Annotated in this window: 20 protein-coding genes; 14 read left to right on the forward strand and 6 right to left on the reverse strand. The window is 56.2% G+C overall.

All coding sequences use genetic code 11. From position 1 onward, the window contains the following. Window positions 1-181 precede the first annotated feature (181 nt). From B2R17_RS06035 to B2R17_RS06045, 3 genes are all read left to right on the forward strand, one after another. Window positions 182-763, forward strand: coding sequence for a sigma-70 family RNA polymerase sigma factor (locus B2R17_RS06035; RefSeq protein ID WP_286763265.1), 582 nt, complete (start codon window positions 182-184; stop codon window positions 761-763). Beyond that, window positions 760-2,226, forward strand: coding sequence for a serine/threonine-protein kinase (locus B2R17_RS06040; protein ID WP_286763266.1), 1,467 nt, complete (start codon window positions 760-762; stop codon window positions 2,224-2,226). The genes B2R17_RS06035 and B2R17_RS06040 overlap by 4 nt, the downstream gene beginning before the upstream one ends. 202 nt (window positions 2,227-2,428) lie before the next feature. Continuing rightward, window positions 2,429-3,613: a hypothetical protein gene (locus tag B2R17_RS06045; RefSeq protein ID WP_286763267.1), complete on the forward strand. Its 1,185-nt coding sequence runs from the start codon at window positions 2,429-2,431 to the stop codon at window positions 3,611-3,613. Window positions 3,614-3,995: 382 nt separating this feature from the next. Here B2R17_RS06045 and B2R17_RS06050 read toward each other — a convergent pair whose 3' ends face one another. Then, complete coding sequence (locus tag B2R17_RS06050) at window positions 3,996-5,348, reverse strand: Gfo/Idh/MocA family protein (protein WP_286763268.1); 1,353 nt, start codon at window positions 5,346-5,348, stop codon at window positions 3,996-3,998. Window positions 5,349-5,517: 169 nt separating this feature from the next. Between B2R17_RS06050 and B2R17_RS06055 the strand changes: the two genes are divergently transcribed. Both B2R17_RS06055 and B2R17_RS06060 read left to right on the forward strand, forming a co-directional pair. Continuing rightward, window positions 5,518-7,707, forward strand: a complete 2,190-nt coding sequence (locus B2R17_RS06055) for a M13 family metallopeptidase (protein ID WP_339887947.1) — start codon at window positions 5,518-5,520, stop codon at window positions 7,705-7,707. A 142-nt stretch (window positions 7,708-7,849) separates the two neighbouring features. After that, on the forward strand, window positions 7,850-10,333 hold the full coding sequence (locus B2R17_RS06060) for a hypothetical protein (RefSeq protein ID WP_339887949.1): 2,484 nt from the start codon (window positions 7,850-7,852) through the stop codon (window positions 10,331-10,333). 95 nt (window positions 10,334-10,428) lie between these two features. Here the strand turns inward: B2R17_RS06060 and B2R17_RS06065 are convergent, their stop codons facing one another. After that, the gene (locus B2R17_RS06065) at window positions 10,429-12,879 is read right to left on the reverse strand and encodes a LapA family protein (protein ID WP_286763271.1); all 2,451 of its coding nucleotides are present in this window, start codon (window positions 12,877-12,879) and stop codon (window positions 10,429-10,431) included. A 212-nt stretch (window positions 12,880-13,091) separates the two neighbouring features. Here B2R17_RS06065 and B2R17_RS06070 point away from each other — a divergent pair, with 212 nt between their 5' ends. Together B2R17_RS06070 and B2R17_RS06075 are read left to right on the forward strand one after the other, a co-directional pair. After that, window positions 13,092-16,055, forward strand: a complete 2,964-nt coding sequence (locus B2R17_RS06070; protein ID WP_286763272.1) for a hypothetical protein — start codon at window positions 13,092-13,094, stop codon at window positions 16,053-16,055. Window positions 16,056-16,140: 85 nt separating this feature from the next. Further along, window positions 16,141-17,175, forward strand: coding sequence for a tetratricopeptide repeat protein (locus tag B2R17_RS06075; RefSeq protein WP_008671378.1), 1,035 nt, complete (start codon window positions 16,141-16,143; stop codon window positions 17,173-17,175). Between the two features lie 611 nt (window positions 17,176-17,786). On the opposite strand, the gene B2R17_RS06080 is transcribed toward B2R17_RS06075, so the two are convergent. Both B2R17_RS06080 and B2R17_RS06085 read right to left on the reverse strand, forming a co-directional pair. After that, window positions 17,787-19,259: a DUF1501 domain-containing protein gene (locus tag B2R17_RS06080; protein WP_286763273.1), complete on the reverse strand. Its 1,473-nt coding sequence runs from the start codon at window positions 19,257-19,259 to the stop codon at window positions 17,787-17,789. After that, the gene (locus B2R17_RS06085) at window positions 19,256-22,366 is read right to left on the reverse strand and encodes a PSD1 and planctomycete cytochrome C domain-containing protein (protein WP_286763274.1); all 3,111 of its coding nucleotides are present in this window, start codon (window positions 22,364-22,366) and stop codon (window positions 19,256-19,258) included. The genes B2R17_RS06080 and B2R17_RS06085 overlap by 4 nt, the downstream gene beginning before the upstream one ends. Before the next feature lie 366 nt (window positions 22,367-22,732). Here B2R17_RS06085 and B2R17_RS06090 point away from each other — a divergent pair, with 366 nt between their 5' ends. From B2R17_RS06090 to B2R17_RS06105, 4 genes are all read left to right on the forward strand, one after another. Next, window positions 22,733-24,373, forward strand: a complete 1,641-nt coding sequence (locus tag B2R17_RS06090) for a BBP7 family outer membrane beta-barrel protein (RefSeq protein WP_008671048.1) — start codon at window positions 22,733-22,735, stop codon at window positions 24,371-24,373. Between the two features lie 309 nt (window positions 24,374-24,682). Further along, window positions 24,683-29,251 carry a beta strand repeat-containing protein gene (locus B2R17_RS06095; protein ID WP_286763275.1) on the forward strand — a complete coding sequence of 1,523 codons (4,569 nt, stop codon included), beginning with the start codon at window positions 24,683-24,685 and terminating at the stop codon, window positions 29,249-29,251. A gap of 477 nt (window positions 29,252-29,728) precedes the next feature. Continuing rightward, window positions 29,729-31,087, forward strand: coding sequence for a BBP7 family outer membrane beta-barrel protein (locus B2R17_RS06100; RefSeq protein ID WP_286763276.1), 1,359 nt, complete (start codon window positions 29,729-29,731; stop codon window positions 31,085-31,087). 76 nt (window positions 31,088-31,163) lie between these two features. Beyond that, window positions 31,164-34,250, forward strand: a complete 3,087-nt coding sequence (locus B2R17_RS06105; RefSeq protein ID WP_286763277.1) for an FG-GAP-like repeat-containing protein — start codon at window positions 31,164-31,166, stop codon at window positions 34,248-34,250. Between the two features lie 182 nt (window positions 34,251-34,432). Here B2R17_RS06105 and B2R17_RS06110 read toward each other — a convergent pair whose 3' ends face one another. Next, window positions 34,433-34,945 carry a hypothetical protein gene (locus B2R17_RS06110; protein ID WP_286763278.1) on the reverse strand — a complete coding sequence of 171 codons (513 nt, stop codon included), beginning with the start codon at window positions 34,943-34,945 and terminating at the stop codon, window positions 34,433-34,435. On the opposite strand from B2R17_RS06110, the gene B2R17_RS06115 reads away from it, so the two are divergent. Further along, the gene (locus B2R17_RS06115; RefSeq protein WP_286763279.1) at window positions 34,927-36,156 is read left to right on the forward strand and encodes a DUF1559 domain-containing protein; all 1,230 of its coding nucleotides are present in this window, start codon (window positions 34,927-34,929) and stop codon (window positions 36,154-36,156) included. The genes B2R17_RS06110 and B2R17_RS06115 overlap by 19 nt on opposite strands. Window positions 36,157-36,337: 181 nt before the next feature. Continuing rightward, window positions 36,338-39,463, forward strand: coding sequence for an FG-GAP-like repeat-containing protein (locus B2R17_RS06120; protein WP_286763280.1), 3,126 nt, complete (start codon window positions 36,338-36,340; stop codon window positions 39,461-39,463). A 54-nt stretch (window positions 39,464-39,517) separates the two neighbouring features. Here the strand turns inward: B2R17_RS06120 and B2R17_RS06125 are convergent, their stop codons facing one another. Beyond that, a complete protein-coding gene (locus B2R17_RS06125) occupies window positions 39,518-41,311 on the reverse strand; it encodes an ABC-F family ATP-binding cassette domain-containing protein (protein WP_008661153.1) in 1,794 nt (597 codons plus the stop codon). A 271-nt stretch (window positions 41,312-41,582) separates the two neighbouring features. Between B2R17_RS06125 and B2R17_RS06130 the strand changes: the two genes are divergently transcribed. Continuing rightward, window positions 41,583-42,238, forward strand: a 656-nt coding sequence (locus tag B2R17_RS06130) for a 2-oxoglutarate dehydrogenase E1 subunit family protein (protein WP_414707237.1), incomplete at its 3' end; no start/stop codon positions are given.

The following is a 42,238-nucleotide window of genomic DNA, read 5'->3' on the forward strand; positions in this document are numbered from 1 at the left end:
AAGTGACGTAGCGGAAGGGCGCGAGCCCTCCGGTTCCTCACCGGGCGGCTTGCGCCACACCGCTAACATCGTCACTTGTTGTTGACGCGTTGCTTAGACGACAAGTGTCCTTCCCTTCGTCGCTCCGACAGGAGCCACGTGACGGAGCAGGTGCAGCTTTTCTTTTCGGTGGTCCCCAGCCATGCATTCTCCCGAAACACGACCGAGCTTGATCGTTCGATTGGGCGGTGCGGCAGACCAATCGGCTTGGTGGTCATTTGTCGAAACCTACGAACCGTTTCTCAAGCACCTGGTCGCACGGCACGGAACGCCCCCGTCGCACATCGCCGACGTCACGCAGCAAGTCCTGATCTCGATCGCACGCAGCATTGATGGGTTCTCAGACGACGGCAAAGAAGCCTCGTTCCGGCGCTGGGTCCACCAGGTCTCCCGCAACGTCGTCATCAAGTACATGGCTCGCCAGCGAAAACAGATCACCGGGCAAGGAGGCACGGACGCAATGTTGCAACTCGACCAACAGCCCGCCATCGATGATCCCACGTTGGAGGATCAGTACCAACATGAATTGATTGTTTGGGCCGCCGAGAAAGTCCGCTCCGAATTTGCCCCGACAAGCTGGCAAGCGTTTTGGGGCACGATGATCGAAGGCCGACCGGTCGCTGAGATCGCCGGCGAACTGAACGTTTCCGCGGGCAGCATTTACATGTCCCGTTCCCGCATTTTGCGTCGCATTCGATTGGTTCTCGACGAGGTGATGCAGTGAACGCTTGGCACCCCAGCGACGATGTCCTGCGATTGGTGCTGGATGAGCACGCCGACGCACAGACGGACGAAGACGTCACCTCCCACCTCGACGAATGCGAGCTTTGCCAAACCAGAATCGAACAGTTCGCTGAGTCCTCCCACGCGATTCGCGAATCGCTCCGGCGTGAAACCATGTCGGGCAGCCTCGCGCTCGACACACCCAAGTTGGCCGCTCCCAGCGAAACGGCTTGGTTGGCCGATTTCGCGGTGTCGTTTCTGCAGCCAACCGATCAGCCCGATGCGATTGGCAAACTCGGTGAGTTCGAAGTCCAGTCCGTGATTGGGCATGGCGGAATGGGAATTGTGCTGAAGGGTTTTCAACCGGAACTGAATCGTCCGGTGGCCATCAAAGTCATGTCGCCGCATTTGGCCTCGATCGGAACGGCTCGCAAACGATTTCTTCGCGAGGCACAAGCGACCGCGGCGATCGTGCATCCCAATGTGATGCCGATTTTGTCCGTCAGTGAATCGGCCACCCTGCCCTACTTGGTCATGCCGTTTGTGGCTTGCCGGACACTGCAGCAACGCATCGACACCGAGGGTCCGCTGCCGATCACCGACGTGCTGCGGATCGGTATCCAAGTCGCCGCGGCGCTCGCTGCCGCCCACCGACAAGGATTGGTGCATCGCGACGTGAAGCCCGCCAACATCCTGATCGAACCTGCCGTCGACCGAACGATGCTAACCGACTTTGGTCTGGCCCGGGCCGCCGATGATGTGACCGTCACACGCTCCGGTGTGATCGCGGGAACGCCGCAGTACATGTCACCTGAACAAGCACGTGGTGAATCGGTCGATGCTCGCAGCGATCTCTTTGCACTCGGGTGTGTTCTGTACGCGATGACAACAGGACGCCCGCCCTTTCGTTCTGAAACCAGCTACGGAATCCTGCGCCGGATCACAGATCATCCTCATCGTCCGATGCGAGAAAGCCAAGCCAGCGTTCCGGTTTGGATGGACCACTTGGTCGATCAATTACTTCGCAAGGACGCACGAAATCGAATCAGCAGCGCCGAAGAAACGCAGCGTTTGCTGGAAGCCTGCTTGGCCCACGTGCAACAACCCAGCATCCCTCTTCCGAGCGAAGTGATGGCATCGAAAAGACCCCACATCCGTCTCGCGATTTTACTGACGGTACTCGTCGCGGCTTCCATCCCGTTGGCGGCGATCAACCTTTGGGACCGATCAAGAACAACGAAACCACCCTTCATTGTCACACGCCCCGCCAGTCATCCGTCCTCGACTCCGTCAGAAGCGGTTGGCCCCGACTTTGTCCTCGCGGGTCCGGTCACCGAATCGGTGTGGGACGATCAGACAAAGAACGAAACCACCTCGCTGGCCGAGATCGACTCACAAATGGAACTCATACAGAAGCAGATCGAATCGCTGCAACGAAGCCTCGATGTTAAGAAACAACCGTGAGACATCGTCGCCCATCGGCTCCGCCCGATGGAACATACGCGCATCGGACTCCATTGGGCGGAGCCAATGGGCGACGTAGGGCCGGTTCCCACCGGCCGATCGGATTCAAACCAAACGAACGGTCCTAGCAACCACCTCGCAAGCCCCCCATCAACGCCCATCACCATCGCCAGATGAGACCTGGCCTACTCGGAGAATTCTCATGTGCACACGACTGAGCCTGCTGTTTGCGGTTGTCTTCTCTTTGATGTTTGGCATCACCATGCCCACTGGTTCGCTGCAGGCGCAAGGAGGTATGGATATGACAATGGAAATGGGGATGGGGATGGATGACATGTACGGAGGGATGGGAATGGGAATGGGAAGCACGGCTCCTCCCTCACCTTCCAACCTCCCTCTCAAGGTCACGATCCTTCTCGGTCCCGACTATGACTTCGAGACCAAACCCTTCATGACGGTCCAGGACGTCCTGAAGTGTTTCCCACCCCAACACCATGGCATGATGGGTGGTGAAATGGGGGGCGGCTCAGTCTCCACCGTTCAGTATCGAAAACCCACCTCTAGTTTGATCGACTTGGACATGAAGCTCTCGATCCCCGACAAGCCCGAGCGGCATGTCATCGCTCGTATGCCGGAGGCTTTGAAAGAAGAAGACGTCGATTCTTGGAAACGAAAGATCCGCCTGAAAGCATTGCGATTTGGTTTGAACCGAGTGACGTTCCTGCCCAGTGACTTCAGCATTCCCAAAAGCAATAGTAGCATTTGGTTGCAGGTCCCGGTTGGAAGCCAGACGGCCTTGAAATCCAACATGGAACAATACGTCGCGATCACGTTGGATTTGGCCGAGTCGTCCGAGACCAGCGGCCGACGCCCACGCATTGACTTGTTCTTTTCAAAAGAACTCGCCAACCAAGATCCATTCGCACCAACCTCTCAAAAATACGATCCATTTGCTCCCGCCACCGTCGACCCGTTTGGAGGGTCCCCGCCCAAGAAGACTGCCTCACCGCAGACATCAAATCCATTTGGGGCCGGAACGGGAGCCGATCCGTTTGCCGCTCCACCGGCAAACAAGCCGGCTTCGATCCAACAGGTTGTCGAGAAGACTCAGAGAATACGCCAACAGATAGCCGAAGAGCTCAAGAGTTTGAGAGAGGCAAGCGACAACAAAGTACCTGACGCAGCAAAATCAAAAGTCAAAGACCGAATCAAGGCGATGTTCATCGAACTTGAAAGGGAGCAAATCCGAATGAAGCAAATGCACATCCAGCAACTGGAAAAGCAGTTGCAACAAATCAGTGAGTCCATCGCTGAACTCAGCCGCCCCGAAGCAGTTGAGCAGCGAGTTCAAAAGCAACTGGAATCACTGGAGAACAAGCTGGAATAAGAGGGTCTTCAGCCGACCATTCACTTGTAGGCCAGGTTGTACCTGGCGACCCCAATCGATGCTTTGGAACAAAGCGAGACGTGTGATTCAACGTCGCTCGCGAGCGTATCATGGGCTGGCGTTTTACCACCGCCAGGTGGAACCTGGCCTACACTCTGAATGCACAGCAACCGACACCAACATACTATCAACGCAACGCCCCCCCCGTAGGCCATGTTCCACATGGCGCCCCGTCCGATGCTTTGGAACAAAGCGAGGCGGGATCGCAGCAGGTCATTCCAACGGCATGGTGAACGCCGCGACCAGCGACCACCGCCAGGTGGAATCTGGCCTACGCAGCGATGACGTAGCCGGATTCGCCAAGAATTCGGAGGGTGACGCCTTAAACCGTGGGCAATTTCCACGGGGCACGGTACTCGTAGTGCAACATTTCGTTGGCCGCTTCGTCGTTGGTGAACCGCTCCGCCTTTGCATCCCAATCCAATCGTTTGCCCAACGTTTGCGAAATGTTCGCCAGGTGACAGAACGTGGTGCTGCGATGACCGATCTCAATATCAGCGTGACAGCGTTCGCGCGACACCATGCAGTCCAAGAAATTGCGAGCGTGATTGACGGTCAGCACGTGATTGTTTGAAACCTCCGAACGTGTCTCCGGTTTGGCAAAGTCTTCTTGCTTCGAAAACTGGCCGCGTCGTTCAGGAAGGATCTCGTACTGACGTTCAGAAACGTACGCCGTTCCCTTGGTGCCGCGCAGTTCGATTTCGCCTGACGCGAGCGTTGGGTTCATGCTGGTTTCGTATTGACCAAAGACCGCCAATCGTCCCGACGCAAACTGGAACGTCACCTCCATCGTGTCCGGAATCGTTCGGTCATCGTCGACACCAAAACGTCCGCCCATCGCACAAACGCTGGACGGTGCCTCTTCGCCAAGGCACCAACGAATCGCGTCGAGGTAGTGCACTCCCCAGTTCCCCATTTGCGAACTGTAGTCCTGCCACCAACGGAATTTGTACGGAGCGATGTTGTCTTGATAGGGTTGCTCGGCCCGCGGTCCCACCCACATGTCCCAATTCAAATGAGCGGGTGGCTTCGACGTGGGAAGCTTGCCGATGCCGCCGGGAGCCATGTTGCTGAGCCGATAGGCACGCGACACGCAGACTTTGCCCAGCAAGTCATCCTGCACCCGCCCGGCCAACTCGTGATACAGCGGGCTGCTGCGGCGATGCGTGCCGACCTGCGTGACTCGATTGAATTTGCGAGCGGCGTTGACCATCGCTCGGCCTTCGACGATCGTCGCCGACAATGGTTTTTCGACGTAAACGTCCTTGCCCGCTTGGCAGGCTTCGATCATCTGCAAGGCGTGCCAGTGATCGGGGCTGGCGATGACCACGGCATCGACGTCGGAACGTTCCAATAATTCGCGATAGTCGCCGGTTTGATAGACGCTGCTTCCCGCCGTTTCGCCGGCCTTTTTCGCAGCCGCTGCCAATGCATTGGAATCCACATCGCACACGGCGACGGGCTGGCAATCCTCGTGCTCGGCGAATGCTTTCATCAATTGGCTGCCACGGTTGGCGACGCCGATGAACCCCAGACCGACGCGGTCGTTGGCCCCTGCTGCTCGAGCACGCGACAAAGCCGTTCCGGCGGAAAGCACAAAAGTAGTCGCGGCCGTTTTCTGGAACCGGCGACGAGAGACCGATTGCGACTCGGGAGCGGGGGGAGACTTGGGCATAATTTCCTCGCTGAAGCAACGAAAGGCGGGAGAACAGGGGGGCCAGACATCTTACCCGCCCAAGGTGCACGAGTGTCGTGTTTCGGCACCTGACACCGGCCCAGATTTGTGGGACGATGCCCCCGGAGACCGACCTTCCGAACTGGCAGGCTGACTTCGCACCATCTCATTGATTCCCTTCAATCGACTCGTTTCGACAAAAGGATTGCTCGTGACCATTCGTTTGCTTTCAACAACTTCTCCCCGATTTTCTCGGTGGAATCGCCTGCAGGGCTGCTTTGGAAATGCCCTGGCCGGTTTGTCCTCGGTCAGCGTTCCCGCTGCGGGGCTGATCCTGATTGGCACCGCATTGACGCCATCCGTTGTTTCGGCGGAGGCCCCCAGCAAAGCCAGCAAGACCGAGGCCACCAAAGTCTCGGGCATCGATCAATCGCTGTTCAGCACAACCGTCGAGCCGGGCCAAAACTTCTACCTGCACGCCAACGAAGAGTGGTTGGAAAACACGCCCATTCCGTCGGACAAATCCAACTATGGAATCTTCACCGTTTTGGATGACGCAACGCGGACACAAGTCCGGACGTTGATCGAGCAATCAGCCGAAGAGAAAGCCGAGAAGGGTACTCCGGCTCAAAAAGTCGGCGACCTGTACCGCAGCGTGTTGGATCTCGAAAAACGCAACTCGATGGGACTCAAACCCATCCAGCCAGTCTTGGATGTCGTCGAAGGATTGAATTCAAAAGACGACTTGGGTGCCACAATCGGACAAATGTCACGCTTGGGAGTGGATGCTCCTTTCGGTGCCTATGTCAGCGTCGATGCCAAAGCCAGCGACACCTACACGGTGTACCTGTCTCAATCCGGGCTGACGCTTCCCGACCGAGACTACTACCTCGAAGACGACCCGCAATATGTTTCGGCTCGTGAAGCGTTGCAGGTCTACGTTAAAGACATGCTGAACGCCCTGTCGGTTGAATCAGCCGAAGAGCTGGCCGAGCAAGTCGTTGCCATCGAAACCGAACTGGCAAAGAACCAATGGACCAAAACCGAAAATCGTGATCCAGAGAAGACCTACAACAAGCTCGCGTTGGGCGAAGTCGACGCAACCATCGAAGGCTTCAACGTTCCCGCGATGACCAAAGCGATTGGCCTGACCGACCAAGACGCCTTCGTTGTGCGTCAGCCCAGCTACCTAAAATCGCTCAGCGATATTTTCGCGAGCCACGATCTCGCGGCGTGGAAGGCTTACTTCCAATTCCACTCCATCGACGCTTACGCATCGGTGTTGACCGAAGACCTGGAACGACGCCACTTCGAATTTCACGACAAAACCATCTCGGGAATCGATGAACAACAACCGATGTGGAAAAGAGCGGTCGATTTGACCGGCAGCGTGTTGGGCGAGGTCGTCGGTCAGCTTTACGTCGAGAAGCACTTTGCTCCCGAAGCCAAGCGTCGCATGAACGAATTGGTCGAGAACCTCAAACGTGCCTTCGCCGAACGGATCGAATCTCGCGACTGGATGAGCGAAGGAACGAAGAAACAGGCTCTCACGAAACTTGGCAAGTTTCACACTAAGATCGGATACCCCGACGAGTGGAAGGACTACACCAAACTCGAGATCACCGATGAGTCACCCGCGACCAACCTGATCGCCGCATCGATTTTCGAAACCGAACGTCAACTCGCCAAATTGGGCGGCCCAATTGATCGCAACGAATGGCACATGACGCCTCAGACGATCAATGCTTACTACAACCCGACGATGAACGAAATCGTCTTCCCGGCTGCGATTCTGCAACCGCCATTTTTCAACTTGGCCGCCGATGACGCGGTCAACTATGGCGGAATCGGTGCGGTCATCGGCCACGAACTTTCACACGGCTTCGATGATAAAGGCAGCAAGTACGACGGCGACGGAAACCTCGTGAACTGGTGGACACCGAAGGATCGCGAAGAATTTGAGAAGCGAGCTTCGGGCTTGGTCGACCAATACAACGAGTTCAAACCATTCGAAGACATGAACGTCAACGGCGAACTGACGCTGGGCGAAAACATTGGCGACCTGGGCGGCCTGAGCGTCGCCTATGAAGCCTATCGTCTGTCACTCGAAGGCGAACCGGCCAAGGTCATCGACAATTTGACTGGCGATCAGCGATTCTTCCTCGGATGGGCCCAGATTTGGCGTCGTTTGTATCGCGAACCAGAACTGCGGAAACGTTTGATCACGGATCCACACAGCCCTAGCGAATACCGGGTCAACGGAATTGTCCGAAACATGGATGCTTGGTACACGGCATTCCGAATTGACGAAACCGATCCGCTGTACATCGCACCTGACGAACGCATTCGGATCTGGTAGAGAATCTTCCCGGCGGTTGGCTCGCATATGATCGCTGTGAGCCGCCGCCTGCGGGTGACGAACCAGCCAAACTGCTTCGTCCGCCCATCTTAACAATCCTTTTGGGCAATCGGCCTCCGATTCGCCATGGGGTGCTTGCCCCATGGGTGAGCTCTCGATTCAACTCACCTTGACCAGTAAATTCCCGTGGGGATACCCTCTGCGGTTTGAATTGCAACCATTTTGTTTTTTGGACCCAACGATGAGCAGCAGCCCGTTCGAGATTTTTCGACGCAACCTTAAGCCACTGATGGTCTTGTTGACTTTGTTGGCATTGTTCGCGTTCGTCGTCTTGCCTGCGCTGGACACTTACCTGCGACGCGGAGGCGGATCCAATTCGGACCCGGTCGTCGCGGAATATGACGGCGTCACGCTGACTCAGAGCCGCGTCGCTCGCACGACCCAGCAACACCGTGCCGTCGTCGGGTTTTTGAGCGATTTGGGCCAAGAAACCATTCGTCGCGGCGGTGTGCCACAGGTCCCTGGTTTCCAATACGACCAAGAATCAGGCCAAATTCAATCGATCGGCATCGATGCCAATCCGAGCAATGAAGCCACCATCAACACGATGCGGTTCTACAGCGAAGCCAAAAAGGCCGGCTTCGACCTCGACGATACGATGGTTCGCACCTGGCTCAGTCGTTACACCGATGGATTGCTCAGCGACAACGAAATCAGTTCGATGTTGATGCAATTCACCAGGAACCAAATGGGTCCCATCCAACTGCACGAACATTTGCGAATGCATTTGTTGGCGGATTTGTACCAACGAAGTGCGATGGTTGGATTGATGAACGGTCGCCTGCCCGTTTCGACGCCACTGGCCCAATGGCGTAATTTCCTGAAAACCAACCAATCAGCAACCGTCAACGCATACGGCGTTTTGGTCGAAGAGTACATCGATCAAACCAATGAAACGCCCTCCGCGTCACAAATCACTGAGGTCTATGAAGCCGGCAAAGACTTGTTGGCCTATCCAAACGACCAGGACCCAGAACCAAAATTCCGCCGCCCTGATTCGGCCAAGATCGAATACCTCGTTGCGGACTTGAATGCGTTCGTCGAACGCGAAAAATCGAAGTTGAGCGAAGAACAGATTCGCGCCGAATACGAGCGTCGATTGGCTGGTGGTGATTTCCAACTGCCCGTTGAAGAAGCGGAGGAAGCCGCCGACGAGCTCGAAGCGATGGAAACCGAAGCCACTGCGGAAGAAAACGCCGAGCCCGCTGAAGAAGAAGCTCCCGCTGCCGAAACAGAAGAACCAGCCGCGGAAGAAATGACCGAGGAAACCGCCGAAGCGGAAACCGAGACCGAGCCCGCCAGCGAAGAAACCAGCGAGACCTCCACCGAGGAAACGCCCGCCGAGGAAGCTTCCACCGAAGAAACCTCAACAGAAGAAACGGCCTCCGAAGAGAGTTCCGAAGAACCTGCGGCCGAAGACAGCTCGATGATCCGCTCCCGTGACGAAGCCGTTCAACTGGTTGCATTGCAGGAAGACGACGCTGCCGACGATGAAGCCGCTGACACGGAAGAAACCAACACCGAAGCCGACGACGAAATGGAACTTGGTGACGGATTGGACCTGGGCGATGAACCAGCCGAAACCAAACCGCAACCATTCGAAGACGTGCGTGACCAAATCGCGACCGAAATGGTTTCCGAAACCGCTCGTCAGAAACTCGACCAAACCATCACTGAGGTGTACGGTTTGATGCGAGACTACTTCAGCGAGATGGCTGTTCACGAAGGCAATGTTGCCGTCGGTGTGTCAGATGAAAGCGACGCTCCCAAACGCCCCGACTTGGAAGCGATCGCGGCTGAAAAAGGATTGGGCTACGGCACGACCGGCTTGGTCAATCGTGTTTCCATCGGCGATGATCCAATCGGTGAATCGTACGGTTTGGGACAATCACTCCAACGCCGTGGTGCACCTTACTACGCGATGATGTTCGGTGCCGCGATGCAAGATGGCTCGAGCATCCCGTCTCAGCCCGAGTTCTCACCTCAGCGTTCGGTCGACTTGGAAAACGCCAAAAGCTACGTCTCTTGGAAGACCGAAGACATCGAAGCTTATACGCCCGAATTGGACGAAGTTCGCGACGAAGTCATCATGGCGATCCGAACTCAAGAAGCTCGGGACCTGGCACAAAAAGCCGCCGAAGGCATCGCAGAAGCGGTTGGCCAAGGCAAGAAGCTTGCCGACGCAATTCCAGAGGGCAAAGAAGCCAACTGGCACACCGACCTGGGTCCGTTCACTTGGCTCAACATGGTCGGCATGATGCAAACGTCCATGGGCAACGTCCCAGAACTGAACGCAGTCGGAAACGAGTTCATGCAGGCGGTGTTCAGCACCGAAGCGGGCAACGTCAAAGTCGCTCCGAACTCGCCGAAGTCGGTTTACTACGTCGTGCAACCCATCGAATTCCAACCCGATGTGGAACAACTCCGAGAGCAATTCAGCCAACCGCAGCAGCGGTTCATGGCTCAGCTCATCGGTGACGACGGAGCAACCAACATCATTCGCGGCTTCTTTGAAACGGTGAATGAGCGAACCGGTTTCGAGATGAAAACCGGCGACGATCGCTGAACCGGATTCTGACATCCAGTTCATCTGCCAACGCAGAACAGTCAAACGGGCTGTTCTGCGATGAGGAACCAAGGCGACGCATTAAGAGCAACGCATCACACGCGGTGCTGGCGAGCCAATCGATCACCGCGTCGATTGAACCATGCATACGCGAGTGCCCCAACGATCGCTGCGATGACGCCAACGGCAGCGAACGTTCCAATCCAACTGACGCCAATGGGGTCCGTTGATGTTGGCGTTCGATCGGCCCAGCGTCCCGCGATCAGCAATGGTGCGAATTGCTTTCCACCGTGCGAAGCCATGAAGTCGGATTCGTAGCTCCACAACCGATAGAAAAACCCCTCCACTCGGACGGGCGTTGAAACAGTTCGCGACAAGGCCTTCTCGTCCGCGAGGAATTCGGGCAACTCGGCGGCCACCAACGTCACGGGATAACGATTTTCCATCGTGACTGAACCACCGCCTTCCGTTGCAATTTTCAATTGCACGTTGCCGAGATCGCCGATCGCATCGATTTGGTAGTAGTGATCACTGCCAACCTGCTTGGCTCGCTCGTCCAGTTCCACCGTAACGCGAGTCCAGCGAACGGTCTCGACATCGATCGTGATCCATTGCCCCATCCACTTCTCGGGTTCCTTCAACAGATCGGTTGGGCTGACTTCCACCGCCGCTGCTCGCATCGCCGCGGCGATCGGCCCGAGCGGTTCACTTTCGGCGGACATTGAACCTGCCTGATTGGCGGCACCAATCATCGAAAAGAAGACCTGCGAATCGACATCCATCAATGGTCGGCGACTGAGTGCCACGATGCCAGGCAACCGAGTGATATCAACATTCAACTCACCCAGAACCTGCCAACCAAGCGAAGCGGGTTGCTTGGGTCGCCAACGAAGATTTCCCGCCACTGCGATCGATGTGCTCTGCTCCTCACCATCGAGCAACGCCACGCCGACACCTGACAATTGATCGCCGATCGCAACTTGCTTTGGCAATGGTGCCGCAATAACACGAATTCGCGTGCCATCGCCATTCACCAGTACCAGCTGAACCAATTGACGAAGATTTAGAAACTCAATCAATTCCTTGGGCACGGCCACATACTGAAGCGATTCGACCGCTCCGTTGATCTCGATCGCATCACCCACCGACGCTGCCTCACTGTTCAACCGCTGGGCAAGCGTGGCATCCGACAGACGCTTCAGACGGAACACAAGTTTGGCTTGTTCGTCTCTGGCCGCGTTGCCGTTGCTCCCGGTTTGCATTCGATCACCGAGTCGCTGCAACCGCTCGACATCAAACCCTGACAGCAGATCCAACAACGAGGCATCAGCGGATGCGGCGTCCGACTTCTCAGGTTGCTCAACCGTGCCAGGTTGTTGGGCGAGGACGACAACATCGTCCATCGTCATGAACGAAAACCCCAACGCCAAACAAGCCAACATCGGTAGCGTGACATGCTCACGTTGACGTTTTGCTCGCAGACGCCGGTGTGACACGGATGATCGCCACATCACCAAACCACCGATAGCGATCCCAATCAATGTCGATATCACGACAATCATCCCAAGTGAAAGCGAACGCTTCTTTGCAACCATCGGCGTGCCCGATGCCTTGGCGTTTGCCGACTGCAGTGCGGTACCGACGATCGCGTTGCCGTTGGACCGCACCGCTTGCACATGGCCGACCACGACCGGCGTGAGTTCCGCGCCATCGGCTGACTGATAAGACAGCCGTTTTAGGAATTCACCTTCCACAACAATCGTCGGCAACGGCGAAGCAATGTCGACCGAGTCAGTGGACTCTAGATCGTTCACCAACTCCGGAACCAATTCGCGAATGCCTTGGGGCAATTGAGGGACGATGATCAACCACGGTCGCTGGCTTCCATCTTCGGGCTGCAACCAGCAATCCCAGTAGCGATCGATCCCCCATGGATTCGTGCTTGCCTGAACGGAAACCAGCCGCACCAATTTCCCGGTCGCTCGAACCGTTCGGCCACGATAGACATCCGGTTGCTGCAGCAAAGGCAACAATCCGGTTTCAAGGACCGATTCAAACGGTGGCTCGGCTGACCAGGATTCGGGCGATTGGTGCAACGCCAAAGTCGCGCACAGGGCCGGTTGATCCGCCGCCCGCCAGACGGTTCCGTCGTCCACCTGAGCGACGAGCGACTCCTGTTTCATTCGGGTGGGAGTACGTTGTGGATTCTTGAGCGTTTGATCTTCTGACAGGATCTGCTCAGCAACTGCAGCTTGAACAGACTCCCACTCCGATCGCAACTCATCCGCGGAAGATTCGCCGGCGATGGGCTCATTCACAACGGGTTCCGACGTCGATTGCGAGGCGGGCTCGGATTGGACCGGGACCATCGTTTCAGGAAAGAAAATCGCGTACACCCCAGGACGCGCCGCTTGCCTCATCACCATCAGAACCAGTGCTAACGCCAGCATCAACCGAAACAGCCGCCGGTAAGTTTGGGTGGGAGCACCACCACGCCCGCGCCGACGGTAGAGGTTGTCGCGATTGATTTCGTTCGGGATACGCATGGTCACGCGTTGGATTCGTGGACACATCGGCCGCAAAAGGTTGCTACCGGTACTTCCGCACTTTAATCTAGTCCTTTGCGATGCAACACAACCGCACGGGTCGCGGCAACACCATCCGAAGCTCTTCTCACACCTCGTCTGCACCCACTATGCCAGCACAGACTCCATCGTCTCGTCGTCGAACTCGACTAGCCACCTGGGTCGCCGCAACGATGACTATCAGTACGTTTCTGTACTCATCGACCAACGTCGCTGCGGAAGGTGAACCTGCCAACGAATTTTTGAAACGACTTCGTGCGGCGGGGTACTACGAACTGGCCAATGCCTACCTGGATAGGTTACCGAACATTCCTGGAGTCGACCAAAGAATCCTTTCGTCGATTCCGTTGGAAAAGGCTCAGACATCGATCGACGCCGCGATCGCTTCTCGCAGCAACAGCCAGCGAGATCAAGCGTTCGAAAAAGCTGAAGCCGAATTGCAAGCTTATGTGGATGCGAACTCGTCCCATGAACGGGCGAGCGAAGCCCGATCCATGCTTGGCAAATTGCAAATGGTCCGTGCCGCTCAACACATGAGCGGTGAGTTGGATTCGAGCAAACGAACCAAGGCGAGAGAGGCTTACGCGAAGGCCGCGAAAACATTCGAAAGCATCCAGTCGGATCTCAAGACCAAACTGGAAGGCATGCAGGGTGCCAAAATTGATCCTCTCAAAGATCCCGAGAAGGCAACGCTCCGCGACCAGTATCGGTTTGAATATTTGATGGCTCGTCAAAACACGGGCGAAGCCCAGTTGATGGCAGCGAAGACGTTCAAGAATCCTTCGAAAGACGGAAAAGCGCTGCTCGAGAAAGCGCTCGCTGAGATGGTGGAACTGAGCGAAAAGTATGACAACTACATCATCGGTGCTTCCGCTTTTCACAAACGCGGTGACATCGAACGGTTGCTCGGTCAAAAAGACAAAGCGATCGAGAGCTACACACGAATGCTGGAACAGGGGGAAGTTGATTCACTTCGCGAGCCACAGATTGGTGCCACGATCGGACTGATCAAACTCGCGCTCGAAGAAGATCCACCGAAATACCAGGACGCCATCAAACAGGGCGAAGAATTTGAAAAGTCGCTGCGACCAAATGAGAAGCGACTGGCCATCTCGCAGGAACTGCGGATCGAATTGGCCAAAGCTTTCATTGCCAAAAGCAAAGACGAGAAAAACAACAAACCCAACGAGCGGACGCGAGCCACCAGCGACGCACGACAACTTCTTCTGTCGGCGAGAAAGGTGGATGGTCCACACACCGCGGAAACGAAAACGCTCCTGGCCGACCTTGGTGTGCAATCCAGCGATGAAACGGTGGAACTTCCCACCGCCGATGATCCAGCCAACTTTGACGAAGCATTCCTGTCAGCGAACCAACTGGTTCAAACAAGTCAGTTGCTCGGCGAACAGCTCGAAAAGCTTCGAGCGGACAAGGCACCTGCCAATCAAATCAAAGAAGTCGAAGAGTCGCTCGTTGAGGCTCGCCAAACCGGCGTGATCATCCTGCGTCGGGGTTTGTCGATGATCAATTCCGAATCGGACACCATGCAGGTCAACGAAGCCCGCAAGTTTCTGACCTATCTGTTGCAGCAAGAAGAGAACTTCCGGGACAGCTTTGTGACCGGCCGTTACCTCGCCCAAAACGCCCCGGGAACCGACTCGGGATTGGTGGGAGGCGTTTTGGCACTGGGCTCTGCTCAGAAACTGATCGCGCAATCCGGTGACCGTGAAGCGGAGTATTGGCTCAAGGAATTGCAATCGGTTGGCGACTACCTCGTTCGCATCTGGCCCGACGATCCCAAGGCCGCGGCCGCGCAAGACATCATGGTGCGTTTGGCACTGAGCAACGATGACTTCGATGCCAGCCGGAAACTGATTGATGAGATGGCCGACGGGCCTCAGAAGTTCATGCTGGCTCGCTTGCTTGGCCAATCGCTTTGGAACGATTCCATTCGTTTGCTCTCAGAAGAGAAACCCGAGCAGTCGCAAACGCAGATGAAGGCAGCCGCCAAGGAACTTCAAAAAGGGCTCAACGGAATCTCAGGCGGCTTGGTTTCGATGGAAGCTTTCCAAGCGGCTCTCACGCTCGCCAAGATCCAAGTCCGGACCGACGCACCGGATAAAGCTGTCAAAACACTCGACAACCCGAAGTACGGCCCCATCGCGAATCGGTCCAAGATGGATCAGCCGCCCGCGTCCTTGATTTCCGATCTGTATCGAACGGAACTGCAAGCGGTCGTTGGGTTGATGACAACCAGCGACAAAGGCACCGACAAACTGCTTGATCGTGCCGCCGGCGCGATCGATGAACTTCGCTCCAACGCGAAAGGTGCCGACGGCGAGAAGCTTTTGGTCAGCACATTCGTTTCCCTGGCGAACGATATCCGCCAACAGCTTGATACAGCTCCTCCTGCGAAGAAATCGAAACTCATTGATGCGTTTCAAGTCTTCCTGACCCGCATTGCTGATTCGACAGATGACAAAGCGACCTTGCAGTGGGTCGGCCAAACACTGATGGAACTGGGCGAGGCGAGCATGCCCGCTGGAAAAACGAAAGCCGAAGGCCAAGCCGCCGCGTTGCTCAAAGCAGCCGCCGATACCTTCACCAGTTTGAAAGATCCATCGGAAACCGGGCTCGCCAATCGATTCTTGCTCGGCAAGACGCAACGCCTGCGTGGCGAATACTCCAGCGCTCTCAACGAACTCGAAAGCGTCCTGAAACAAAAGTCGATGATGCTGGACGCTCAGAAAGAGGCGGCTCTTACCTATGAACAATGGGCGGGCGAGTTGGAACCGAAATTCGCGGGCCGCGCGTACAAGTCAGCTCTCAGTGGTGGCCGCCCCGGCCCCGATAAGAAGAACACGATCTGGGGCTGGGGTCGTATCAGTCAACTGACCCAGCGCAACGAACAGTTCCGCGACATCTTCTTTGAGTCTCGCTATCACGTTGCTCTTTGCCGTTACCTCCAAGGCAAAGCGATGAACAACAATGCCATCATCGAACAATCCATACGGGACATCACCGGGTTGGTTGTGCTGTACCCAGAAATGGGCGGTGACGAGCAAAAGCGAAAGTTCGATGCGTTGCTCAAACAAATTCAACGTGCCGCGGGGCAACCCGTCGTTGGACTGAAGTAGACCTGCCTCCCAACCTTTCGTGAAAAATCATTCGCGATCCCCACCGCATTCACAACCTGCATTCACTTTTCAAGCACTGACATTCATGTTTGCCATCGCTCGTCTTTCGATTCGCTGTAGTGCCGTTTTGCTCGGATTGCTGATCGCGTCCCCCGTCATGGCTCAAACCGACCGTCTCTACCCGGAAGGTGGCGAGGTTGTCCTCGGAAAGATCAAATCGATCAGCAAAAACGGCATCGTGATGACGGTGTCTGGCAAAGACCAAACGTTCAACGCGGGCACAATCGAAAAGGTTCTTTTCCAAGGTGACCCGAATGAACTGACACAAGGACGCGAATTCGCTCTCGACAACCAATTCGATCAAGCGATCGCGGAACTCAAAGCCGTCGATGCGGGCAAGCTGAACCGCGACCCTCAAAAAGCGGACTTCGCTTACTACGTGATGTATTGCCAAGCCCAGCAAGCATTGTCCGGCAATGGCGACTTGCGAGCCGCAGCATCTGCCGCACTGGGTTTCATCCAAAAAAACACCGACTCCTGGCACTTCTACGACACGGCCAAACTGCTCGGTGACTTGGCGGTCAAGTTGGGATCATACGACCAAGCTTCGAAGTACTACGGATCGCTTCGCAGCGCTCCTTCCACCGAAACAAAAATTGAATCGCTGTATTTGAACGCCTTGGTAAAGCTCGCCCAGGACAAAGACTCCGACGCCGCCAGTGACCTGAAAAAGATCATCGGCCTAGGTGTCCAATCGCCCGAGGGTGCTCGCCTTCAAACGCTCGCCAAAGCTGCCCTCGCGATCGCCACGGCGAAACAGGGCAATGGCAAAGAGGCACTTGAGATGGTCAACGAATTGATCGCCAAGTTGAATCCGGCGGACACTGAGACCGCCGCCGAAATCTACAACGCTCAGGGAGCAAGCTACGCAGCCATGGGCGACACCGAAGGCGCCTTACTGGCCTACTTGCACACTCAGTTGATGTTCTCAACTCACCCCGGCCCGCATTCGGAAGCATTGAAGCAACTTGCCGACCTGTGGACCAAAGTCGGCAAACCAGACCGCGCCGCCGAAGCCCGCTCCGAACTACAACAACGCTACCCCGGCCTCAGCGGCTGAGTCCAGACGGCCGACGCGTCTGTCTTGAAAAACGGCCTCGGGGTTTCCTCTCCAAGCTAGCGATGACGGCCCCTCCGGGCGAATTTGCATCGAAGGCTCCGGAGGAGTCCTCCTGAATAGGAGGTCGTGCAGTTTTACAAACGCAGTGCTCGCAAGGTTGAAATCACCCTCCTGAACGCAGTTGGGGAGGGTCGGAATGCGAGCGTTCAGCGAGAATTCCGGGGAGGGCTGTCCGCGCCGTTTCCCATGCTCGGCCCTCACCCTCGCGTACGCCTGAACGGCGTCGCTCGACCTCTCCCCAAACTTCGTTTCGGGAGAGGTGCGGTGCGCGAAAGCAGCATAAATACCTGCATCAAAAAACTGCACGACCTCATAGCTCGAGGTGGAAGCCCCGAGAGTCCTCCCAGAGTAGAACAATTGCCCCCAATTGTTCCGTGTGCGAACCCCAACAATCCAGCGTCCGTCACCACCCATTCCAAGCTTAAACAGTTCGAAACCAACCTCGCGTCGGCACCTTGCGAGACGGAACAGTTGGGGACAACTGTTCTACTCTGACATTGCTCCGTCGCCTCTTCCAAAACGAAGTTTCGGGAGAGATCGAGCGATGCCGTTCACGCGAACATGTCCGTCACGATTCGTGAGGGCTGGGTCACGTTGGACAATCGTTGCGGCAGGCCCTGGCTCATGTAAGTCAGTTTGTGGTGATCGATGCCCAGCAGATGCTGAAGCGTCGCGTGCAAGTCGTGAGGGGAAACCTTGTTCTCGACCGCCTCATATCCGATGTCGTCGGTGTGCCCGATCGAAACGCCGGGTTTGATTCCGCCGCCCGCAAACCACATCGTGAATGCGCCAGGATTGTGGTCGCGACCAATCAACTTCATCTCGCGACCGCCGCGATTCTCTCGCATCGGCGTTCGTCCAAACTCACCGCCCCAGACAACCAGTGTGTCTTCCAGCAGTCCACGTTGATCCAAGTCTTTCAGCAGCGCCGTCATTGGCTGGTCGACTTCACGGCAACGATCGTGGAACCCTTTGTTGATCGCTTCGTTGGCTCCGGCACCGTGTGAGTCCCAACCCCAGTGGAACAGTTGAATGAAACGCACGTCGCGTTCCGCCAACCGGCGAGCGAGCAAACAATTGTTCGCAAACGATTCTTCGCCGGGCTTGGTGCCGTACATCGCATGAACGTCGGCGGTTTCCTGACTCAGATCAAATGCTTCGGTCGCACTGGTCTGCATCCGAAACGCCATTTCATACTGAGAAATTCGCGTCAGCACCTCGGCGTCGCCGGTTTGCTCAAACGTTTCTCGATTGAGTTTGGCCAGGGTATCCAGAGCACGTCGTCGCTGGATGCGACTGACGCCTTCTGGGTTGGAAAGGTACAAAACCGGATCGCCTTTGCTGCGGCACTGGACGCCTTGATGCACGGAAGGCAGAAATCCCGATCCCCAAACACTCTTCCCGGCGGACGGTGTTTTGCCGCCGGAGACCAAGACAACAAACCCGGGCAGGTTCTGGTTCTCACTGCCGAGGCCATACATCGTCCATGCACCAAAGGACGCCGAACCAAGATTCTGACTGCCGGTGTGCAACAGCAACTGTGCCGGTGCGTGATTGAACTGGGTCGTGTGCATCGATTTGACGAAGCAGACTTTGTCGACCACCGATTGGAAGTGCGGCAAACGATCGGAAACCCAAGCCCCACTTTCACCATGCTGGGCGAATGGAAACTGCGGTCCCAGCATTTTGGGCACGCCTTGGATGAACGCGAAACGCTTTCCTTCCAAGAAGCTGGCCGGCGTGTCTTTCCCATCCAGTTGCTGCAAGTCGGGTTTGTAGTCAAACAATTCCAACTGGCTCGGTCCGCCCGCCATGTGCAGGAAGATCACACGTTTGGCTTTGGGTGGGAAATGCGGAGCCAACATCGGTGCCGCATCACCGGGTTTCGCGGCCTCACCGTGGACCGAGTTGGCTTGACTGCCCAACCACATCCCGGCCAAACCAAGCGAACAGTTTTGCAGAAAGTGTCGCCGCGTTTGCCATTGCAACGAACCAAGACGCACGGAGTCGTTGAGAGGATTCATTTGGTCAGTGCTTTGTCGAGGTTCAAAATGGTGCTGGCCACAATCGCGAGCGCGTTCTGGTCCACGTTGAGTTTGCCGTCGTCTTGTGGAACGCCACTGGTTTCGTCCAAGTCGTCGTAGAGTGCCTTCAATTCATGAAGTTCCCATTCCGTCGGTTGGCTTTGTGTCACCAGCAAGAACATGCGAGCGATTTGCGATTCGATCGGAGTGCTGGTGCCCTGGGTTTCGTCCGTGGCGGTTTGTTCGACCAAAGCCTTCCCGCATTCGGCGTAGACGGGATCGTTCAGCGTCACCAAGGCTTGCAGCGGCGTGTTGGTTGCGATTCGTCGTGGTGCACACAGGTCTCGCGTGGGCGAATCGAAGGTCAAGAAACTCGGGTAGGGACTCGTTCGTCGCCAGTACGTGTAGAGCGCCCGGCGATAGCGTTCGGGACCGGTCGCGGTTTTCCAAGACGCCCCGCTGTAAACGGTCTGCCAAACGCCATTGGGTTGAGGCGGCATGACGGACGGGCCACCGATTTGCTCGGTCAACAATCCTGACACAGCCAACGCTTGATCGCGAACCATTTCGGCAGTCAATCGCGTTCGCGGCCCGCGAGCCAACCACTGATTTCGCGGATCGGCCTGCTGCAGTTCTTCGCTGACGTGATGCGTTTGACGATAAGTCGATGACAACACCAACTCACGCAAGAACGGTTTCAAGTGCCAACGGTGTTCGTCTCGCAATCGCAAGGCGAGGTGATCGAGCAACTGCGGATGGGTCGGCTGCAGACCGCTGGATCCAAAGTCCTCTTGTGTCTCCACCAATCCGATTCCAAACAACTGAGCCCACACTCGATTGGCCCACACTCGCGGGGTCAGCGGGTTGTCATTGGAAACCAACCATTGCGCCAGTTCCAAGCGACTGTTCACGTCCGAGGGACGCACCGATGTGCCTTGGGTGAAGGCCACTGGAATGGCCGGATCGACCTTCTCGCCGCGTTCCATCCAGTTGCCACGGACAAACACGCGTGTTTCTCGTGCTGCCTCAGCCGGACGATTGAAAACGATCGGCAATTTGGGGCCTTTGACCTGCGACGCTTCCTTGCGGGCTTGCGCGAGCGAATCGGTGAGTTGCTTCCACTGGTCGCTTTCGAGCAACTGGTTAGCTTCCACCTCCGTGGTCGCGAACCATTCCAATCGACGGATCGGTGTTGCCAGATTTCCGGTCGTCGAGTGCGACTGACGCATGGTCAATCGCAGCGTTTTGATTGACTTCTCATTCAGCGATTCCCACGAACTCGGATCTCGCATCACAAACACGGTTTGCCGCGGTCCCGTCAGCTTCGGGTATTCGCCGGCTCCCGACGCGTTGCCGCGAAGAGCATCGTCTGGATCCGTGCTGCCGGTGATCGCATCGGCGATGACACCCGCCCACGCGACCGGAGTGGCGTTGCCCTCGGCATCGATCCACTCAGCGGTGAGTTCGCTGAGCACGGAACCTTGCTCAGGCCACTGCGCCGGATCATCGCTGAGCGGCAAGATATCCAACTTCATCGCCGACAACGGTTGCTCACCCAATTGAGTTTGCAAGTCTTCAAGGTCCAGCTCGACGGTGTACTTCGTTCCGGGCGGGAAGGTACCACCATCGGTCACGATTTGATTGTCGACTTGCTTCAGTTTTCCGTCGGTGGTTTTGAACGAAGCCGGAGTCAGCGATTGCCAGTTTGCTGCATGAGCGACATTCCATCCGACCGCGTTGCGTTGATGACGCAGCTCTTCGGCTCGTCGCTGCACATCAATGGCATGTTCCAATTGTGATCGATCGTTGGGAACACGAATCGTCGGATACTCATCCGGCAGATCCACATCCATCGTGTCGTTGAACATCGCCAACGAGGCGTAGTACTCGTCGTGTTCGATCGGGTCGTATGGATGCGAGTGACACTGGACGCATCCAAAGGTGCTGGCCTGCCACACCGTCCAAGTCGTGTTGACGCGGTCGATCAACGCAGCGATGCGGAACTCTTCGTCGTCGGTCCCGCCTTCGGTGTTGGTTTGCGTGTTGCGATGAAACGCGGTTGCAATCCAGTCTCCCGCCGTCGCGTCTTCGAGCAAATCGCCGGCCAATTGCTTGATCGTGAATTCGTCGTAGGGCATGTCAGCGTTGAAGGCCTGGATCAACCAATCTCGGTAAGGCCACATGTCGCGGTGCGGATCCTTTTCGAACCCCATTGAGTCGGCATAGCGAGCGAGGTCCATCCAAACGGACGCCCAACGTTCGCCAAAGTGAGACTCGGCCAACATCATGTCGACCTCCGCTGCATAGACCGCTTCTTTCTCACTGGTTAACGAGACTGATTCCAGCTTGGAAAGAAACTCGGTGAGTTGGTCTTCCGACGGCGGCATCCCAATCAAATCAAACGAAGCGCGCCGCAGCCATTGTTCGGCGGGTGCTTCCTCGCTTGGTGTCAGATTTTTAGCTTGCAAACTTGCCAGCACGATTTGATCAAGCGGCTGCGTTCCCCACTTGCTTTCAGCTGAGTGCTTTGTCTTCAATTCGGCAGGCGATGAGGCTAGCCCCAGCGGCGTGAGCGCCCACATGCTTTGCCACTGGGCTCCTTCGGCAATCCAACGACGCAGCAACTCGATGTCTTCCGGCGACAACGGGTCGGGATGCTCGTCCGGCGGCGGCATGCGAATGTCGGCGTCGTCGGTCGTGATGCGTTCGATCAAGATCGATGCTTCGGGGTCGCCCGGCTCGACAATCCATCCGTCCGGCGGCAGCACCTGCTCGGGATAGATGAACGAGACGTCGCCGGCTTGCTTCACCCCGCCGTGGCACGAAGTGCAATTCGCGACGAGAATCGGGCGAATCTGCGAATTGAAATCAACCGGAGATTCCTCACCACCGCTTGATTGACCATTCGCGGTGGCAGGCTCCGCGGCACGCGTCGACTGAGACTCGAAAGAATTCAAACAGAGGCAGCCTAGCAGCACCATCGAAGTGATTTGAACGGTGCTTCCAGCGATAAGCCACGGGCGGGCGCCAGTCCTGAGACTGAAAAACAGACGGACCAATGCATTCCCGCCGGATGGCGACGGAAAGCGGGTGAAGAGAGATGGCATGGAGGGAGTCGAGGTGGGTTTCTGGGTTGGATCAGAACCTCTGTATTATAACGGCGTCAGGAGTTCTTTCAGCGGAGTATGCGCGTTTCACACAAACACCTGTGAAACAGCGTCTCAGCCCACCTCACATCAAAACACACAAACCTGGCAAAACAGGCAGCCGCAGGCGAGTTTTCCGAAAGCGTTGCGCCTAACGATTTTTCTGATTTTGACGTTTTTGGATGCAGTATCTCAACAATCGGGGTCGATACGAGTGGTGAGCCGGTGATTCTCGACCGACGGCGCGACGTGACATGCACGTGTCCGTCTGCCCAACGGGGTCGAGCCTCACCTCCCCCCCGACTCCAGCATTGATGGGTGACGCCCGTGTCAAAACGTCTGTTTTACTTCTGTATCTTTGGGACGCTTGCCGTGATGGCAGCCCCTTTGCATGCACAAACCAATTCAACTCGGTCGAGCCAATCCGGTTCGGTTCGCAACGCGAGCTATATAGAGCAGAACGCTCGAGCATCGTGGCAGCCAGTCCGAGACCTCTCGCAAAAAACGGCCTCGAAGTCGACCAACGCGAATCGCCCGCAGTCGGCGAATGTTCGCTTGGTAGACCACACGTCATCCTTGCCTTCTCCGCCCATGCCGCCTTCGATCAACCCGATCATTGAAGAAGGCCCGATCACTCATTCGATGCCACTGGACGGCCAGGTCATCTACGACCCGATGCTGGACGGCGGTTGCGACTCCATGCCCATGGGAAGCTGCGGTTGCGGCGACCACGGATGCGACGGTGGTTGCGGTGCGGTCAGCTACGGCGGATGCGACGGCATCGGTTGCGGCAGTGGCGTTTGCCACAACGGCGACCCAATGTGCGGCGAATACAACGACTGCGACGTGATGCGACCTTGCGTGACGCTTTGCTGGCCACAGGACGGCTGGTTCTCGGCTGAGTACCTGCTGTGGTGGCAAGACGGCATGGCGTTGCCACCGTTGGTGTCCACCGATGTGCTGCCATCGCAACGTTTCCCGAATGATCCGGGTCGTGTGCTGTACGGCGGCCAAGATGTCTTGACCGACAACATGGACGGATTGCGTCTGAAGTTTGGATTCTGGTTGGACAAGTGCCACACCTGGGGTATTGGAGCTGAAGGTTTCGGAATCGGGGAAGAAACCGACAGCTATCGTGCCAGTGGTGCTGACTCGCAATTCTTGGGTCGCCCATTCATCAACGTGGCCAACGGCAGCGTCGAAGACCAACAACAAGTCGCCTTCCCCAACCAACTCGCAGGAACGGTCGCCGTCGATGTCGACAGTCGCTTGCGTGGATGGGGAATCAACCTGCGTCACCTTCGCCGCAGCGAAACCAGCTGCAGCCAAGGCGTCTTCTGTGGTTGCCCCGAACACACCTGCGAACGATTTGAATACCTGGTCGGATTCCGCCAAGTCGAACTGCGTGAAGGCGTTCGCATCACGGAAGACTTGGCCAGCATCCCAACGGCTCCTGACACCACCGTGTTGCAGTACGACATCTTCGATGACTTCCGCACTCGCAACCAATTCAACGGCTTGGACTTGGGTTGGATGTACAAACGAACCCGAGGCTACTGGACGTTCGACGCTTTGATTCGCTTGGGCGTTGGCAACACTCGTCAACGAGTCTCGATCGACGGTGAAACATCCATCGATGGCGGTGCGGCTGAAAAAGGCGGTCTGCTGGCTCAGAACTCGAACATTGGCGAGTACAGCCGGGACGAATTCTCAGTCCTGCCACAACTCGACCTGACACTGGGTTACCAAGTCACCGAGCAACTGCGAGCCACCTTCGGATACACGTTCCTTTACTGGTCCAACGTGGTGCGACCTGGCGATCACATCGACCGCCGCGTCGACACGGCTCAATTGCCCAACGGCACGACTCCAGCAACACCTGTTCTAGCTGACTACCCCGCCTTCGAATTCGACAACACCGATTACTGGGCCCAAGGCATCAGCTTCGGCGGCGAGTATCGCTGGTAGGGGAAAACGTGGAGAGGTTTGGCAAGGCCTGCTGATTTGACCGGGAATCCTGAATGGGTTGCCGGAAGGAACAATTCGAAAATTTCAGCTGACTCGCAATGAATCAGCTGACGCGAATGAAGCAAACATGCCGATTACACCGAAGCCGAGGGATTCGGAGCGGTGAAGACTGAAACCATTCGCCGGGTGTGGGCATCCCATGCACCACTCAGCCACGAGCCAGTCGCGTCATCCCCATGATGCTCACGTGACAGGCGTCCGGAGACGCACGCTCCCCCAACTAAGACAACAGTTTCCAGGGAATTGGACATGATCTTCCAACGCATGATCGACCGTCTGACCGGTCAAAGCCGTCGCACCCAAAAATCTGATCAAGCGAAATCCAGCCGTCGTGGTCGCCGAGGACAACGGCGTCTTCGACTGGAATCCCTACAAAAACGGGAACTGATGGCAAGCGATTTGGCCGCCATCAGCGGCATCGCCTACATCGACAGCGATGGCAGCGGAACGATGGATGGCGGCGAACCAGCCATCGAAGGTGCGCTAATCACCTTGTACCGCGACGCCAACTCCAACGGAACCTTGGACATCGGAACTGACGTTGTCGAGGGTACCGTCACGACGGTCGCCGACGGAGCTTACCGCTTCACCAACCTGGATGGCTCGGACGCGTCTGGCGTGACTGCCACCGGCGTGTATTTCCTAACGCAAGAAGACGCCCCGGGTGGTGCCGACCTCAGCGGATTGGTCTTCCCCGACACAGCCACAGTGACCGTCACCGATGACGAAGGAGTGACGCAGCAGGAAGTGGATGAGTTGACAGCCGCTCAGCCAGGTCAACCGGTGTCGCAAGCCACGATTGGATCGAACGAGGATTCCTCCGGCGATTTAGGAGCCGGAAGTGGCGTCCTAGGTGGGGAACGCGATGTGGTGGTGACAGTACTCGCCAACGCTGACACCGTCAACGAATCGGCTCGCTTCAGCGTGTCAGGCGGGGGAGTTTTGGCACTGAATACGGATGGCACCGTCAACGCCGCCCTCTTGGTTCAATACGACGGCGTCGACAATGATGACGGAGCGATTGCGTTGGATCCGATCGGACTTCGCGATGGCGGAGCCACCGGCATTGACTTCAGCGATGGCGACTCCGCAGCTGGGATCATGCTGGACATTCGTGCGGACGATGTCGTTGCCGACGCTTTGATCCTTCGAGTCTTCACTGACGGACCCAATTTTTCCACCGCCACGATCGACCTTCCCGACAATCTCTCGGACCCGACTCCTCTGACGGTGTTTGTGCCATTCTCTGACTTCAGCGACACCGGTGGAACCGGAGCTGATTTTAGCGATGTGGGTGCATTCGAATTCGAACTCGATCAAACGCTCGTGACGACCGGAACCGACTTTCGTGTCAGCATATTGGAAACGCGGCGCAGCAATGAAAACGTGCTGAACCTGGCCAGCATCCAGCCCATGGAATTGGGCGGTGAAGTCTTCATCGACGACGGCGGCGGAACCAACCAAACCAATCAAAACAACGGCACACGTGACGCTGGCGAACCCGATTTCCCCAACCCCGGTGCGGGGAATGAAATCGTGGTGGAACTCTACGCTTTGAGCGGACCAACTGACACGGTCGACGCTGGCGACACTCCGATCGCGACGACCACGGTCGCCGGTGGAGCCACCTCGGGTGCCTACACCTTCACCACGCTGACCAGCGGCGATCCACTTGGTCCTGGCACCTACGCAGTTGTGATTCCTGAATCGGAATTCGCAACCGGCCAACCGCTCTTTGGACACTCCGGCAGTGGCACCGCCGCCGCGGACACTGACCTGAATGCCAACGACGATAACGACGGCACCTATGTCGATGGAATCGGCTTGGTCAGCGGCGCGATCACTCTGGAAGTCAACGGCGAACCCACCACGGACGGAACCGACAACAATACCAACTCAACTGTCGACTTCGGTGTGGTTCCCAACACCGACTTGCGAATCACAAAATCGTTGGTGACCGCATCATCGAACTTGATCGCGGGCGGTACTGCGGTCTTCGACTTGGTGATTGAAAACTTGGGTCCATTGGATGCCACCGATGTCAGCGTGGATGACTTCATCCCCGAAGGCCTGACCTTCGATCGAATCGAAGACAGTGGCGGCGGGGCAGTTGCCACCACCACGACGACCGAAGTGGGTGGTGCGGGTCGTGAGATCCGAACGTTCAGCGTCGGAGCCTTGGCCGCATCTGGATCGGTCACCTACCGAGTCTTCACCGACATCGACACCGATGTTTCAGCGGACCCTGAAAATGAAGCTCACGTCAGTGGTTTCCAAGTCGAAGTCGACAACGACCCGACCAACCCGGTTGACTCCGATCCACTGTTGAACAACGTTTCGTTGGCGAACGCGGATGTTCCCATCGCAACTTTGAGCGTGACCAAAACGGACAACTTGGCGACCGTTACGGCGGGTAACCAACTGACCTATCAAATCACGGTCACCAACACCAGCACCGACAACGCCATCAACGTGACCGCACTGGACACGCTGCCAACCGGAGTAACGTTTGTTTCGGCCAGCTTCACTGACGGTTCGGGTTCGGTCAGCGAAGTGACCGCAGGCCCTGACATCGGCAAGATTCAGATGGTGCTGGGCGATTTGGCAGCCGGCGAAGACGAAACAATCGAGATCATTGTCACGGTCGATGCAACAATCGCCGACGGTGATTCGCCACTGGACAACTCGGTCACCGCAACGGCCGACAACGCACCCGATGTAACAACCAACGACACAACCGCCGTCGTCCGCGAAGTCGATGTGACGGTCGCGAAAACGGTCATCGAAACTCGGATTCCCGATGATCGCACCGATGGCGATGACGCTGATGACATCATCGACAGCACTTCGCCATTCCAGGTTGTCGCTGGCGGTTTTGTCACCTACCAAGTCGTCGTCAGCAACGCTGGACCATCCGAAGCTCGCGGTGTTGAAGTCGTCGACATCTTGGACGATGGATTGTCTTTGGTCGCCGGCAGCTTTGACTCTGGAACATCAGGCGTCACGGTTGTCCAAACGGGTCAAACGTTGACCTTCACGGTTCCCGATATGGACCCGAGCGAATCATTGACGTTTGAATTCGAAGTCGGCATCGCCTCGGACGAATTCGATGTGATCGCCAACACAGCGACAGTCAGCACAACGGACCCCGAATCGGATTCCAACAACAACACCTCCACCGTCAACATCGATCCGGACGCCCGAATCGACTTGATCTTGGAGAAGACGGCAGCAGAAACCACCGTGGTTCCCGGTGCGGACACCGTCACCTACACCTTCACGGTTTCGCATGACGACGACAGCATCTCCGATGCAATCAACTCTCGGGTCACCGACACGTTGCCCGCAGGATTGTCCAACGTCGTGATCACGGCCGCTGGTTCTTCGACCTCCAACTTCAACACCACCACACGACTGCTCGAAGTCGAATACGCTTCGATCCCAGTTGGCACAACACGGACCTTCACGGTCACCGCCGATGTGGATCCGACCGTGACAACGGACCTGGTCAACTCCGCAGCCGTTGCCGTTCCTGGCGTGACCGAACTGGACAGCACCAATAACACCGACACCGTCACCGTGGGTGTGACTCCCGAGTTCGACCTGACAATTGCAAAGACCGTCCAGGGTGGTGCCACTACATTCGGCCCCGATGACACTGTGACGTTCAACATTGTCGTTTCGCATGACACCGATGACGACGGAACCGAAGCTGACAATGGTGAAAGCCCATCGACGGCAACGGGTGCCATCGTGACTGACACGTTACCCGCTGGTTTGACATTCGCTTCGGCCACGTCAGGTGGTGCCGCTGTGACTCCGACCAGCACCACCAACGGTGTGATCGTCTTCCCTGAGTTCGACCTTGCTCCTGGCACCACTCGAACACTGACGATCACGGCGACGGTTGACGATGACGCTACCGGATCGATCACGAACAATGTTTCGATCGCAACGGATACCGGCGAAACTCAAACCGACAACAACTCGGCATCCGTTCCGGTCACCGTTGTTCCTGAAGCCAACGTTCGGGTCACCAAAACGGTTGACGTGACCACCGCTCAAACCGGTGCGGAACTGACTTACACCGTGATCGTCTTCAACGATGGCCCTTCGCCTGCAGCCGCCGTGACCGCAGTCGATACGCTGCCAGCGGGATTGACCTTCGTTAGCGGTACGGGACCAAGTGGAGCATTGTCCGCGACTGGGCAAACGGTCACCGTCAACGGTGGCACCATTGCCTCGGGCAGCTCATTCCAGTTCACCATCGTGGCCTCGGTCAACGATGGGGTAACGGCTGACCAAGTCAACAGCGTGACGGTCTCCACCACAACGGCGGAAACCAACACCACCGACAACACGGCTTCGGCAACCACAGCCATTGATCAAGCAATCAACGAGATCTCCGGCAATGTCTACCGCGATGCCAACCGAAATGGTGTCCGGGACGCGGGTGAAGTGGGTTACGAAGGGGTTCAGCTGCAACTGACCGGCACATTGTCGGACGGCAGCACGTTCACTCCCGTCACCGTGACCACCGACGCCAACGGCGAATACTTGTTCGAAGACTTGCTGCCTGGCAAATACCAAGTGACTCGATTGTCATTGCCAAGCGGCACGAGCGACGGACCTGAATTCCCGAGCTCCGCAGAAGGAGCTTTGGGCAACGGTGAAAGCATCGACGACATTGACGTCGGTGGCACCAACCCGACCGTTGTTCCGCTGACCGACTTCACGGTCGTCGACAACAGCAAACGCAGCTTCCTGGCATCGTTCATGCAAACGCCAGGCATTCAGAACCGTCCGACGGATCGCTGATCCGAAGGACAGAAGTAAACTCGCGACAACAAATCGATGCCGGGCAACGGGGAGCCGGTGGAACGCTCGGATCGATTTCGTGAGTCAAGCCCGGCCTTTTTCGGGGGGAAAAGGTCGGGCTTTTTCATGCGCTGACAGCTAGTTGGAAGGAACGTCGCCGGAGCGAGTTCCCAGGTCGGGTCGATGTATCGCCGCTTACCCGTAGGCAATGTCCCAATCTGGCACTCGAGCCGATGCTTTGAAACCAAGCGAGGCCTTACCACGTCTCAACGTTCCATCCGCGTGGCCGTTCATCCGGCCGCCCGTAATCGCCAGATAGAACTGGCGTCTCATCAAAGCGAACCGGTTTCACGCGTCGGACCAAGCCACATGGCTATTTGGCCCGCGTTTGGTCTTGACGCCATGGACATGGATTGACGATCCGTTCGGTTGGACACGCCAAAATCTTGAGCGAATCCGATCTAGAACGGAAAAAAAATGCCAGCCCCGACCAGCCAACCCAATAAAACTCACCTTTCGCGGTTCTGCAGCCATCGCCTGTTTTGCAATCCAGTCATCGCAACATTGTTTTTGTTGTTGAATTTGTTCTGTGAAACACAAGGCGCGCACGCTCAGCAATATGCGGTTGTCCCGGTCAATGGAAACGCACTCGATCCGTACGCTACCGCGGCCTACAACAGCGGAACGCAGGGCGGAGGTTTCTTGGCAGGATTTCCAAATCAGTCCTTTCCTCCCACGTTGTTCACAACCAACGCGGCCACCCAAGATCGATTTTGGTTGCGAACGGACTACATCCGATGGATGGCCGATGGCATGGAGACGCCGGCCTTGGTGACCACCAGCCCAGACGGAACGGCCCAAGCTGATGCCGGTGTTTTGGGACTGGCAACCACCACGACGTTGTACGGAGGCGAGATCAACGACGACAGCACCAACGGAATTCGGTTCCGCGGTGGTTTCTTTGTCACCCCAGCATCGGCGTTTGGAATCGAAGGCGAATACTTTCGAATTGGATCCAACGATTCCGGTTTCAGTCGCGATGGTGGAACGCAAATCCTGGCTCGTCCGTTTTACCGAACCGACACCGACATCGAGACAGCTCAGCTGATCAACTACCCCACCGTGGTCGATGGCAATTTGTCGATCGGTGCCAGCTCCAAACTCAATTCGTACTTGGTCAATGGTCGTGTTGCACTTTGTCCGACTTGCGGTGGCAACTGTGTGACTTGCCGCAACACCGATCGCGTCGATTGGTTGGTCGGGTACCGACGCATCGAACTGGATGAAGCCCTGACGTTTTCCGAAACGCTGGACTCGCAATTGACCGCAGCCCCCGGAACAATCGTTCTGAACGAAGCGTTTCGAACCAGCAACGAATTTGATGGGCTGCAACTCGGAGTGGTCTACCAAGCCAATCTGAAACGCATCTGGCTCGAGAGCCTCTTGCGAGTCGCGGTCGGCTCGACCAAGCAAACGGTTTCGATCAACGGGAACACGTCGATCACTGAATCGGGAGTGACGGACAACTACGCCGGTGGACTCTATGCCCAACGCGACAATTCAGGCACCTTCAGTCGCGACGAGTTCACGATGGTTCCCGAAATCGGATTCACACTCGGCGTTCACTTGACGAGTTGCTTGGACGCGACGGTCGGCTACACACTGCTGTACTTACCCAACGTCGTACGACCAGGCGATCAAATCGACCGCGATGTCGATCCCGACCTGTTGGCTCCACCGGGAATCGTGACGTCTCCTTCGCGACCTGAATTTCGATTCATTCAAAACGACTATGTGGCTCACGGGCTGAGCTTCGGTGGTCAGTTGCGATTTTAACAAACGGAACCCAAAGGCCGGTCGGCTACACTGAGTGAAATCCTCCCCATCGATTTCATGACAGCAGTGATGAGCCATGCCCCATCGGAACGAATCGGTCGCCTTTGTCACTGCTAGCATCGCGGCCCTTCTGCTGCTCTCGACCCTTGGTTGCAACAAGACCGATGTTCCCGACAAAAAGGCCGCCAATCAGTCGCTTCCAAACGCAGCGACCGATGATGTCGACGTGAATGTTGAAGTCTCAAAAGACATCCATTCAGACGCCGCTTCGGAACCTTCGCTGCAACATGCTCAGCGTCTTCTTGCGTCGGGCAATTCGTCCGAGGCCTTGCGAGAACTTCACTCGCTGCTGCTGAAACAACCCGATCAGCTGGACGTGATCGCGTTGACAGCTCAAACCGAACGATCGCTTGGCAACATGGATTCCGCGATCGCCTTACTGGATGAGTCCGCAGCACGTTTGCCAGAACATAGACGAACGCTGCTGTCCAACTCGGCAGCGTGGTCAGCTGAAACGGGCGACTACCAAGCTGCCATCACGCGTTATCAAAAACTGTTGAATTCCGACACCGCCGACGTCAACTCGCTGCGATCGATCGCGGCGTTGCAAAACGAAATCGGCCATCGATTCGAAGCAAACGAACACCTTCGGCGTCTGATGCAGCTTTCGCCCATGACGACGGTCGAATTGCTCTGCTTGGTCAATCCAGGACAACAAATCCATGACAGCCAACAATCCAAAGCGAAGTCGAGTCAGAAAGCACTGGCGATCGCCTACGAAAACCTCGATGAAAACCAATTCCAACGTGCACTCGAGACCTTAGAAGACTCGCCTACTTTCAGCGAACAAGACCCGGCTTTGCTGGCGTTGCGAGTCAGAATTTTGACCGAGATGGGGCGATTGGACGAAGCGACCAGCGCATTCGCAGATGCACCCGAACAATGCCGAGCATTCCCCGACTACTGGATCGCAGAAGGAATTTGGCACCAAGCCAATCGCGATTTGGATGCAGCCATCCAAGCCTTTCAGAAAGCGGTTGAACTAGAAACTCTTCACCAAGCGGCGCTCCGACGACTCGCGGCGGCCCTTCAAAGCAATGGTTCTGACGACGAAGCCTCACGAGTCAGCGAACGGGCCCAACTGGCCAAGGATCTTTCTGAACTGGCAGCTTCCACGGTGAACAGACAAGGCAACGTGGGCCGATCATGCCAAATTCTATCCCAACAGTTGCAGCAGATCGGATTGTCGTTTCAATCGTTGGCGTGGCGATTCAATGCCATCGCCTACACCACACCGCAGCAAGCCCGGGTGGATCAACATCTCGTTTCGTTGAGGCGTCTCAAACAGTCTCTCAATTCTCCGGAAACGCAACTTGCGCAACGCATCGGACTACCTCCGGCCGAACCATCCAGCACCAATTGGGATTCGCTAGTCGCATCGCGTGACATGACGATCGAGCCAAATCGAATTACCGAACAAGAAACCTCGTCTTCGCAGCAATCCATTCAACCACACTTCGAAAATATCGCTTCACGAGTTGGCTTGAATTTTCAATATCGCAATGCATCACCGCCAGTCGAGAAGAACTTCCTCCTGCACCAACCGCTCGGATCAGGCCTCGCGTGCTTCGACTACGACCTTGATGGACGCACGGACGTTTACGCTGCCCAAGGTGACGGTGATGCGATCGAACCTGGGATGTCTTCCAACTACTTGGCTCGTCATCTCGGCGATTCATTCATCGATGTTACCACTTTCGCGGAAGTGGATGACCGCGGTTACTCGATGGCATTGACGACCGGCGATATCAACCAAGACGGATTCGCGGATTTGGTGGTTGGCAACATGGGTCGCAACAGCCTCTTCCTCAACCAAGGTGACGGTACGTTTCGATCCATCAGTGTCGACAACATTTGGGAGGCTGGACGCTACACGACGGGCCTGGCGATCGCTGACGTGACTGGCGATTCATTGCCAGACATCATTGAAATCAACTATGTCGATGACCAACGAATCTTCGATCCAATTCAGTTCGACTCCAATGGGCAACCCATCCGCCTTCCCGGCCCGATGCAGTTCTCTGCGGCAGAAGACCGAGTCTTCGTGAGTCATCCAGACGGATCATTCGAAGGCCAATCCATTCGGGAACTCGCTGCCTCCTCGACCGACGCACACCGAGGCATGGGGCTGGTCGTCGGTGACTTCGATGCTGATGGCGACAACGAAATGTTCGTCGCAAATGACCAAACTCAAAATCAACTCTGGGATCGAACCTCAAGCGGCTTTCACGACGATGCCGACAAATCGCTTCGCCCAAATTTTCAGGACATTGGAACCCTCAGCGGTGTGGCATACGGAGTGACCGGTCAACCTCTCGCGAGCATGGGAATTGCTGCAGGTGACTTCGATGGCAATCAGACACTCGACTTTCATGTCACCAACTTTGACGACGAGTTGTCCAATCTTTACCTGCAACAATCCGATCACCTCTATTCAGATGGCGTTTTCTCGACCGGATTGGACGAGCATTCGCGAACGATGCTTGGCTTCGGAACCCAGGCGATCGACTTCGAAAATGACGGTGATTGGGATCTTGTGATTGCCAATGGCGACATCGAGGATCGCCGTCCTACAAAACCCATGTTCCAAATGCCAACCCAATTGCTGGCCAGCCAAAATCAACGCTGGGTCTCCACGTCTCCCGAAGACTCGACCGGCTATTTTGCTGGTGAACACCTAGCACGTTCTGTCGCTCGCTTCGACTGGAACCAAGATGGCCTGATGGATCTTTTGGTTGGCGATTTGGTGGAACCGTTGACGTTGCTCGAAAACCAAACGAACACCGATCATCGTTGGCTGCAACTCAAACTCATCGGAACGCAAACGGAACGAGATGCGATCGGTGCCAGAGTGCATTTCCATCTCGACAACGCCAAACTGCTGCGCACCGTGCAAACCGGCGATGGCTACATGAGTCGAAACGAGAACCTCATTTCGGTCGGCATACCTGCTAACCAAAATGTGCACCGGATAGAAATCATTTGGCCAAGTGGAACGCACCAATCATTCGACAACGTCAGCATGGAACGACGAGCTTTGATCATCGAAAGCCAACCACGGATACATTGGCTGCATTTTGCACCCCCAATTCCGAATACCTAACTCTTGCCAGCATCTTTCATCTGCGATTAGGCTTGAATGGTGTTGATTCATTCCCCCCACTTTGAGTTCATCTATGAAAGCTATGAAAACCTTCTTCGCTTTGCTCGTGTTCGCCGGCTCACTTTCGGTTGTCGGCTGTGCTCCTGACAACAGCACCACTCAAATTGAGCCCCCGGCTGAATTCAGCTACGACGACAGCTCTTACGAGCAAGAGATGGACAGCGCGACTGACGCTCAGCAAGAGTAAGAAAAGAAATTCTTTCAGAATTTTCTTCACGACCCAACATTGTTTTGATGTTGGGTTTTTTCATGCGTGTTCGCGCAAACGAGATAGAAACAGATCTCAGTGAACGCAGCAAACAGCCAGAGATCCGCAGCTCCAAACCGCTGTTTTCGTTGAGAAAAAGCACGTTTTCAATGCCTCTCGTCACAGCTTCATAATTCGCGCTCCTTGCGTTCACCGAACCCCCCCCCCCTGAAGGCAAAAATAAGAACACCCCAAAAAAACAACTTGCAACCGCCAAAGCACCGCTGCGCTTCGAATTACGCGGTTCAATCGCCCTTAAGTCCCTCGTACCTTTCTTCCGTAACAGTATGTAGGCGTTGGCATTCGTTTCATCAAACCCCAACGCCTGTTTCTCTTTCTTCTTCTCGATATCTATCTTAGGAGTGCGATATGGTTCGCAATCGAACAAGAGCTTCCGGCTTCACGCTCGTTGAGCTGCTGGTCGTCATCGCCATCATTGGTGTCCTCGTTGGGCTGCTCTTGCCCGCCGTCCAAGCTGCTCGCGAAGCAGCACGCCGCATGCAATGCAGCAACAACTTCAAGCAAATTGGATTGGGCATCCACAATTACCACTCGGCCTACAACGCTCTGCCACAACAAGCAGGCGGCACGTACGTTGACGGTGACTGGGGCGGGTCCGGCCCAGGTCGAACGACCAACCGATTCCGTTTGAGTTGGCTTCCCGCATTGCTTCCATTCGTGGAACAACAAGGTTTGTGGGAGCAAATCAGTAACCCTTACAACTTGGACATGAACGGCAACGCCATTAATCCAGGTTTCCCACCCATGGGTCCTGCCCCTTGGGGCGGTTCTTACCGTCCTTGGTTCACCGAAGTGGGAACGTTCCGTTGCCCAAGCGATCCAGGTCGTGGTGCACCTGCTCATGGTCGTACCAACTACGCCGCTTGCATCGGCGACAGCACTGACTGGGTCAACCACGGTTACATGCGTCATACCGGTGGCCGATGGGTGCTGACTCCGAACAATGGACAAAGCGCAAACGCGACGAATCGTGGTTTCTTCTACCACCGCCGTCAGTTGAAGTTCCGTGACGTTCTGGACGGTTTGTCCAACACGATCGCCTGTGGTGAGATCGCCACCGACTTGGGCGACAATGCCATCACAACCAATGCTCGCTATGGGGTTGGCTGGGGAACGATCCACAACAACCCAGCTCACTGCCGTGACCAAGCTGGTTGGATCGATCCTGCTCGTCCGCAGTTCTGGGATCCCGATGTCGCTGGAACGGGCAGCAATGGCCTTCGTACCGGAAACGCCGACTGGAAACGTGGTTTCCGCTGGATGGACACTCCGATCATCTATACCGGATTCAACTGCATCCTGCCGCCTAATGCTGAGATCTGCTTCGGTGGTTCAGGTGACTTCGATACCGGTGCCTGCCCACCAAGTAGCCGCCACCAAGGTGGCGTGCACGTGCTGATGGGTGACGGTGCGGTGAAGTTCGTGACCGATTCGATCGATTCCGGCAACATCCACAACGGTGTCGTGATGCGGGGTCAAACTGGCAACCGTGCTCCTGGGTCGGCGAGCCCCTATGGTTTGTGGGGTGCACTCAGCACACGCGGCATGAAAGAAGTCGTCAACATCGACGATCTCTAGGATACGGCTACTGAGTGGATCCCTCCGCTCTGGTTCAATCCTGACGAAAAATGCAAACGGGCTCCGAATTTCATTCGGGGCCCGTTTTTTTTATGTTTCGACCTTTGATTTGAACCTCGGCACCCGGTTCTGCTGTAGTTTCATTCAAGACCATTTTCGCAACGCTTTCTTCGACGCCCTCATGAAACCCGGTGGCAGCCTTCTTTTCGTCCTCGTGCTCCTATGGTCGGCCGGTTGCCGCCCCAGTCCACAAAACAGCGACACGTCGTCGAACACGTACTCCGAATCCAACGAGACGACCGCGTCACCCGACCAACTCTCTGCTAGCGGCTCGTCAGTCGATAGCGAAGTGGATGCCGACCGCTTTCACCGACAAGTTGCCCGCGCCGTTGCGAAACGCGACCTCCAAACACTGAGTTCCATCTCGCGTCAAAGGATGCTCACGTCAGGTGGAGACGTCGAATCGTACGAGACACTTGGGGATGCGTTCAAAACTTTGGGATCGATCGAAGATGCCATTGAAATGTTTGACATGGCAATCGAGTCAGCGGATAAGCCATCAGCCGACCTATTCGAGAAGACCGGGCATGCCTACATGGCTCAAGGACGAACATTCGACACGATCGAATTGATGAAGCGATGCGTTCGATTGCACCCCGATGACGCTGGTCGACGGGTTTCTTTGATTGGGTTGATGATCAGCCAAGCTTTGGAACGCGATGCGGTGGTTCATTTGCGGTATCTCATCCAGAGAGGACAAGCGGGAATCTCCGAACTGGTCATCGCCAGCGATTCTTCGCGCCCGCAAGCCGATGAGCAGATGTGTAAACAAGCGTTGAAGCTCAATCCTTCCGACTTGCGACCTCAATACGCGATGACTCGGTTTGACGCTTACAACCACCGCTGGTCGGAGGTCCTCGAACAGCTGAAACCGGTCGTCGATCGACATCCCGAGTTCATTCCCGCGTGGGCTTTTCTGACTCGCGCGGCGGTCGAGGAAAACGACGTCGACACACTCGAGCGAATTGCAGACCGTGAATTCGCGGACGAATACGAATCGCACCCTCAGGTTTGGATCGCTCGCGGCGTTTGGGCCGACCAAAACGGCGACACTTCGCTGGCAGTGGCATCGTTCGCTGAAGCGGTTCGGCTCGATCCAAATCATCACGAGGCTTTGACAAAACTCACCACCGCATTGGCTGCGTCAGGAGATCTTGAACTGAGCCAGAAAGCCGCTGTCAGGGCTGGGCGTGTCAACGAACTTCGAGATGCCATCGACGGCTTCCTCAGTTGGCGTCGCAATTCTCAGAGACTGGCTGTGGTCGTGGCTGAGAAACTTCAACAACTCGGGCGGCATTGGGAAGCCGTGGTTTGGTTGCGAGCGGCTTTCGCGTTGTCACAAGACCCCGCCGAAAATCTCAAAGAATCTTACGCGACCGCTCGAGGCAAACTGACAGGCAAGACGCCATGGCAAACTTTTGATTCGCAGTGGTTGCCGGCGAAGTCCGAAACGCGAGAGCAAATGATGGCGGCGGCCGACCGTGGATGGTTTCGTCACTCCTCCGACACCAACGACACAACCAAAGTCGCATCAGGCCCAGAAAAACGACCGCCACCAACTCGATCCATCAATGATCGCGGATATCGGTTGATCGATGAAGCGGCCGCCAGAGGCCTAAACCACACCGTTGGCCTGCAACGACCGCGAACCGAAGATGGTTTGTGGCTGTGGCAATCAGGGCTAGGAGGTGCCGGTGTGCTTGATCTGGATCTGGATGGTTGGCCCGATCTCCACCTGACCGCGTCAGGCGGGAAAGATGGCGGAGGCCCCGGATCACGCGACAACCAACCCAACACAACCGCTCGAAACTTAGCCGGTCAGTTTGTTGATGTCTCGAACGCCAGTGGACTGGCCGATCCGGGGTTCACACAAGGCGTCGGCATTGGCGACTTCAACGCCGATGGATTTCCCGATTGCCTGATTGCGAATATCGGGATCAACACACTGTATCGAAACAACGGAGACGGAACCTTCACCAACGTCACTGAGTGGATGTTCGACGATCCGGAAGAAGCGTTCTCAGCGGACGGAACAGCAACAACGGCGGTCGGAAACGACCCCCGCAACACTTGGACGTCATCTGTTGCGATGGCCGACATTGACCAAGACGGCTTGTCTGATCTGATCGAAATCAATTACTGCGGCGGCCCAACTCCGTATCAACAACGGTGTCTCGACGCGATCATCAAGAAGTATCGATCGTGCCAACCGATCACGCTTCCAGCGGAACGTGATCGGGTTCATCGGAACCGCGGTGCGATCAAAACCTCGTCTCTTTTTGAAGACCAAACGGATCAATGGTTTGCCAGCAGTGACCCCGGTCGCGGTCTCGGAATTCTGGTCGGACAAATCGATGGCGTGGACGGCTTGGATCTCTATATTTCCAACGACATGACTGCGAATCATTTCTGGCGTTTTGAAACCGCCACCAAATCGCTCAACGAACAAGCCACCATTCGCGGCGTCGCGTTCAACCACCAGTCCGCTGCCGAAGCATCCATGGGAATCGCGGCGACGGACGCGGATGGCGACCTCGACCTGGACCTGTATGTCACCCACTTCACCGATGAATCGAATACGTTTTACGAACAAGTCCGAGCGGGGTTGTTCCAAGACACGACGGACTCGGTCGACTTGGCTGCACCCAGCCGTGACATGCTGGGATTTGGTACTCAGTTCGTCGATTTAGATGGCGACGCGATCGATGAGCTAGTCGTCGCCAACGGTCACATCGATGAATTCAGGCACAAAGACCTCCAGTACGAAATGCCTGCCCAGCTATACGCTATCGACAGCGAAAACAAATGGCAGTGGGTTCGTGACTCAGCGATTGGTCACTACTTCGACGAACCACGAATGGGCCGGGCGATGGCGACATTGGACGCCAACCGAGACGGGCAAACGGACTTGGTCGTCACCGACCTGTTCCGCCCCACCGCATTGTTGATCAACCAAACACCCCGTACGACCGATTCATTGTCGGTGCGTGTTGTCGGCGTTCGATCCGAACGGGATGCCATCGGAACAACAATCCTGGCGACGACCAGCAGCGGCGTCCAAATGCGGCAGCGGATGGCCGGATCTGGCTATCAAAGTTCGAACGAACCGGTCCTTTCCTTTGCCATCCCCGAAGGCGATTCAGAGGTGGAGTTGGAAGTGCGGTGGCCAAGCGGCACCCAGCAGAACATCACCGTTTCGTTGCCTCAGCAAGAACTGCTATTGATTGAACCTGCTAGCGGCGACTGATCCAAACTCGCAGATTCCGCGAGCAAACCAAGCCTCCAAAGAACGACCAGACCATCACTCCCACTGATCAGCACTCAGTTCCATCCAGCGTTCCTCGGCTTCACCCAATTCCGATTCAATCTCTTTCATTTGATCGTGCAAGCGAACGGCTTCGTCTGGATCCGTTTCCGTCAATAGTTTCTTGTTCAGATCCTTTTTCTCGTCGTCCAGCTTGGCGATCTTCCGCTCGAGATTCTTGACCTCTTTCTCACGCTTCCGCTGATCTTTCTGGTCTTGCCGCGAATCACCGCTGCCCTTTGCCGCTCCCGTTTTAGGAGCCGTGCCGGACGCCTTCGCGTTTGCGTTGCGAACTCGCTCACCCTCGTCAATCTCTTTCTCGACGGCTTCGCAGTAGGTCTCATAACTACCGAAGTAGTTGCGAACCCGGCGGTCTCTCACCTCGATCACATTGGTTGCCACTTCGGCCATGAAGTGACGATCGTGACTGGTGAAAATCACCGTGCCCTTGTACAGCTTCAATGCGTCCGCGAGAGCCTCGACCGTTTCGACATCCAAGTGGTTACCCGGCTCGTCGAGAACCAATACGTTCGCGGTCCCCAGCAACAGGCTCGCCATACAAACGCGAGCACGTTCGCCTCCGGAAAGAACCTTGATCTTCTTTTGAATATGTTCGTCGCGAAACAACAACGCACCGGCCATCGCCAAAACATCTTGACGAGTGGTTTCTGGATCGGACGCGTACTCGAGATGCTCGAGGATTGTTTGCCGCTCGTCCAAAGTCGTGTACACGTGCTGGGCATAGGTCCCGATCTCGATGCCATGGCCCCATTTCATTGAACCTTCGATGGGCTCGAGAGAATGCACCAGCGTCCGCAGCATCGTTGTCTTGCCCTGACCGTTGTCTCCAACGATCGCGGCGCGTTGACCGTGCTCGATTTCCAACGAGATGTCTTCGGCGACGACGTGTCCCGGATACCCGATCGCCAGCCCTTCGCATCGGACGGCGGTTCCTTGCCGAGGCTGGACGCGTGGTGCTCGAATGTTGACGGTTGGTTCGTCACCCACGATTTCAGTGGTCTGCAATCGCTCGAGTTGCTTTGCCTTGCTGCGGGCTTGGCTGGCCGTGGAAGCATTGGCTCGGTTCTTGTCGATGAACCGCTGCAGTTGTTTTTGCTTGGCCACCACCGTCGCGTTCACACGTTTTTCGTGCTCGCGTCGCTCCTCACGATATTCCAGGAATTCTTGGATCTTGCCGGGGAACATCGTCAACTGCCCACGGGAAAGCTCCAACGTCTGGCTGCACGTCGCTTTCAGAAACGCTCGGTCGTGGCTAACGATCAAAGCGGCTTTGCCAAAATCACGCAGGAAGTGTTCCAGCAGGATCTGAGTCCGCAAATCCAAGAAGTTCGTGGGTTCGTCCAACATCAGCAGGTTGGGATCATGCAGCAACAAAGCCGCCAACTTCACTCGGGTTTGCCAACCGCCCGAAAGGGCTTTCACTGGCCCCTCTAAATAGTCGCCTTTCAGCTCGAATTGGCCGGCAACCTGACCGCAACGCCAATCGGGTTCGCCGCTATCTCGCATCAGAAAATCGAGCGCTGATTCGCCTTCATGAAACGGGTCGTGCTGACGCAGATAGCCGATCCGCAGATTGGGGTGGTGAATCACCTCACCCTTTTCGACTTCCTCTTCGCCCAACAGGATTCGCAACAGCGTCGATTTGCCGGCCCCGTTTCGCCCCACGAAGCCCACCTTCACGTCGTCAACCAAAGACACGTTGGCGCCGTTGAGCAAGACTTGGTCGCCGAACCGTTTCTCGGCGTCTCGGAGCTGAATTAAAACGGCCATTCTGAGTAAATTTCTAAAACTGAAAGTGGTGCAAACAAAGACAAGCGGGCGGGAAAAACGTTCCCAAAACCTCATCGTCTCGTCAAACGTACCGATAACCGCGGAAAAGTTCACCCGGTCGTCCTACCCACCCCGGGATTGGTTCCGTACAGTAGACTCAGGCGCGGCATCAGCACCCTGATCGGAAGCGTGCTTTTGACGTTTCTCCCACCTTCCACGTTTCCTTCCTCCTTTGCGATCCGCTTGGCGACGGCGGTTCGTTGCGGGACTCATGAATAGCTATTCGTTGGACTACATCGACGATTTGTACGTGCAATATGTGCGTGATCCGTCGAGCGTTTCGGAAACCTGGCGTCAATACTTCGAGCAGTTCCTGGTCGGGGCTGGTGCGCGGACCAGCGCTGCACCTGCTGCCAGCCAAACGGCTTCGCAGGGTGATGCAACCTCCAACGGCAAAACCTCGGGCGCACGCTCCGTCGTTGCGCCCGCGTTTGCTTCCGGCCAACCCGGCAGCGCCGAAGACACGTCACAGCGCCCAGGCTCCACCGGCGATCAAAATGTCGACCAAGCCCTGTGGCTGGCTCGGATCCAAGATCGCGTGGACCAGTTGGTTCGCGAATATCGCGTCCGTGGTCACTTGGTCGCGACCCTGGACCCGCTTGGGTTGTTCGAACACACCTGCCCGGAACTGTCGCCGCGAAGCCATGGGCTGAGCAAGCAGGACCTGGCTCGTCCTTTTGATAGCAGCATTCTCGAAAACGTTTCGGGCAGCACGCTCGACGTCATTCTGAACAAACTGCAGTCCACTTACTGCCGCAGTATCGGTGCGCAGTTCATGCACATCGACAATCGCAACATTCGGGATTGGCTGCAGCGTCGCATGGAAACGACGGAAAACCGCTTGGACCTGTCGCACGAAGTCCAACG

The sequence above is a fragment of the Rhodopirellula sp. UBA1907 genome (assembly GCF_002337565.1).
GTDB classification, from domain to species: Bacteria; Planctomycetota; Planctomycetia; order Pirellulales; family Pirellulaceae; genus Rhodopirellula; species Rhodopirellula europaea.

Excerpts from the sequence above, each read along its gene's own strand:
- B2R17_RS06080 (WP_286763273.1), bottom strand. The coding sequence starts at position 19,259 with ATGAATCCTCTCAACGACTCCGTGCGTCTTGGTTCGTTGCAATGGCAA.
- B2R17_RS06060 (WP_339887949.1), top strand. The coding sequence starts at position 7,850 with ATGGGTGAGCTCTCGATTCAACTCACCTTGACCAGTAAATTCCCGTGG.
- B2R17_RS06105 (WP_286763277.1), top strand. The coding sequence starts at position 31,164 with ATGCCCCATCGGAACGAATCGGTCGCCTTTGTCACTGCTAGCATCGCG.
- B2R17_RS06100 (WP_286763276.1), top strand. The coding sequence starts at position 29,729 with ATGCCAGCCCCGACCAGCCAACCCAATAAAACTCACCTTTCGCGGTTC.
- B2R17_RS06095 (WP_286763275.1), top strand. The coding sequence starts at position 24,683 with ATGATCTTCCAACGCATGATCGACCGTCTGACCGGTCAAAGCCGTCGC.
- B2R17_RS06075 (WP_008671378.1), top strand. The coding sequence starts at position 16,141 with ATGTTTGCCATCGCTCGTCTTTCGATTCGCTGTAGTGCCGTTTTGCTC.
- B2R17_RS06035 (WP_286763265.1), top strand. The coding sequence starts at position 182 with ATGCATTCTCCCGAAACACGACCGAGCTTGATCGTTCGATTGGGCGGT.
- B2R17_RS06120 (WP_286763280.1), top strand. The coding sequence starts at position 36,338 with ATGAAACCCGGTGGCAGCCTTCTTTTCGTCCTCGTGCTCCTATGGTCG.
- B2R17_RS06065 (WP_286763271.1), bottom strand. The coding sequence starts at position 12,879 with ATGCGTATCCCGAACGAAATCAATCGCGACAACCTCTACCGTCGGCGC.
- B2R17_RS06115 (WP_286763279.1), top strand. The coding sequence starts at position 34,927 with ATGGTTCGCAATCGAACAAGAGCTTCCGGCTTCACGCTCGTTGAGCTG.
- B2R17_RS06085 (WP_286763274.1), bottom strand. The coding sequence starts at position 22,366 with ATGCCATCTCTCTTCACCCGCTTTCCGTCGCCATCCGGCGGGAATGCA.
- B2R17_RS06125 (WP_008661153.1), bottom strand. The coding sequence starts at position 41,311 with ATGGCCGTTTTAATTCAGCTCCGAGACGCCGAGAAACGGTTCGGCGAC.
- B2R17_RS06045 (WP_286763267.1), top strand. The coding sequence starts at position 2,429 with ATGTGCACACGACTGAGCCTGCTGTTTGCGGTTGTCTTCTCTTTGATG.
- B2R17_RS06070 (WP_286763272.1), top strand. The coding sequence starts at position 13,092 with ATGACTATCAGTACGTTTCTGTACTCATCGACCAACGTCGCTGCGGAA.
- B2R17_RS06050 (WP_286763268.1), bottom strand. The coding sequence starts at position 5,348 with ATGCCCAAGTCTCCCCCCGCTCCCGAGTCGCAATCGGTCTCTCGTCGC.